The sequence below is a fragment of the Rhizobium sp. CF142 genome, assembly GCF_000281145.1.
Taxonomy (GTDB): domain Bacteria; phylum Pseudomonadota; class Alphaproteobacteria; order Rhizobiales; family Rhizobiaceae; genus Rhizobium.
Window position 1 is genome coordinate 114,642 of sequence record NZ_AJWE01000109.1, and the last position, 57,671, is coordinate 172,312.

At 59.1% G+C, this 57,671-nt stretch carries 52 protein-coding genes (2 of these 52 cut by a window edge); 31 read left to right on the plus strand and 21 right to left on the minus strand.

Annotation, left to right across the window (positions count from 1 at the left end; all coding sequences use genetic code 11):
* From PMI11_RS26320 to PMI11_RS26340, 5 genes are all read right to left on the minus strand, one after another.
* A protein-coding gene (locus tag PMI11_RS26320) for an adenylate/guanylate cyclase domain-containing protein (RefSeq protein WP_037072191.1) crosses the window boundary here: on the minus strand, positions 1-657 show its 5' portion. Its footprint begins 402 nt before the window's first position; only the first 657 of its 1,059 coding nucleotides appear in the window; its start codon is at positions 655-657; its stop codon lies beyond the left edge, outside the window.
* A gap of 88 nt (positions 658-745) precedes the next feature.
* Positions 746-1,192 carry an SRPBCC family protein gene (locus PMI11_RS26325; RefSeq protein ID WP_007823384.1) on the minus strand — a complete coding sequence of 149 codons (447 nt, stop codon included), beginning with the start codon at positions 1,190-1,192 and terminating at the stop codon, positions 746-748.
* A gap of 188 nt (positions 1,193-1,380) precedes the next feature.
* Complete coding sequence (locus PMI11_RS26330) at positions 1,381-1,749, minus strand: c-type cytochrome (protein WP_007823386.1); 369 nt, start codon at positions 1,747-1,749, stop codon at positions 1,381-1,383.
* 4 nt (positions 1,750-1,753) lie between these two features.
* The gene (locus tag PMI11_RS26335) at positions 1,754-2,296 is read right to left on the minus strand and encodes a GXWXG domain-containing protein (protein WP_051034654.1); all 543 of its coding nucleotides are present in this window, start codon (positions 2,294-2,296) and stop codon (positions 1,754-1,756) included.
* 243 nt (positions 2,297-2,539) lie between these two features.
* Complete coding sequence (locus tag PMI11_RS26340; RefSeq protein ID WP_007823390.1) at positions 2,540-2,956, minus strand: DUF2000 domain-containing protein; 417 nt, start codon at positions 2,954-2,956, stop codon at positions 2,540-2,542.
* A gap of 132 nt (positions 2,957-3,088) precedes the next feature.
* Between PMI11_RS26340 and PMI11_RS26345 the strand changes: the two genes are divergently transcribed.
* Entirely contained in the window at positions 3,089-3,556 is a 468-nt protein-coding gene (locus PMI11_RS26345; RefSeq protein ID WP_007823392.1) for an Lrp/AsnC family transcriptional regulator, read from the plus strand.
* 185 nt (positions 3,557-3,741) lie between these two features.
* Here the strand turns inward: PMI11_RS26345 and PMI11_RS26350 are convergent, their stop codons facing one another.
* The gene (locus PMI11_RS26350; protein WP_007823394.1) at positions 3,742-3,987 is read right to left on the minus strand and encodes a hypothetical protein; all 246 of its coding nucleotides are present in this window, start codon (positions 3,985-3,987) and stop codon (positions 3,742-3,744) included.
* Positions 3,988-4,502: 515 nt separating this feature from the next.
* Between PMI11_RS26350 and PMI11_RS26355 the strand changes: the two genes are divergently transcribed.
* From PMI11_RS26355 to PMI11_RS26390, 8 genes are all read left to right on the plus strand, one after another.
* The gene (locus PMI11_RS26355) at positions 4,503-5,915 is read left to right on the plus strand and encodes a PD40 domain-containing protein (RefSeq protein WP_007823401.1); all 1,413 of its coding nucleotides are present in this window, start codon (positions 4,503-4,505) and stop codon (positions 5,913-5,915) included.
* Positions 5,916-6,462: 547 nt separating this feature from the next.
* Complete coding sequence (locus PMI11_RS26360; protein WP_007823403.1) at positions 6,463-8,157, plus strand: ABC transporter substrate-binding protein; 1,695 nt, start codon at positions 6,463-6,465, stop codon at positions 8,155-8,157.
* A gap of 19 nt (positions 8,158-8,176) precedes the next feature.
* The gene (locus tag PMI11_RS26365; protein ID WP_007823406.1) at positions 8,177-9,157 is read left to right on the plus strand and encodes an ABC transporter permease; all 981 of its coding nucleotides are present in this window, start codon (positions 8,177-8,179) and stop codon (positions 9,155-9,157) included.
* Positions 9,157-10,059, plus strand: coding sequence for an ABC transporter permease (locus PMI11_RS26370; RefSeq protein WP_007823408.1), 903 nt, complete (start codon positions 9,157-9,159; stop codon positions 10,057-10,059). The genes PMI11_RS26365 and PMI11_RS26370 overlap by 1 nt, the downstream gene beginning before the upstream one ends.
* The gene (locus PMI11_RS26375; RefSeq protein ID WP_007823409.1) at positions 10,056-10,871 is read left to right on the plus strand and encodes an ABC transporter ATP-binding protein; all 816 of its coding nucleotides are present in this window, start codon (positions 10,056-10,058) and stop codon (positions 10,869-10,871) included. The genes PMI11_RS26370 and PMI11_RS26375 overlap by 4 nt, the downstream gene beginning before the upstream one ends.
* Positions 10,868-11,794 (plus strand): ABC transporter ATP-binding protein, encoded by a 927-nt coding sequence (locus PMI11_RS26380; RefSeq protein WP_007823410.1) that lies wholly within the window; start codon positions 10,868-10,870, stop codon positions 11,792-11,794. The genes PMI11_RS26375 and PMI11_RS26380 overlap by 4 nt, the downstream gene beginning before the upstream one ends.
* Positions 11,795-11,807: 13 nt before the next feature.
* Positions 11,808-12,278, plus strand: a complete 471-nt coding sequence (locus tag PMI11_RS26385) for a GNAT family N-acetyltransferase (protein ID WP_007823411.1) — start codon at positions 11,808-11,810, stop codon at positions 12,276-12,278.
* Positions 12,279-12,308: 30 nt separating this feature from the next.
* The gene (locus tag PMI11_RS26390; protein WP_007823412.1) at positions 12,309-14,330 is read left to right on the plus strand and encodes a beta-N-acetylhexosaminidase; all 2,022 of its coding nucleotides are present in this window, start codon (positions 12,309-12,311) and stop codon (positions 14,328-14,330) included.
* A 126-nt stretch (positions 14,331-14,456) separates the two neighbouring features.
* On the opposite strand, the gene PMI11_RS26395 is transcribed toward PMI11_RS26390, so the two are convergent.
* Complete coding sequence (locus tag PMI11_RS26395) at positions 14,457-14,918, minus strand: winged helix-turn-helix transcriptional regulator (protein ID WP_007823413.1); 462 nt, start codon at positions 14,916-14,918, stop codon at positions 14,457-14,459.
* A gap of 85 nt (positions 14,919-15,003) precedes the next feature.
* Here PMI11_RS26395 and PMI11_RS26400 point away from each other — a divergent pair, with 85 nt between their 5' ends.
* Complete coding sequence (locus PMI11_RS26400) at positions 15,004-15,819, plus strand: oxidoreductase (RefSeq protein WP_007823414.1); 816 nt, start codon at positions 15,004-15,006, stop codon at positions 15,817-15,819.
* A gap of 49 nt (positions 15,820-15,868) precedes the next feature.
* On the plus strand, positions 15,869-16,870 hold the full coding sequence (locus PMI11_RS26405; protein WP_007823416.1) for an NADP-dependent oxidoreductase: 1,002 nt from the start codon (positions 15,869-15,871) through the stop codon (positions 16,868-16,870).
* Positions 16,871-16,975: 105 nt separating this feature from the next.
* On the opposite strand, the gene PMI11_RS26410 is transcribed toward PMI11_RS26405, so the two are convergent.
* Entirely contained in the window at positions 16,976-17,734 is a 759-nt protein-coding gene (locus PMI11_RS26410; RefSeq protein ID WP_037072194.1) for a helix-turn-helix domain-containing protein, read from the minus strand.
* Between the two features lie 277 nt (positions 17,735-18,011).
* Here PMI11_RS26410 and PMI11_RS26415 point away from each other — a divergent pair, with 277 nt between their 5' ends.
* Complete coding sequence (locus tag PMI11_RS26415) at positions 18,012-18,923, plus strand: DMT family transporter (RefSeq protein WP_007823419.1); 912 nt, start codon at positions 18,012-18,014, stop codon at positions 18,921-18,923.
* Between the two features lie 99 nt (positions 18,924-19,022).
* Here PMI11_RS26415 and PMI11_RS26420 read toward each other — a convergent pair whose 3' ends face one another.
* Positions 19,023-20,225, minus strand: a complete 1,203-nt coding sequence (locus PMI11_RS26420; protein WP_037072197.1) for an ROK family transcriptional regulator — start codon at positions 20,223-20,225, stop codon at positions 19,023-19,025.
* Between the two features lie 298 nt (positions 20,226-20,523).
* Here PMI11_RS26420 and PMI11_RS26425 point away from each other — a divergent pair, with 298 nt between their 5' ends.
* Positions 20,524-21,438: a DMT family transporter gene (locus tag PMI11_RS26425; protein WP_037072199.1), complete on the plus strand. Its 915-nt coding sequence runs from the start codon at positions 20,524-20,526 to the stop codon at positions 21,436-21,438.
* Here the strand turns inward: PMI11_RS26425 and PMI11_RS26430 are convergent.
* Genes PMI11_RS26430 through PMI11_RS26455 form a run of 6 tightly spaced genes read right to left on the minus strand, consistent with a single transcriptional unit; the run spans position 21,435 to position 30,643 of the window.
* Entirely contained in the window at positions 21,435-22,580 is a 1,146-nt protein-coding gene (locus PMI11_RS26430) for a glycosyltransferase family 2 protein (protein WP_007823423.1), read from the minus strand. The genes PMI11_RS26425 and PMI11_RS26430 overlap by 4 nt on opposite strands.
* A 10-nt stretch (positions 22,581-22,590) precedes the next feature.
* Positions 22,591-24,333, minus strand: a complete 1,743-nt coding sequence (locus PMI11_RS26435; protein ID WP_007823425.1) for an ABC transporter ATP-binding protein — start codon at positions 24,331-24,333, stop codon at positions 22,591-22,593.
* Positions 24,330-25,421, minus strand: a complete 1,092-nt coding sequence (locus tag PMI11_RS26440; protein ID WP_007823426.1) for a glycosyltransferase family 2 protein — start codon at positions 25,419-25,421, stop codon at positions 24,330-24,332. Before PMI11_RS26440 ends, PMI11_RS26435 begins: the two co-directional genes overlap by 4 nt.
* Positions 25,422-25,427: 6 nt before the next feature.
* On the minus strand, positions 25,428-28,439 hold the full coding sequence (locus PMI11_RS26445; RefSeq protein ID WP_037072202.1) for a glycosyltransferase: 3,012 nt from the start codon (positions 28,437-28,439) through the stop codon (positions 25,428-25,430).
* Positions 28,433-29,611: a glycosyltransferase family 2 protein gene (locus PMI11_RS26450; protein WP_007823430.1), complete on the minus strand. Its 1,179-nt coding sequence runs from the start codon at positions 29,609-29,611 to the stop codon at positions 28,433-28,435. Before PMI11_RS26450 ends, PMI11_RS26445 begins: the two co-directional genes overlap by 7 nt.
* A 33-nt stretch (positions 29,612-29,644) precedes the next feature.
* Positions 29,645-30,643, minus strand: coding sequence for an NAD-dependent epimerase/dehydratase family protein (locus PMI11_RS26455; protein ID WP_007823431.1), 999 nt, complete (start codon positions 30,641-30,643; stop codon positions 29,645-29,647).
* Positions 30,644-31,306: 663 nt separating this feature from the next.
* Here PMI11_RS26455 and PMI11_RS26465 point away from each other — a divergent pair.
* The 7 genes from PMI11_RS26465 to PMI11_RS26495 all read left to right on the plus strand — a co-directional run bounded on the left by PMI11_RS26465 (position 31,307) and on the right by PMI11_RS26495 (position 39,606).
* A complete protein-coding gene (locus PMI11_RS26465; RefSeq protein WP_007823433.1) occupies positions 31,307-32,833 on the plus strand; it encodes an ABC transporter substrate-binding protein in 1,527 nt (508 codons plus the stop codon).
* 78 nt (positions 32,834-32,911) lie between these two features.
* A complete protein-coding gene (locus tag PMI11_RS26470; protein ID WP_007823435.1) occupies positions 32,912-33,853 on the plus strand; it encodes an ABC transporter permease in 942 nt (313 codons plus the stop codon).
* Positions 33,853-34,722, plus strand: a complete 870-nt coding sequence (locus tag PMI11_RS26475; protein ID WP_007823437.1) for an ABC transporter permease — start codon at positions 33,853-33,855, stop codon at positions 34,720-34,722. Before PMI11_RS26470 ends, PMI11_RS26475 begins: the two co-directional genes overlap by 1 nt.
* Positions 34,723-35,931, plus strand: a complete 1,209-nt coding sequence (locus tag PMI11_RS26480) for an amidohydrolase/deacetylase family metallohydrolase (protein ID WP_007823439.1) — start codon at positions 34,723-34,725, stop codon at positions 35,929-35,931. It abuts the gene before it with no gap.
* 21 nt (positions 35,932-35,952) lie between these two features.
* Positions 35,953-36,486, plus strand: coding sequence for a RidA family protein (locus PMI11_RS26485; RefSeq protein ID WP_037072208.1), 534 nt, complete (start codon positions 35,953-35,955; stop codon positions 36,484-36,486).
* 51 nt (positions 36,487-36,537) lie between these two features.
* Positions 36,538-37,734, plus strand: coding sequence for an aminotransferase class V-fold PLP-dependent enzyme (locus PMI11_RS26490; RefSeq protein ID WP_007823443.1), 1,197 nt, complete (start codon positions 36,538-36,540; stop codon positions 37,732-37,734).
* 36 nt (positions 37,735-37,770) lie between these two features.
* Positions 37,771-39,606: an ABC transporter ATP-binding protein gene (locus tag PMI11_RS26495; RefSeq protein ID WP_007823445.1), complete on the plus strand. Its 1,836-nt coding sequence runs from the start codon at positions 37,771-37,773 to the stop codon at positions 39,604-39,606.
* 61 nt (positions 39,607-39,667) lie between these two features.
* On the opposite strand, the gene PMI11_RS26500 is transcribed toward PMI11_RS26495, so the two are convergent.
* Entirely contained in the window at positions 39,668-39,865 is a 198-nt protein-coding gene (locus tag PMI11_RS26500; protein WP_007823447.1) for a hypothetical protein, read from the minus strand.
* 248 nt (positions 39,866-40,113) lie between these two features.
* Here PMI11_RS26500 and PMI11_RS26505 point away from each other — a divergent pair, with 248 nt between their 5' ends.
* A complete protein-coding gene (locus tag PMI11_RS26505; RefSeq protein WP_007823450.1) occupies positions 40,114-41,289 on the plus strand; it encodes an adenylate/guanylate cyclase domain-containing protein in 1,176 nt (391 codons plus the stop codon).
* Positions 41,290-41,391: 102 nt separating this feature from the next.
* Here PMI11_RS26505 and PMI11_RS26510 read toward each other — a convergent pair whose 3' ends face one another.
* The 3 genes from PMI11_RS26510 to PMI11_RS26520 form a co-directional block, all read right to left on the minus strand.
* Positions 41,392-42,303 carry a flagellin N-terminal helical domain-containing protein gene (locus PMI11_RS26510; protein WP_007823451.1) on the minus strand — a complete coding sequence of 304 codons (912 nt, stop codon included), beginning with the start codon at positions 42,301-42,303 and terminating at the stop codon, positions 41,392-41,394.
* 466 nt (positions 42,304-42,769) lie between these two features.
* Entirely contained in the window at positions 42,770-43,075 is a 306-nt protein-coding gene (locus tag PMI11_RS26515) for a hypothetical protein (protein ID WP_025668295.1), read from the minus strand.
* Between the two features lie 5 nt (positions 43,076-43,080).
* Complete coding sequence (locus PMI11_RS26520; RefSeq protein WP_007823454.1) at positions 43,081-45,273, minus strand: DUF1217 domain-containing protein; 2,193 nt, start codon at positions 45,271-45,273, stop codon at positions 43,081-43,083.
* 734 nt (positions 45,274-46,007) lie between these two features.
* On the opposite strand from PMI11_RS26520, the gene PMI11_RS26525 reads away from it, so the two are divergent.
* The 3 genes from PMI11_RS26525 to PMI11_RS26535 are packed head-to-tail and all read left to right on the plus strand — an operon-like array spanning position 46,008 to position 49,830.
* Positions 46,008-47,306 (plus strand): flagellar hook protein FlgE, encoded by a 1,299-nt coding sequence (locus PMI11_RS26525; protein WP_007823455.1) that lies wholly within the window; start codon positions 46,008-46,010, stop codon positions 47,304-47,306.
* A gap of 11 nt (positions 47,307-47,317) precedes the next feature.
* The gene (flgK, locus tag PMI11_RS26530) at positions 47,318-48,787 is read left to right on the plus strand and encodes a flagellar hook-associated protein FlgK (protein WP_007823456.1); all 1,470 of its coding nucleotides are present in this window, start codon (positions 47,318-47,320) and stop codon (positions 48,785-48,787) included.
* Positions 48,784-49,830 (plus strand): flagellar hook-associated family protein, encoded by a 1,047-nt coding sequence (locus tag PMI11_RS26535; RefSeq protein ID WP_007823457.1) that lies wholly within the window; start codon positions 48,784-48,786, stop codon positions 49,828-49,830. The genes flgK and PMI11_RS26535 overlap by 4 nt, the downstream gene beginning before the upstream one ends.
* 109 nt (positions 49,831-49,939) lie before the next feature.
* Here the strand turns inward: PMI11_RS26535 and PMI11_RS26540 are convergent, their stop codons facing one another.
* Complete coding sequence (locus tag PMI11_RS26540) at positions 49,940-50,587, minus strand: TetR/AcrR family transcriptional regulator (protein ID WP_007823458.1); 648 nt, start codon at positions 50,585-50,587, stop codon at positions 49,940-49,942.
* 554 nt (positions 50,588-51,141) lie between these two features.
* Here PMI11_RS26540 and PMI11_RS26545 point away from each other — a divergent pair.
* The 7 genes from PMI11_RS26545 (at position 51,142) to PMI11_RS26570 (ending at position 56,305) form a co-directional block, all read left to right on the plus strand.
* The gene (locus tag PMI11_RS26545; RefSeq protein WP_007823459.1) at positions 51,142-51,996 is read left to right on the plus strand and encodes a DUF6502 family protein; all 855 of its coding nucleotides are present in this window, start codon (positions 51,142-51,144) and stop codon (positions 51,994-51,996) included.
* On the plus strand, positions 51,966-53,090 hold the full coding sequence (locus tag PMI11_RS26550) for a DUF5666 domain-containing protein (RefSeq protein WP_244430697.1): 1,125 nt from the start codon (positions 51,966-51,968) through the stop codon (positions 53,088-53,090). The genes PMI11_RS26545 and PMI11_RS26550 overlap by 31 nt, the downstream gene beginning before the upstream one ends.
* Before the next feature lie 336 nt (positions 53,091-53,426).
* A complete protein-coding gene (locus PMI11_RS26555) occupies positions 53,427-53,681 on the plus strand; it encodes a hypothetical protein (protein ID WP_007823466.1) in 255 nt (84 codons plus the stop codon).
* A gap of 181 nt (positions 53,682-53,862) precedes the next feature.
* Positions 53,863-54,195 carry a hypothetical protein gene (locus PMI11_RS26560; RefSeq protein ID WP_007823468.1) on the plus strand — a complete coding sequence of 111 codons (333 nt, stop codon included), beginning with the start codon at positions 53,863-53,865 and terminating at the stop codon, positions 54,193-54,195.
* 16 nt (positions 54,196-54,211) lie between these two features.
* Positions 54,212-54,934: a hypothetical protein gene (locus tag PMI11_RS37475; protein WP_007823469.1), complete on the plus strand. Its 723-nt coding sequence runs from the start codon at positions 54,212-54,214 to the stop codon at positions 54,932-54,934.
* A complete protein-coding gene (locus PMI11_RS26565) occupies positions 54,912-55,643 on the plus strand; it encodes an IclR family transcriptional regulator (RefSeq protein ID WP_244430699.1) in 732 nt (243 codons plus the stop codon). Before PMI11_RS37475 ends, PMI11_RS26565 begins: the two co-directional genes overlap by 23 nt.
* Positions 55,644-55,744: 101 nt before the next feature.
* Positions 55,745-56,305, plus strand: coding sequence for an ethanolamine ammonia-lyase reactivating factor EutA (locus PMI11_RS26570; protein ID WP_007823475.1), 561 nt, complete (start codon positions 55,745-55,747; stop codon positions 56,303-56,305).
* A 165-nt stretch (positions 56,306-56,470) separates the two neighbouring features.
* Here PMI11_RS26570 and atzF read toward each other — a convergent pair whose 3' ends face one another.
* A protein-coding gene (gene atzF, locus PMI11_RS26575; protein ID WP_007823477.1) for an allophanate hydrolase crosses the window boundary here: on the minus strand, positions 56,471-57,671 show its 3' portion. 605 nt of this gene lie beyond the right edge of the window; 1,201 of the gene's 1,806 nt are visible here — the last part of the coding sequence; the start codon falls outside the window, past its right edge — the gene reads right to left on this strand; its stop codon occupies positions 56,471-56,473.

The following is a 57,671-nucleotide window of genomic DNA, read 5'->3' on the forward strand; positions in this document are numbered from 1 at the left end:
GAACTTCAGCACCTCACCCCCGAAAGCATGTACTGCGCCTGCAACACGATCGAACCAGGCGTCGAGAGTGGTGATCATGAGAGAGGGCTCGGTTGCTTCGGAGAGGGCCGTGAAATCGCGCAGGTCAGCACAGAGCAAAGCGGCGCGAATGGTTTCACCGCTGCTACGGCCGAGCGCTCCGGCCTGCACCTGCGCAGCGCTGCGTTTACCGAGATAGGCCTCTAGAAGGGTTGTCAGTGCCGTTCGTGCGGTCAGAGCCGCCAAGGGTGCCACTGCAAAGCGTGCGGCCTGGTGCAGCCGGTTCGCCTCGTCCGGATCGAACGAGCGGGATCCGGCCCAGCCCAATATCGGACTGTCGGAGCCTCGGCCGGTTTTTTCTTCGTATACTGGCCCAAGCGCGGTAAGCCAGTCGCCCGCAGCCTTGTTGAGCAAGCTGCCGGCAAAGTCGAGCGCCTCAATGACGGCGCCAGTCTCCGCCCGCCACAACCAGGTGCGGCGCGCAATGATCGGATGTGGAACGGCAAGCGTAAGGGCTCCGCCGGCGAGCGGCAAACCGTCGGCAAGCAACTGGCGGCCAAGCTCGGCTATGAAGTGTTCGGGGCCGGACGAGGCGCCGGCCTCATCGATCAGCCATGCGAGGTGGGCGGGCAAATCCATGCCTCGATCATGCCATAGCGGTCACCTGATGTCAGCCAAACGTCGCTTTCCTCGGGAATTCAGCTTCTCTTTCAAACGAGAAGCTTGGTCATTTCTTGCCGTAGAAGGGATCGGGTCCTGGGTCGCGTCCGGCCGCCACGGTGCTCAGCCGGCCAAGGTAGTGAGCCCAGCCCTCGGCATGGCCGGCGCATTGCTCGGCATTGGGCAAGCCGGTATGCGTCAGACGCAGGAGCGTTCCATCGGGCTGTTCGATCAGATCGATCTCGACCAGGCTCGAGCCCGGCGGCACTACCTCGCTGCCATCCCAGCCGAAGCTATAGGCCAGGCGATGGACCGGTACCACTTCGCGGAAAGAGCCGCGCGCGAAACGTGCCCCGGTCACGTTGACGAGATAGAGCCCGCCGGGCTGCGGCTCGATCTCTGCTTCCGTCCCCATCCAGCGGAGGATCTTTTCCGGATCCGTCAGCAGGGCGAACACGGCCGCAGGCGGCGCTGAAAGATGCGTTTCGCGGCGAACGACGAGGGCCTCTTGCATCGCTTTCTCCCAAGTTTGGTCCGCGCCGACCGAGGGCACGACGCGGTATACTGAACTAGAGGGAAGATCACTCGCAGCAAGGGTGTCATGCGTTGCCAGCGCTTGAATTGCGGAAGGCGTTCAATCTGCGAATTCACGTTGAGGAGGCGACAGAGCTCTAATAGGCCTGCTGCCCTCCGCCGGCGCTACTACGGATTTGCCTTCAGGAAGGCGATGAGGTCGTCGATTTCGAAGCTCCAGAGTCCCCAGAAGCGCATCTTTGTGCCGGGGATTTTTCCGCTCGGGCTTGTCAGAAATTCCGCAAGTTCATGCTCGTTCCACACAAGCCCGTCTTCGCCGGCTTTCTTCAAGGCGGGTGAGTAGGCGTAATCGTCTATGACAGCTGCCCGCCGTCCCACGATACCCTTCAGAGAGGGGCCGAATGTACTCCTGGCGTCATCGTTGATGTGACATGAAGAACAGGCCCGGAAAGTTCTCGCGCCACGATCCGCATCAGCGGCGAAACCGTTGCCCGCAACCGAAGCTGCCGTGATCGCCCATGCGATTGTTCTCAACATCGTTCTAGGCCTGAGCGTCGATCTTCGTGAGTTTGAAGAAGAACCGCCTTCCGTCGTCGCGCACGCACATCATCCCAGCCAGCGTATTTTCATCCACCCGCCTAAAGTGGTCGACGATCGGCTGCTCGTTGTAGACCATTGCAGCGCTTGCGATGTGCTCGAATGTCCGAACCTCCAGTGCGGCTGTCGTGCCTCGCGCGCGGAATGCCTTCTGAAGATACGAAAACGTGGTCCGGGCGAAGGCGGTCCGTCCGAATGGCGCCAGCTTGATCGCGAACCCGATAGGGACGAAGCGTGGATCGATGGCCACGAGCCGTGCCGGATGCCACTGAAAGAGCAGGGCGTCGGCCCGCATGTCAGGATGAAAGCGCTTGCCGAACCATCGCAGGTTTTCGAGGACGCCATCGAGCGGATGTCCCGATGGAACGCCGGCGCCTCGCCATAATCCGACCATCTCAACGGGCTTCACGGGCTCCAGCGACTGGAACCAGACCGTCATATCTTTCTGTACGTCCGCTTGCACGGGCTCACCTTCTCCCACGATCACATCAGGAACGAAGTAGCGATTGCCAGTGAAGATTCCGAGACCCAATTGGATATCTCTGTGCGGAACCTTCAAAGTCGATGCTGGATATCTGCTCTTACCTGCCGTCGGCCTGTATCGCCACTAACGCCGACACCCATGCGGTATTTAACACCAGAGCTCACGGCACCGCGTCGTAGCCGCCTCGCCGGAAGGACGGTCGCTCCCTGAGGCGATCGAAGTTGGTACCTGTGCTTGCTCGGCGATCTAGCGCAGCAATTTCAGGGAACCAGTCAGCGACCTCACCCATTTCGCCGGCCCTGCAAGGCCCAGCCCATCGATCTCTTCTTCGCTCAAGTCCCTGTCCGGGAAACTGCGCTGATAATCAGTATAATCGTGCAGTGACCGCGCAAAGGCGGGAAACGGTACGATGGCATGTTCCTCCGGCTGGTTCAGCGCCTTCAACATGATCTGGCGGATAATCTGTCCGTCGGCCTGCAGAATCGGGACAGGTCGGTTGGAGACGATATCGGTGGTCCTTCCGGCATGGTCGCTGAGCCTTTCGGCGCCGAGAAGCGGCATCTTGGCGCCCATGCCTATGCCGATGGCGCTGACGGTGTTTGCAATAAGGGCTGGCGGGAGTTTGGGATCGACGACAATGGCAATGCGGATATCTGAGAGCATGGAAAAGACCTGAGATTGCGATGGCCACAGCCTAAGCGATCACCGCTGAAGGATCTTATCTTACATTGCCGTTCAGTGCAGATATTTGGTAGGCTTTACCCAGTTGATGCAATTTTTGGGTAGATATTGCCGATGACGACATTTGAGCCCGTTGAGCTGAAAATTCTCTCAAGCCTACAGGCTGAGGGGCGGCTGACAAATCAGGAACTGTCCGAGCGCGTCGGCATGTCGACGTCTCCTTGTTGGCGAAAGGTGCGCCAACTTGAAGAGACAGGTGTGATCCGGGGTTACCGGGCCGATCTCAACCGGCGTAAACTCGGGCTTGGAGTCCTTGCCTTTATCCGGGTGAAGATCGATGGCCATAACGAGGCGGAGGCGGACGCCTTTGCCGCCGAAGTTGCACGGTTGCGGGAGGTTGTTGCCTGCTACAGCATTGCCGGAGACTCGGATTTTCTGCTGCAGGTCGTCTCTCCTGATCTCGATTCCTATGCCGATTTCGCCATGTCGGTCGTGCGCCGTCTGCCGCGCATCAAGGAAATGCAGACCACGTTCGTTCTTAAGGAAATCAAACCGTTCGAAGGGTTTCCGGTAGGTCTTTAAGAGGCTGATCTGAGCCGACAGTCTTTGAAAAAGCCGCCCAGCACATGCCGGACGGCTGATTGTCCTGAAAAGCAAGCCATCATGGCTTCAATATAGGCCGGATCAAAAAATCACATTTCAACAAATTCAGTCTGGCTGACGGCGCTTGCGCCAAACTTTTCGCGACGCACAATAAGTATGACAATTTAGCTTTCACGGCGGTGGCCTACGGCTGGTGGGTGATTTGCCGGCTCCATATCAAAGGCATGGGCAAGGTGGGTCTCGAACTGATCCATTCTTTCAGGAGCTGTGATGGCCAGCGTGAGCGCGGCACGAAGCCTAGGTTCCAGCTCATGAATGCTTACAGGAATGAGTGGCGTCCAGTACGTGCCAAGAGGCACCCTGTCGAAGTCTGCTTCTTGCCATGACGTATCGATCGGCAAATTGGTCATCGCCGTCATCCTTCTTTTTGGGTTGGGATGTTCTTATTGTGTTCATTGTCGGAGGAATCAAGGACGACGTTTCGGAAATGCTAAAATGCCATTTTGACGAACATAACTGAAAGCATGCCTTTCGGCCTATCGATGAGGTTGAGACTGCGTGACGGCATCATAGAATTGCGCGAAAATCAGCCGCGACTGGAGCGGCAGCGCCTCTCAGGGCGCGGGCGACAGTGATGCTTCCCGTCGACCGAGTTACCCGGAATTTCCCAATTCAGGCAATCGGGCGCCAAACCCGCCAAAGTTGCTCTGAATTCCGAGTGATCAGGCCTGGTTCCTGCGAACTGTCCCCTTCTCGTCGGGCTACTTCGGGTGAAGGCTTTGCCTGAAACGGCAATTCATGATAAACTTATGCGAGCAAGATTGTCTTTCTGTTGCCTGCTAGTAGCGGCGACGCCTGTTGAGCAATATCACCCCAGAATTGCGTTGCCGCCCAGTCTTTGCCACAGCAAACCGGGAGAAGCATCATGAGGCATGAGAAAATCATAGGAACCAACCGCCCAGACCACTTGGTCGGCAGCGTCTATTCCGATGACATCGTCGCGAAGAAAGGCGACGATGTCATCAATGCGCTGGGGGGCGACGACAGCATCAACGGCGGAGGGGGCTACGACACGGCGGTGTTCTCCGGGTCCGTCACAGACTACAGCTTTCAATGGTTGAGCGACGGCCGTCTTCAGGTTTCGGGACCGGACGGGGTCGATCTGCTTACGGGCATCGAGGCGCTGCAGATCGGCACCGATACCTATGGCGTCCCGGCAGGCGTGACCTTCACGCTGGTCAAGGGGTCTCCCGTTCCGCCGGGCGACGTGTTGCCAGGCGGGATTTCCGACAATGGCAAGGTACTGTCCTTCAGCGAGTTCAGCCCCGATTTTACCTCAAGCAAGGTCTTCCTTTGGTCTCATGGGCAGCCGCATGAAATTGCCAGCGCCGCCGACCATTTCGTCATAGCGGGGCCTGTCTCCGGCAACGGACGCTTTGTCGCCTATACCGAGGCCGATCTGGACATCACGACGACAGACACCTTCGTCCTCGATCGGAAAACCGGTAGCCTGACCAACATTACACAAGGAGCGGATGGCATCAGCTCCATCACCTCCTTCTCAGACGATGGACGGATTGCGGCTCTTGACAGCGCGGCGACCAACCTCGCGCCGGACACCAATGGCACTACGCAGGACGTGCTGATCTACGACCGGGGCCACGGCGGCAGCTTCGTGAACATCACGAACGGCGCAGACGGCGGCAGCTTCAGCCCGGCCCTGTCCGGCGACGGCAAGACCGTGGCGTTCCATAGCTTTGCTACCAATCTCGTCCCCGGCGAGTCTGATGATAATGGTCAAGGCGATATCTTCGTGTTCGATCGCACAACCGGGAAGATGGACAACATCACGCATGGAGGAAACGGGTTCAGCGGTGCTCCAGTGCTCTCGGAACATGGCAACATGGTCGCCTTCTCTAGCGATGCGACCAACCTGGTGGCGGGCGAGACTGATTCGAATGGAAATACCGACATCTTCATCTTCAATCAGAAGACCGGCACCATGGACAACATCACACACGGTGCCAACGGAACTTCCTTAGGGGCGTCCATTTCCGACGATGGTCGCTACGTGACCTTCGCCAGCAACGCGACCAACCTCGTGTCCGGCGAAGCCGATCTGAACGGGAGCACGGTCGACGTCTTTGTGTACGACACCCATACCGGCAAGATGGCGAATCTCACGTCCGGAGCCAATGGCGATAGCGTCGGCGCTGCCATTTCGGGCGACGGGTCGACGGTGGAACTCGCTACATATGCCACGAACCTGGCCCCAGGCAGCCAAAGCGGTTTCCTGAATACCGTCGTCGCGGACCTGGGGGACTACTGGTTCGCCTGATCGTCGTTCGCGAGAGATTGAAAGCCTTCTTGGGCTGCGTCAAGGCAACGCTGAACATCCGGTTCCAATACAGGTTCGGACCTAGGTGCCTGAACCACGGCCGACTAGCGGACGTACGGTTTGCACCCATTCGCTTGACTGCCGACTCCTCGCGGTCGTTGCGTGTCGTCGGGGCTTCCGCTCGCCGTCCGGTAGAACCTTGAAGCCAGCGTCTCTAGCGACGTTCACGAAGGCGCTCCTTGAGCGCCAGTCGGTATCTTGCGAACTCCTGCCCGAGTTTTCGAACGCAACTTTCCAAATTCCGGGGCGGAGGGAAATTGCAAGCGTCGCGGGCGATGGGACGATCGATCTGCATGAAACTCGGTTTTCAAGTCGTTTGAAGCGGTTGGCCAATTATTGGTTTCAAAATGGCCAGTTTTCCCTTCGTTTGGCCAATACCTCATTTCATTTTTCATTTCCACCCGATTGACCGGATCGGAAATCTTGCGCTAGCTTGATTAAATCAATTTGATTGACTCTAAAAAATAACAACTAAGGGAACGTGAAAATGGGACTGGATAAGAGCGTATTCCGCAGTGTTTCCGCGCGTGCCGGCTGGGCGGGGACGACCGCCTTGCTGGCGGTGATGGCGTTTGGCGCGTCGGCTACTTCGGCCGCCGAAGCCGTGCTGACGATGCATATCGAAGAGCAGACGAGCTGGGTGCAGAACTTCAATCCGTTCGATCTTGCCGGCCGCCGGCAGAGCACCATGGATTTCATCTATGAGCCGCTCGTCATCTTCAACGCACAGGACGGCGGCAAGCCTGTCTGGCGCCTTGCCACGAACTACAAGTTTTCCGACGACATGAAGTCGATCACCTATGAACTGCGCCCGGGCGTGAAGTGGTCGGACGGTCAGCCGCTGACGTCCGCCGACGTGAAATATACGATCGATCTGATGTTGAAGAATGCCGCGCTCGATACCGTTGGCGTCGGTGAAACAGTGGCATCCGTCGAGGCGCCGTCGCCGACCGAGGTGGCGATCAAGCTCAAGGCCGTCAATTCCGACTTCCCAGAAACGCTGGCCGACCTCGCCGTCGTTCCCGAGCATGTCTGGAGGGATGTCTCCGATCCGGTGGCGTTCAAGAACGAGAAGCCGGTTGGCTCGGGTCCGATGACGGAGGTGCGCCGCTTCACACCGCAAGTTTATGAGCAGTGCCGCAACCCGAACTATTGGGATGCCGCCTCTTTACATGTCGATTGCCTGCGCCTGCCGCAGATTTCCGGCAATGACCAGATGCTCGCGATCCTGCCCGAGGGCAATATGGACTGGATCGGCTCCTTCATTCCCGAGATCGACAAGACATTCGTGGCGCTCGACGCCGAACATAACGGCTATTGGCAGCCGCCGGCCGAAACCGTCGCCTTCCAGATGAACTTCAAGACCAAGGACGAGGGCAATCTAGAAGCCTATAAGGACCTCAACTTCCGCCACGCCTTCAGCCTCGCAATGGATCGCAAGTCGATGGTCGATATTGCCGGCTTCGGCTATCCCGTTGTCAACGAGCACGCCTCCGGTCTGCCGCCGCGTTTTGAAGGCTGGCGCAACAAGGCGGCTGAGGGCGACAAGGACGCCTTCATGGGCCTGGATACCGACAAGGCCAACAAGATCCTCGACGATGCCGGCTACAAGAAGGGTTCAGACGGTTTCCGCACGACCCCCAGCGGCAAGCCGATCGCTTTTCCGATCATCGTCCCAAACGGCTGGACGGACTGGATCGACGCCGTGCAGATCGCTGTTGAAGGCCTACGTGCGGCCGGCATCAATGCCTCGGTTGCTACCCCCGAATACGAACAATGGCGCAAACAGATTCTCGACGGCAGCTTCGAGGTGGTCATGAACTCGCGCGCCGATGGCGCTACACCGTTCCGCGGCTATTACCAGAACCTCTCGACGGCCTATGGCGGTCGCATCACCGGCGCTCCCTCGCGCTACTCGGATCCGAAGCTGGACGCGCTCTTCGATCAATATCTGAAGGCGACATCGGATGAGGATCACAAGAAGATCTTCGACGATATCCAGCTGCTGGTTGCCGATGACTTCCCGGTTGTGCCCGTCTTCAACGGACCGACCTGGTATCAGTTTTCCAGCAAGCGCTTCACCGGCTGGGTCACCGACAAGGATCCGGTCATGAACCCGGAAGATCATGACAACAACCGGATGCGCCTTATGCATCTCCTGCGCCTGAAGCCGGTCCAATAAGACCGGCGAGGGAAGGGATATGCGTGTTTCCGGACGGCGCCTCGGCGTTTATGCAGTCGCCCTGGCGTTCGCCATCGTGATGAATTTCATTCTTCCCCGGCTCATGCCGGGGACACCCGTCGATGCGATGGTCGCCCAGCTCGGCCCGCGGGCCACACCCGCAGCCGTTGAGGCGATCAAGGTTCGCTTCGGCGCCGTCGATCAGCCGATGCTTCTGCAATTCGTCGATTATCTGAAGGGGCTTGCGACCTTCGATCTCGGCGTCTCGGTCAAATATTATCCCCAGACCGTCGTCCAGGTTCTCGGCCGCTCGACGATCTGGACCATTTTCCTCGTCGTGACCGCCATCATCTTTTCGCTCTGCATCGGCGTCGTGCTTGGCGCTGTCTCGGCATGGCGGCGCGGTGGCCGTTTCGACACGATCGTCTCGCCGCTATCGGTCATCATGATCTCCGTGCCGCCTGTCATCATCGCGCTGACGACGCTTTTCGTCTTCGGCGTCTCGCTGCGCTGGTTTCCAGTCGGTTACGCCTATGACCCCAATCTCGATCCTGCGTTCAACTTCACCTTTGCCGGCAGCGTCTTCATGCACGCCATCCTGCCGGTGCTGACGCTGTCGCCTTTCCTGATCGGTGAATTCCAGACGACAATGCGTTCGTCGATGATCTCGATCCTCGGCGAGGACTATGTGACGATGGCTCGCGCCAAGGGTCTCAGCCATCTTAACGTGATGTTCGGCTATGGCGCGCGCAACGCCATGCTTCCTGTCCTGACAAACCTTGCCCTCATGCTTGGCGCTGTCTTCGGCGGTTCGATCGTTACCGAGATCGTCTTCAATTACCCTGGGCTCGGCCTGACGCTCTATACGGCGAGCATTGCCCGCGATTATCCGGTCATCCAGGGGCAGCTACTTCTGATGACGCTCGCAACCCTCGGGGCTAACTTCCTCGTCGACATCATTTACGGGTTTATCGACCCCCGACTGCGGGATGCTGTGTAATGGGCTTCACGCTGAGATCCATCCTTCGCCAGAAGAAGGCCGTCGCCGGCCTCATCATTGTTGTCGCTCTCTGGCTCATGGCGCTATCTGCACCGATCATCGCGCCCGGCGAACCAGGCGCCCGTGTCGGCCGCTCTCACCAGCCTCCGTCCATCGAGCATGTGCTCGGCACGACGAAGATGGGCCGCGACGTCTATCGCCAGTTCGTCTGGGGTGCGCGCAGTTCGCTCACCGTCGGTTTTGCAACGGGCATTGCGATCACCGTGATCGGCACCGCCATCGGCCTCGTCGCCGGCTATGTCGGCGGCAAGACGGATGCCGCCCTTGATCTCGCAACAAACGCGGTACTCGTTGTTCCGAACATGCCGCTCTTGATCCTGCTTGCCTCTTTTGCCGGCACGGTCGGGCCGATGACGATCATGACGATCATCGCCCTGACCTCGTGGCCGTGGGGTGCCCGCATGACACGGTCGCAGACGATGGCGCTGCGCAATCGCGATTTCGTCACCGCATCGAAAATGATTGGCGAGCCTGCCTGGCGGATCATCTTCGTGGAGATCCTGCCGAACCTCACACCGCTGATCGGTATCAACCTTGTCGGCAGCATCATCTATGCGATCGTCGCGCAGACGACGCTCGAATATCTCGGCTTCGGCGATCCGTTAAAAGTATCCTGGGGCACGATGCTCTATAATGCCCAGAACGCTTCGGCGATCATGGTCGGCGCCTGGTGGGATGTCGGTGTCCCGGCGATCGGCATTGCGGTAACAGGCCTCGGGCTTGCGCTTCTCAACTTCACCTTCGACGAGATCGCCAATCCGCAGCTTCGCTCCGGGCCGGCGCTGTCGCGCTGGTTCCGCCTGACCCGAGCCCGCAACCGTCAATTGGAGGCCGGCCGATGAGCGACAATCTCTTAGAAATCGAAAGGCTCAACGTCGACTACCTGCTTGACAAGGGCGAGTTCCGCGCCGTCAAGGACGTGTCGTTCAGTATCGGTCGAGGCGAGATCTTTGGGCTGGCGGGTGAATCCGGTTGTGGCAAGAGCACCATCGCCTACGCCATCACCCGCCTTTCCAAGGCGCCGGCCTGGATAAGCGGCGGCAGCATCCGCATGGACGGGCAGGATCTGCTCAAAATGCCGGAGCGGGAGCTGCAGAGGATCCGCTGGAAGCGCATCGGCATGGTGTTTCAGAGCGCCATGAACTCGCTAAATCCTTTGATGCGCGTTGAGGCACAGTTCCACGATGTGCTTTACCGGCACACCGGCTGCTCGCGCCAGGAGTCACGGGCGCGCGGCGAGGAGATGTTCCGGCTCGTCGGCATACCGCCGCGGCGCATCAGTGACTATCCGCATCAGTTTTCCGGCGGCATGCGCCAGCGCATCGTCATTGCCATCTGCCTGGCGCTGAGGCCGGAGCTCATCATCATGGACGAGCCGACGACGGCACTCGATGTCGTCGTGCAGCGCGAGATCCTCGAACAGGTCGTCGATCTGCAGCGGACTTACGGTTTCTCGGTACTGTTCATCACCCACGACCTGCATCTGATGGCGCAGCTCTGCCAGCGTATCGGCATCATGCTGAAAGGCGAACTCGTCGAAGTCGGCGATGTCAGGCAGGTCAGCCAGGCACCGCTGCACGACTATACGCGCAAGCTCTGGAACGCCATTCCCCAGCTTCCGAGCAAGCCCCATCTTTCAGGAGCATTGGCATGAAGTCCGAGGTACATCCGTCCCCGGCCGGAGCCGTCATACGGCTTGAAGAGATCAGGCGCCAGTTCGGCCCAGTGCATGCGCTGAAGGGGGTCTCCTTCTCGCTCTTTCCCGGCCGTGCGCTGGCACTTGTTGGCGAATCCGGCTGCGGCAAGACGACCTGCGCCCGCATCATCGCGCGCCTCGACAGGCCGACCGGCGGCAAGCTGTTCTTTCACGGGCAGGATCTGACCGCCCAGGGGACGACAAAAGACGAGCGTCTTTATCGCAAGGACGTGCAAATGGTCTTTCAGGATCCGTTCTCGTCGCTCAACCCCGCCTTCACCGTCAGCCATCATCTTTCCCGGCCGCTGCAGCTTCACAGCCAGAACACGTCGCGGACCGACCTTGAGAATGGCATTGCGGGATTGCTGGAAAGCGTCGGCCTGGACCCGGCCGTGTCGAAACAGAAGTTTCCGCATGAGCTGTCGGGCGGCCAGCGGCAGCGCGTCAACATTGCCCGGGCACTTGCGGTATCGCCAAGCGTGCTTGTCGCCGACGAGCCGACCTCGATGCTCGATGTTTCCATCCGCAAGGACATCCTCGATCTGCTCGCCCGGGTGAAGCAGGAGAATGAACTGGCGATGCTTTACATCACCCATGACATTGCGACAGCGGCGCATGTGGCTGAAGAGATCGTCGTGATGTTTGCCGGTCAAATGGTCGAATGGGGCGACACCGAAACGGTGCTCTCCAGTCCGCGTCATCCCTATACCCAACTGCTGCTTTCCGCAGTGCCTGACGGAGGACGGCCCTTCGTTACCGGCGGCAGCGCGCGCTTCCTCGAACAGGCAGAGCGCGTCCGGTCACTCAGCCGCCCGGAATCCACCGTGATCGAGCAAATCGGTCCCAATCATTTCATGCGCGCGCTCGGCGCGCAGAGCTAACAGGACGTCTTTCATGGATTATCTCGTCAACCTGTCGACCCTTCCGCAGGACACAAAGTCACCCGACGCCATGGCGAAGGCAGGTGTCACCATCCGCCGGGCACTGCCGCCCGAACTGAAGCTGATTGTTCGCTGGATTGACGAGCATTTCGGCGAAGCCTGGGCAAGCGAGGCAACGGTTGCGATGACGCGGCAGCCGCCGACCTGCTTCATTGCAACGCGCGAAGGCAAGCTTGTCGGCTTTTCCTGCCACGAGGCGACCGCACCCGACTTCTTCGGCCCGACCGGTGTCGACGAGAGCCTGCGCGGGCTTGGCATCGGCAGGGCACTGCTCTTTGCCAGCCTCAATGACTTGAAAACCATGGGCTATGGCTACGCGATCATCGGGGATGTCGGCCCATCCGCCTTCTACGAGAAAGCCGTCGGCGCAACTGCGATCCCCGATTCCGCTCCCGGCATCTATGCCGGGATGCTCAAATCCTGATTTCGACAATACGAATAGAAAGAAACGATCATGTCCACACCGCGACCTCAGGCCCTGCGGCTCGAAACAGTCTGGAATCCGCCGGCCGAGGGCAAGGATTTTTCCTATGTCCTGCAGCTCAAGAACCTCAATGCCGAGCCGCTGTCCGGCTTCTCACTCTGCGTCAGCGGGCCCGGGCGGGTCGATCCCGCCGGTCGCGTCGAGGGTGCGACAGTTTCCAAAAGGCTGTCAAATTTCACCGAATTTCATCCTCCGGAAGGCTTTATTCTCGACAAGGGCGAGACCTGGACGATTTCCGTCCATGCATTGAGCTGGCAGTTCCGTCATTGGACGGATGGTGCAACGAGCGCTTATCTGGCCTTTGCCGACGGTAGCACAGTTTCGCTCGGGCTCGAGCCGACGCGGTCTTCCGCCAGCAATGCACCATTGAAGCGTGGTGCGGAGATCTTTCCGGTACCTGCCACTGTGCCCGTTCAGGTTTCAATCATTCCCTGGCCGAACCACGTCGCCGTCGGGTCGCGTCAGCCCTTGCCGGCAGGGTTTTCGCTGCAGGCCGACGATCCGGACGCAAAAGCGGCTGCCGACAGCTTCAAGGCGCTGGTCGACCATCTCTTCGCTGTCGAAGGCATCATCCGCACTGCCGCGGAAGGCGCTTCAAGCGTCAGCTTGAGGAAGACTGCCGGTTTCGGCCCCGAAGCCTATCGGCTGAGCTTCGAAGGCGAGGCGATCACCGTCGAGGCGAGCAGTCGCGCCGGCTTCCTCTACGGCCTTGTGACGCTCGGGCAGATCTGGCGCGGTGCGCGCCTGCATCCAAGGACTTTCCAGTTCCCCGCCTCGGGCGAGATCGTGGATGAGCCGTCGATGGGTTGGCGCGGGTTGCATCTTGATGTTGCCCGTCAGTTCTATGGCGAGGCCGAAATCAAGAAGCTGATGGCGGTGCTGACCTGGAACAAGCTCAACCGTTTCCATTGGCACCTCTCCGATGACGAAGCCTGGCGTGTCGAAATCGATGCATATCCGGCGCTGACCGAAATCGGTGCATGGCGCGGTCACGGTCTTGCCCTGCCGCCGCTGCTCGGCTCCAGCCCGGCCCCCACCGGCGGCTACTATACTAAGGTTGCCATTCGCGAGATTGTCGCCTGCGCGCAAGGGTTCGGCATCGAAATCGTGCCGGAGATCGACATACCCGGCCATTGCTACGCCATGCTGCAGTCGATACCGGAACTGCGCGATCCGCAAGAGGCCGGCAGCTACTATTCGGTTCAGGGCTTCCCGGACAATTGCATCAATCCCGCCCGCGAAAAGACCTATGAGGTCATCGAAACGATCTTTTCGGAACTCATCGAGCTTTTCCCCTTCAAGACCATCCACATCGGCGCCGACGAAGTGCCACTCGGCGCATGGTCGGGCTCGCCGGAGGCGCTCTTAGCGCTGCGTTCGCTCGCCGGTGATGAGGTTGCCGATGCGCATGCCAAGCGCCTGAACGTGATCACCAACACGCATGGAGCCGATGACATCCATGGCTCGGGTGCGGCCTTCCTGCAGGCAGAGTTCCTGAAGCGCATTCAGAGCTTCCTCGCCTCTAAGGGCTGCATTACCGGCGGCTGGGAAGAAGCGGCGCATGGCGACGTCATCGACAAATCGAAGAGCTATCTTTGCAGCTGGCGCAATGTGGAAGTCGCCGCCGAACTTGCCAATCGCGGCTATGAGATCGTCGTCTGCCCGGGACAGGTCTACTATCTCGACATGGCGTTGCGGCCGGACTGGGACGAGCCGGGCGCCAGCTGGGCCGGCACGTCGGATGCCGAGAAGCTCTACACCTTCGATCCGGTCAGCGGCTGGACGGAAACCCAGAAGCAGAAGCTTCGCGGCATTCAGGCCTGCATCTGGTCCGAACCGATGACCGATCGCGCCGTCTTCGATCGGCTGGTCTTTCCGCGCCTGTCCGCGCTTGCCGAAACAGGCTGGACGAAACCGTCGTCCAAGTCGTGGGAGCGTTTCAAGGCGCTCGCAGGGCTGATGCCGCTGCTCTACGGGCTGCAGCAGTCGTAAGCTCGGGTTTGGATTGAGGATCATCTTTGCCATCACCGGAGACTGTGATGGCAATGGACACTGACATTGCTCTTAAGCTGCGAGCTCGAGCGTCGCAGACACGTCGGAGCAAGCCTGCGCTGGCGGTCAGTCCTGCTGATCCTGCGGCGGGGCGGTGCATCCTGGTTCGGCGATGCGAATGGGGCGGGTTCCAACAGGGGCGCCGGTCGCGCGATCGATGGTGACGGGATCGATCTCGGTTCCGGTTTCGGCATCGAAGAAGCGGGTGACTTCGCCGCCGCCGCGGTGCTTGCGGCCCCAGGCGCCGATCGCAAACAGAACTGGCAAAAAGTCGCGGCCGGCCTCTGTCAGCACATATTCGTCGCGCGGTGGGCGCTCGGAATAGCGACGTTTTTCCAGCAGCCCTTCCTCGGTCAGCGATGACAGCCGCCCCGTCAGCATCGTTGGGGCAATGCCTAGGCTTTTTCGAAAATCATCAAAGCGGGTCAGCCCCGCATGGGCGTCGCGCATGATCAGCATGCTCCACGCATCGCCCACGAGCGCCAGGCTGCGGGCGATAAGGCAGGGCTGATCCGAAAGTTTTTTCATGTCGATATCTTTTTAGTAGTGACTTGCTATCAATTTGATAGTAACAGAATGTACATGGATGTTCCACGACAAAACGAAGGCAGAGATGAGTAAGAGAGAACGCGGCATTGCCCTGGTAACCGGGGCGTCCTCCGGCATCGGGCTGGTGACGGCGAAAGCGCTGCGGCGCGATGGTTACCGTGTGTTCGGCACCAGCCGAAGGTCGATGCCCGATACCGCCGACGGGATCACGATGCTGATCTGCGATGTGATCGACGATCAGTCCGTGCAGGGCGTCGTTGACGAGGTTCTGAGCCGGGCAGGGCGGATCGATCTTCTCGTCAACAATGCCGGGATCGGCCTGCTTGGTGGCGCCGAGGAATCGACGACGGCGCAGGCGAAATCCGTATTCGACGTCAACGTCTTCGGCACCATACGGATGACGAATGCGGTACTGCCGGTGATGCGGCGGCAACGCAGCGGCCGGATCGTCAACCTGAGCTCAATCCTCGGGCTGATCCCGGCGCCTTTCAACGCGCTCTACGCCGCGACCAAGCACGCGATCGAAGGCTATTCGGAATCCCTCGACCACGAAGTGCGCACGCAAGGCATCCGTGTGGTGCTCGTCGAACCGGGCGTCACCCGCACCTCCTTCGAGGAGAACATCACGCGGCCGGACCGGCCGCTTGCCATCTACGATGCGGTGCGTGCCGACGCCGAAAAGCTGATGCGCGAAATCGTCTCGAAGGGCGATGCACCCGAGGTGGTGGCCGCAACTATCGCCCAAGCCGCCAATGCGCCATCGCCAAAGAGACGCTACACGGCTGGAAAAGCCGCGGGACAGGTGCGCTTCATCCGCCGCTTTCTGCCCGAGTCCTTCGTCGACAAGAGCCTCCGGAAATTCAACAAGCTTCCCGAGTGAGCCTGCCTTGTCGCTGTGCCGGCTCACCATACAAACGAAAGTTCGTCCAATGAAAGCATTCCTGATCGATCGCTACAAGAAAGGCGGCGCCCTCAGGCTCGGCCATAGCCCCGAACCGCAACTGCGTGAAAACGACGTGGTGGTCGAGATCCATGCCGCCAGCGTGAATCTGCTGGATGCCAAGATCCGGGACGGGGAATTCAAGCTCATCCTGCCCTACCGGCTTCCGCTGGTGCTCGGCAATGATGTCGCGGGCGTCGTGGTCCGGGTCGGGGCGAATGTCCGGCAGTTCAAGCCGGGCGACGAGGTCTATGCGCGGCCTAGCCAGGATCGCATCGGGACGTTCGCCGAGTATATCGCCATCGATGCGGCCGATGTCGCGCTGAAGCCCGCCAATCTCAACATGGAAGAGGCCGCGTCGATTCCGCTGGTGGCGCTGACCGCATGGCAGGTTCTGGTCGAGCGTGCCAAATTGCAGAAGGGACAGAGGATACTGATCCATGCGGGCTCCGGCGGCGTTGGTACTGTTGCCATCCAGCTTGCCAAACATCTCGGCGCCCATGTGGCGACGACCACGAGCACGGCAAACATCGATCTGGTGAAAAGCCTCGGCGCCGACGTGGTGGTCGACTACAAGAAGGAAGACTTCGAAAAGGTGCTGAAGGGCTATGATGTCGTGTTGAACAGCCTGGGCAAGGACACGCTGGAGAAATCGCTCGCCGTCCTGAAGCCGGGCGGCAAGCTGATCTCGATATCAGGTCCGCCCGATCCCGATTTCGCCAAGGAGAACGGCTCGGGCTGGCTGCTGCAGCAAGTCATGCGCCTTTTGAGCTTCGGCATCAGGCGGAAAGCGAAACGCCGGGGGATCGGCTATTCTTTCCTCTTCATGATCGCAAACGGCGCTCAGCTCGGCAAGATCACCTCGCTGATCGAGGCAGGCGCCATCCGCCCCGTCATCGACCGGGCCTTCCAATTCGAGAAGACCAATGAGGCGCTGGACTATGTGGAAACGGGCCGCGCGAAAGGCAAGGTCGTCATTGCGGTGAAGTGAGGTCTGGACCCTCGGTTTAGCCGAGCGGCTTTTGCAGGTGTCGAGGCGCGGATTGGTTTCGGAGATCAAGGCTGCCGTCTCGTCCCGCCTACAACGAACAAACGCTTATCGAGCGAAGGCGCTTGATTGTCGTTGCCGGTAGGCTGAGGGTGTGACGCCTGTGCCCAGCTTGAATGCCCGTGTCATGTGGCTCTGGCTGCTGAAGCCGCAGGCGGAAGCGATCTCTGCGATTGGGTCCATCCCGCACAACATCGATTTGGCGCGCTCGACACGCCGGTGGGCCACCCAGCCATGCGGGGACACACCATAGCTTGCCCGGAACATCCGCTGAAAATGAAAGGCGCTGAGCTGCCCGATCGCCGCCAGATCCTGCAAGCGGATTGCCTCATCGAGATGGGCCTCGATGTATTCCAGACTCCGGCGCCGCACATGAGGAGCGAGCCCGCCGCTGATCGCGCAGGGACGCATCCCTCCATAACGCGGATCAACGAAGAAATCGTTGATCGTCTGTGTCATCGCTTCTTCAGCCTGCAGATGACTGCCCGCCACCATCGCTTTCGTCATCTGAAGAAGCGTACGCGCCAAGGCGGGCGCATCTGCGAAGGTTACTTCGGGAAGGGCCATAAGCCGAGCATCGCGGTCAAACATCTCCGCAAACATCCGGCGCATCTGATCGTCGGGAACATACAGATGGACGAATTGGGAGAAGTCGGTGATTTCCCATTCGGAGGAGTGCTCCTGTGGCATGATGCACAGGACTCCCGGACGGCCGCGCGCGGCGGGGCTGCCATCCAGACGACGCGTTCCGGCGCCACCCCTCAGATAAAGACTGAACGTATGACCGTTCGGCCGCTGATAGCTCATCCTATCGTGTGCATTGCTCCAGATGGCAGCTGATCGCCCGAACCCCAAATCGATAGACTGCGACATCCGCGCAGTGGGAGATGCGGACAAAAACCTGAAAACCGAGGGGTGATTATATTTCACCAATTCTTCCCCACACCTGACCATGCCGTGTGAATAGTACCGGCGGACGACCCGCATGGCGAGCCGGAAGTCCGGGCAGATCGATTTCATAGCAAGAATCTGCAAGAGGCCTGCTCACGGTTCGCCTATTGGTCGGGAAAACGAGGATCACTCCATGGCAAATGCCGCTCTCTTCATCGCGACCGTCCTTATATGGGGGACGACATGGATCGCCATTGCGATGCAGGTCGGCCCCGTACCGGTCTTGGTCTCGGTCTTTTACAGATTCGCGGTCGCGGCAGTGATCCTCGTCACCATCCTGGCCGTCATGCGGCGGTTCAAGCTCCCTGCCTTGCGCGATCAGCCTTTCATCCTCACGCAAGCACTCTGCCTGTTCAGCCTCAATTTCATCTGTTTCTACAACGCAGCCGCCTCTATCCCGTCTGGGCTGATCTCCGTGATCTTCTCGCTCGCAACGATCTACAATGCCGTCAATGCGCGCCTCTTCTTCGGCGACCGCATTACAGGCCGCACGCTTCTCGCAGCCGCGCTCGGAGCAACCGGCCTTCTCCTCCTTTTCGGACAGGACGTTGTCGTCGATTTTGATATGGGTACGTTGAAAGGGATCGGGCTCGCGGCGCTTGGCACGCTGTTCTTCTCGCTGGGCAATATGGCATCGCGTCGAAACAGCGCTGCCGGAATCTCACCACTTACCGCCAATGCCTGGGGCATGACCTATGGCGCGATTGTCCTCCTCTCCCTCATTGCCGTGACGCGAACGCCGATCGTGGCGCCGCCCAACATCACCTATCTTGCCGCACTGCTCTATCTCGCGGCGATCGGATCGGTGATCGGCTTCACCACCTATCTCATGCTGGTGTCGCGCATCGGCTCCTCACGCGCTGCCTATGCCACCGTCCTGTTCCCAATCGTCGCCCTGTCGCTATCGACTGTCTTCGAGGGTTACCACTGGAGCGGTTTAGGCCTGATCGGCCTGGCGCTGACGCTTCTCGGGAACGTGGTCATCTTTGCGCGACCTCTGGCCCGTCGCCCGCACCAAGCCGATGCGAGGCCGTCTGCCTCCTGAGGGCGCCGATAGGCGGTCATCGATACTTTCTATGACCGCTGCGTAAAGATCTTCCTTTCGAACGGAGCTGTGGCGGTGACCTGACCAATGAGCCTCGGCTCAGCCAAGCGGCTTTTGCAGAACGTCGAAGCGCGGATTGGTTTCGGAAAATATCGGCAGGGCGGCGGCGCCGAGAATTGCCGTATCCTTGCCGGTCATGCCGATCATGACGCGAGGAATGGTCCGCTTCTGGCTGGGGTCGATCGGAATGTGCAACGGCTCCAGCCGCTCGGCGAGCCGCTGCATCAGCGATGTCGATATGCTGCCTCCAAGCACGATGGTCTGCGGATCGAAGGCCAGTTCCAGAAAATCGACGGTCTGCCGCAGCGGCTGGACCGCCTGATCCAGCCAGGCATCCAGACCTTCGCCGCCTTTGGCGATCAGCGCATCGAGTTCATCCGGCAAAAGCTCTGCAGCATTCGTAATCCCCATGAATTCATAGGCAACAGTCGGCGACACGTAACGATCGAGGCACCCGCGCTTGCCGCAGCTGCAGAGCCGGCCATGCGGCTCGATGATGATGTGGCCGATCTCGCCGGCATTCTGCCGACTGCCCTTGTAGAGGTGCCCATCGAGAAACATGCCGGCGCCGATGCCGCCGCCACCGGCAAGAAAAAGATAGACGAAGCTGCTGAAGCCGCGGGCAACACCGTGCAGGCGTTCGCCGATGGCAGCCGCCGTTGCGTCATTCTCGACAAGCACCGGCACCTTGACGCGCCGTTCCAGCTCATAGCCGACAGGGAAGTCCTGCCAACCCGGCAGGTTCTGCGGGCTGAGCGACGTGACCCCTCCCTCCGCATAGCGACCGGGTAGGGCCATGCCGACACCGAGCAGCCTGTTGCGATCGAAGGAGAAAGCTTGCTGTAGATCCTCGACTATAGAACCGAGGACAGGCATCGCCTGTTCGGGATCGGGATGTTCGACATGGCGCTCGATGCTTGCACAGACGGCGCCCGAGAGATCGGTCAGCACACCACTGGCACGCTGGCGGCCAAGTTCGAGGCCGATGGAATAGGCCCCGTGCGGGTTGATCGAGTAGGGAATGATCGGCTGGCCACGCGCAAGCTTCTGCGCTTTCGCTGGCACGAGCAGGTGAGAACGCTGTAGTTCCTCGACGATGTTCGAGACCGTTTGCGCCGTCAGCGCGGTCATACGGGCGATCGCGGCGCGCGACAGCGGACCGTTGGTACGGATAGCCTCAATCACGACACGCCTGTTGTGTGACTTGGCCTGCTCGAGATTGGTGCCTGAAATCGCTTTCATGGTGTCTTTATGGAGTTTGAGTCTCACCATTGCCACAAGACGATCACCTGGGGAAGAGGAGAAGTGTGCAGTCTTTTCAATGTGATCGCGACGACAATTGATACCGATTGTTTCGCCGGTTCTTAAAGTATCACTTTAACAGCTGTGTCGCGGAGATCGATGCTGTTGACGGCGCAGGACAGGCATCGAATTCATCTGAATGATAAGAGATCCCTTATGAAAATCGTCTTGTCGGGAATCGACGTCGACAGGATGAAGTTCTATGGCAGGTGGAAAGCCTAACCAATTGAGACGAATCATGAATTTGCGCATCAGCCGCACTGCAGGAAACACGGTACTCCTCGGCGTGCTGCTGATGCTTCTCGGCGATTTCCTGTTTTCGCTGAACGACGCCATGGGCAAATGGCTGGTGGCGAGCTTTGCGGTCGGTCAGGTCTTGGTGATCCGGTCGCTCGGCTCCTTTCTGATCCTTGCACCGATGATTGCCAGGCAAGGACCTCGCTCGCTATTTCAGGTCGAACGTGTGCCCCTGCAGATCCTGCGGGTGATCCTGACGACAGGGGATGTCGCATTTTTCTATGCCGCGGTCGCCTACCTTCCGCTCGCCGACGTCATGACCTTCTACATGGCCGGCCCCATCTATGTAGCCGCCCTTTCGCATTTCTTCCTCGGCGAAACGATCGGCTGGCGCCGCTGGCTCGCCGTCATCATAGGCTTTATCGGCGTCGTGGTAGCGCTAAGACCATCGACAGCAATGTTATCCTGGCCGTCGATCTTCGGCCTGATCGGCAGCCTTTCCTTCGCGCTGACGCTGATCCTCGGTCGTCGGCTGCGGCAAACGGGTGACGCCACGCTTGTGACATGGCAGACAGTCGGCGCCCTCGTCACCGGTCTAATCCTAAGCGTGGGCGACTGGCGTTCCATGTCCGTCCTCGACTTCGCCGCGATGCTGGCGCTAGGTATTGTCGCGGGCAGCGCCCATATGATGATCACGCGCGCGCTGAAGCTTGCCCCAGCCTCCCTGCTTGCACCGCTTCAATACAGCCTGCTGCTCTGGGCAATCGTGCTTGGCTATGTTTTCTTCGGCGAGCTGCCGGACAGCCAGATTCTGGTCGGCTCCGTCATCATTGTTCTCGCAGGCCTCTTCATTTTCCATCGCAAGAACATCGTGGACGTCACGCCCAACGCTGACGTTCCGCCCGATGGTCATTAGGGGTCACACGGTCTCGTGGCGATTTCACAGCTGGGGAAGTCTACCGGCTCATCGCTCTCACGGATCGAACTCATCCTGGCGTCCACCGCAGTCAGTCGCCTCAGATGACGCCGTGACGACAGGGTCTCTTCCGGGCCTTCAACAGGCGCAAGGATGATTTGCTCGTCGAATTTCGATTTGTTCAACATACCATTCGCCATTCCTGGCTCGGGAGCACGGCGTTGCTTCGCTACAAGCCGGATGGCTTGCCTTACGAAACTGAGCATAAAAAGCGGGTTTTGAAAAATCGCCCAGGCGGTCACGATTGACAGATGCAGATTCCCCGCCTTTCTGTACTGCCGGAATGCATATTTTTGAGTAAGCGCGATAGCGCTTCTGGCTGCGTATCTCGGAAGCTGCGGATTTGCGGCGACCGAGCGCTTGATTACTTCCAAAAGACCTTGAGCCATTCGCGTGTAATTGGACGACATGTTGCCGGGATATTTTCTGTATCCCACCAGGCGTTCGGGAACGACTTCCATGCAATAACGTGCGGCAAGCCTAAGTTCGAAATCGACGTCTTCGCAGCCTCCAATACCTGCTGCTGCGTATGAGCTATCAAACCCACCGATCTCACGCGCAACGTCCCGTCGGACGAGAAGCGCGCTTCCGTTACCTATATATTTGAAATTCAGATGCCGGGCATAGATATAGCCCCTTGCGATTTTGGATCCGCCGAGCCCAATGATTTCGTCGTCCTGATCGATGATATAATGCAGCACATAGACCGCGGCCCATCGCGGCGACAAGCGATTGAGAGCGTTGACCTGCTTCTCGATTTTCGTCGGGTGCCAGAGGTCGTCGGCGTCAAGGAATGCTACAAATCGACCTGATGATGCGTCGATTCCAGTATTCCTTGCGGCTGCGACACCGCGGTTTGGTGTGGACACGAGGCGGATGCGTGAATCCGTCATCGCTATCTGCTCGACCAGTTGTGCCGTGTCGTCCGTGGAGCCGTCATTGACGACAATGATCTCCAGGGCGGTATAGGTCTGGCGCGCAGCGGATCGAAGCGTGCGCTCAATATACGCGGAAGCGTTGAAGGCCGGAATGACGACCGAAACCAAGGGCTGGGCGGAATAAAAAGCGTCTCCCTGATCCATTGATTATTCCTTATACCGCTGGCGGGACGAGACGAATCTGATGCTTCATCAGGCTCGCAACGGACGATCTATGGCTGACGATAATCAGTGTTCGGCTCTGATATTCCCTAAGCAGAAGGGAAAGCACCCGCGCCTCGGTCGCCTCGTCAAGCGCGTTGGTGGCTTCGTCGAGGAGCAGGATCTCCGGCCGGCCGGCGAGTGCACGCGCCAGGCCGATGCGCTGCCGCTGGCCGCCCGAAAGCCTTATCGCCTCATCACCCAGCCATTCATCGAAGCCGGAAGGCAGTTTCTCGATGAACTCAGTCGCGCAAGCCACATCTGCCGCCCAGCGCACATCCTCCTCGGAAATTTCGCGGCGGAACCGGATGTTGTCGAGGACCGTACCTTCCATCAATTCGACGTCCTGGCCCGAAACTGAGAATAGCTGCAGCCAGCTCGATCGTTCGATGGTCGAAAGATCCCTGCCGTCGAAGGTTATACGACCCTCACTTGGCTGGATGAGATCGAGCAGCATGTTGAGGATGGTCGTCTTGCCGGAGCCGCTTTGTCCGGTCAACGCGGTGGTCTCTCCTGTCCTGATGGAGAAGCTGGCTCGGCTGACGGCGGGAACGCTGCTGCCTTCATATGAGAAGGAGACATCATGGAAAGCGATTTCCTTCTGCAGATGTCTGAGCTTTTCTCCGCAGGTGACCTGTCTGGCATCGTCGGCCTCGGAAATTATCGCCAGAACGTTCTGCAGAGGCGCCTCCAGGGCATGCAGGCCAAGGATCTGGGAATCAAACTCCTTGATATACGGTTGAAGCCTGTAAAGAAGGATGGTCGCCGACAATGCTGCACGGAAGTCTACCGGCAGAAATTGCGAGGACAGAATGATCGTCAGGATCACGCCGAATGTCAGCACTTCGCTCAAAAGTGAGGTTGCCGCACTCATCCGGTCGGAATGGGACCAGGTTTTCCCGACATCCGTGGAAAGCGCGTCGAAAATGCTTTCGTGGCGCTTTTCCAGGCCGAAGCTTTTCACGGCCTTTAAGGTCTGCAGCGTGGTCCAGGTTAGTTGTGTCAGGTCCTCCACTGCCGAAATGGCGGCCGCGCCTGTACGCCGATATGCCTCGGCAAACAGGCCGAGGGTCAGATTATGGACAACGCCGAAAATAAGCCCGAGCACGGCGATCGGCCATGCCATCACGAGCATTCCGGCACCGAAGATGACGATGGTCCCGAGATTGATCCCAAGGCGAACCAGGCTCGCGTGAGCCGAAGCGACCGCATAGGATTCCGTTGCGATGACATTCATGAGGTCGCTGCGTTCGTAATGCTGAAAGCGCTGAAGCGGGATCGTCAGGATTTTTGAATAAAGACGATGCCGAATGCTGCCGCTGATTTGATGGCTGACGGTGCTCGCGATGATCGAATTGGCGCAGCCCAGAACGATCCTGAGGATGATCGCGCAGATCAGGATGGTGACCAGCATAGATTTCGATATCGCGGTTTCAAACCCTCCGAAAAATGCAGGAAGTCCGGCGATTGCAGCACTGGAAGAGGAGCCCTGCTGGCCGAGAACAAAAACGAGGCTCACCAGAAAGGTGATCCCGACCATTTCCATCAGACCGCTCAAGATCCCGACCACGACCATCACCGACGTCTTGAGCCGAAGCGACGGCACGAGTTTCAGAAGCTCGCGGAAGCGGGCTGCGACGATCAGATTGAAGGCGCCGGTCGGCTTGGCGGAAGCGGATTTTCGCAGTGTCATCATGCACCACCTCCGCGCGGTTGGATGAACACGCGAGTCTGTCCAACAGCCGCCGCTTCAAAACGGTCACGGAATGACGTGCCATTCTCGGGGAAAGCGATGACTGTCATTGCTTCCCGTATCGGCGGGGCAGGCCGTTTTCCGGTGACGGGTGCCGACAATCGATTTGCCAATCGTCGTGCGTGGCCTTTGACTGAGTGCCAGACAAGACCGGCACCGTGGATGGCGAGCCTCAGAGGGAAGCGCGCAGCCATTATCGGCGCCAGCTTTCTGACCTGATCATGGTCTTTGCTGGAAAACGCCTTGTGGAAATACCACCGTGCCGTATCGAATTCCGCGGTAGTGGCGGCGGCGGTAAGATGCGGGTGGCGTTTTTTGACCTCTGCCATCACCAGGGCGTGAGATCTCAGCATGCGACAGGCATTGCTCGACATGTTTCCCTGAGTAAAACGGTATCCCGTCAGAAAATCAGGGACCGGGGCGAAAGGTAGCCTTTCGGCCAGCGCCAGATATAGCTTCTGATCTTCGCATCCCTCAGCCTTTTGATCGCGCAGCGACGGATCGTAGCCACCACATGCCAGGACATCCGCACGCGGCATGAGCGGCGTGCTGCCGTTACCGATAAAATTCTCCCGAACCATGATTTCGAAGACGTCGCCCTTGTACAGCACAGGTTTCGAATGGGCGAAAATCACGTCATTCACGTCGATGGCCGCGTACCAGTTGTAGGCGACCCCGTGCCCGTCGGGGAGGCTGGCGAGCGCTCGGAGCTGCAATTCGATTTTTCGGGGATGCCAGAGATCGTCGGCATCGATGGGGGCAATGTATCTGCCGGCTGCTTCGCGGATTGCCAGGTTGCGGGCGCGAGCCACACCGCCGTTTTCCTGTCTCAGGACCCTGATGCGTGAATCTTGGAGGCGATATTCGTTTGCCAGTTCGTACGTTCCGTCCTTAGAGCCATCGTCGACCACAAGGATTTCGAGGCGTTCATGGGTCTGGTTCGATACGCTGCGAATTGTATTCGCGAGTGTTTTCGCGGCGTTGTAGGCAGGAATAACAACCGTGACCAAGGGGAGCGGATCGACGTTCATGGTTCGCTATCCAATGAAGGCGTCGGGTTGTCCCATCAGTTCGGCAAAGGCCCTGAGAGGAAGGTCGCCGCGAACTTCGAGGCGTGGCAGGGATAAGGGGTTGTCCGAAGAGCTCGTCCTTTGAGGCTTTGTTGAAAAGCCGGTCTCGTAACCCGCTTGAGCAAGAATGCCAGGAACACGGAAATCGGTGGAGCCGAAGGGAAGGGCGATGGAGCTCACCGCCTCGCCTAGCCGGCTTTCCAGCGCATCGCGCGAAAGGACCGCTTCGCCCAGCAACGTGGCATTGTCCAGCGAACTTGCCGGCCTGTGAGACGCTAGATGAGACCCGAAACGGATTCCTTGTCGGTGCAGGCTCTGGATATCGGCCCAGGACATCAGCGGTGCCGTATTCCCGTAACCGGCATCCCAATCCGACCTGCCGCCCACCTTATCCGTCACCACGAAGACATCTGCACTGAACCCGTTTTCAGCCAGGATCGGAAAGGCATCGGTAAGAAAGTCGAGATAGGCATCGTCAAAAGTTAGAACGACGGGTCGACCCTGAATGGGCTTGTTCTCGCGCAACAGGCTGGTCAGGCTTTCGGCCGTCAGCGCATAATAGCCCTGTCGCCGGAGGAACTGCATCTGCTTACGGAAGGTATCCGGTGTCACTCGAAAGCGACGGAGCGAGTCCGGTCCGTCGAGCGCGATTCTATGATACATGAGCACCGGAACCGAGGTCACGACCTCATTCGTCCATGCGGCCTCGCGATCGACGCCGGCCGGCCCCCAGATAATGTATTTGGCGACGTTCGCATCGAGAGGTACGCCATGGGGCTCGATATGCACGACTGGTGTTGCCGTATTGCGCTTTGCGAACCGATGAATGGCATAAAGCTCAGCCTCGATCGTCTCCTCCAGCATAAGATCAGGCAGGTTTGACAGGACCTTCTTGATCGTGCCCATGCCAAACGGATTGTTCCAGTCGAAACCGGTTCTGCCGGGCTCGTCGCGCCGGAGATGGGCGTGGGCCGTGATAAGGTAACCGCCCGGTTTCAAGGCGGCCGCGATTTTCCGGCATACCAGCTCCAGGCTGGCCTCGTCGTCGATGAAGTAGAGGACCTCCGAACAGACGATCAGATCCTGTTCGGGCGGAAGTTCGCTTTCAACGAAATCCAGGACGCGAAGCTCCACGTTAGGAAGATCTCGGCATCTCTCGGCTGCCCTTTCAACAGCGCGGCTGGAAATGTCCGCAGCCATCACGAAGCCGACCTTTTGCGCAAGCTTTGCCGTGAACAGCCCTTCCGCGCAGGCAAGCTCCAGGGCTTTTTCGACCCCATCCGGAATGAGGCTCAGCGTCTGCTCGTATTTGACCTGTTCGTATATGGAGACATAGTTCCAGGGATCCGGGCGCTCGAAAAAACGTTCCCAATATTCCTTTTTCGTCGTTGCCTCAGGCAGAGCCGATTGTTCGCCTCCCACTTCAGGGGGCTCGTCGGTCCTCGCGACGACAGGGGTGGCGAGCCGTTGCTGGTAGTCGGATTCCGTCTCCAGCAAGCATGCGTCATTATTCTCCCGTCCTCTAGCAGCAGTTTCGACGAGCGCGGTCAGATGTACCCTTTTGAAGAGATGCTTGATCTGCCGCCGTCGCCCGCTGCGCTGTCGGACAATTTTGCCGAAAGCCCTCATATTGCGAACGGCTCCGGCCGTCCAAGAGCGGGCATAGGAGAACGTTAAAGGTGTAGGCAACCGATCTTCGGCCGGCAATTCATCGATAATGAGGCGAACCTGAGCGCGAACCGAGAGGTCTCCCCACAAGGGGCCGACATGCGATCCGATATATAGCCCTCTAGCAAAGACGTGCAGCAGCAGCGTATCGGCCCCATCAACCTTGGTGATCCAGGCCAGCTTGTCGATGTCGATGGCAGCCACCTGCAGATGGCCGAGCGCGAAGGAGCGAGACATGTCGGGCGCCGAGATTGACCAGACAACGAGCTCTTCCACCCGGCGCCCCGTTCCGGGCAGGGAGTGCCGCTCAAGCAATTGTACGAGATCAAGGAACGCCGGCTTCCAACGCTCCAGCAAATCGACGAGATCGGCGGGACGCGCTACTTTCAGGCCGATCTGCAATCCGTGCAATATCACTTCGGCCAGGAAGTTTTCATAACCGGAAGCGTTGGGGAATTTGGGCAGAAGCTCTGCAAGCGCGGCAAGTTCGTCTCCCGAACAGAGGTTGACTGAGGCGGCCCAGGCGAGCATTCGCAATTGACCGAGAGCAGGCGCCGTCCATCGGGCGTCCTCATCATCCGGCGACAGCCCCTCTTTCAGGCGCAGCGCTTGCGCCCTGCGAGTGACACGGACTGCATCCCTCAGCATTTTCAGCGGATCACCCGAGAGAGAGCCGGTCTTCATGCGATAGAAGGCAAGGCACCCTTCGACCTGCCGGAACGAAACTCCCGCAAAAGCCATACGGAGCCAGAGATCCCATTCCTCACAAGTCTGCAGTTCGACATCCAAACCGCCCAGCCGGATGAAAGGGTCTCTGGGAAAGACCACCGTATGAATGGCCAGGGCACAGAAGGACGAGAATTCCCGCTTTGCCCTGTCGCCTGCGAGATCAGGGGGTATTTCGACACCTAACATCCGGCCGTCCGGCGTGACGCGGCGATGACTGCAATAGGCGATGATCGGTTGCTGGCCATCGGCGGCAACCGGCAGCATGCTTTGGATAAAAACAGGGTCCAGCCAGTCATCCGCATCAAGCATGCAAAGCAGGGGAGCGGTCGCAAACCCGGCGGCTGCGTTACGCGCTGCGGATGCGCCGGCATTCGGCTGACGGTGGATCAGGATCCGGCTGTCCGCTTTCGCAAAGCCCTCGAGCACTTCCCAGGTATCGTCTTTCGAACCGTCATCGACGACCACTGCTTGCCAATTCGACACCGACTGTTTCTGCAAGCTGCCCAAGCAGTCGACCAGAGTTTCTGCCGCGTTGTAGGCGGGGATAAGGAACGATATGTCCGGCTTCGATGCGGTCACCATGCCGGCATCTTCCAGCGGCGAAGGACATACAAGGCGCCGTTCAGGCATCCCAATATTTCCTCCTTCAGAAAGAAGTTGTCCGAGGTCGCTCCCCTGGGCAGCCGTTTCCTCAACTTTCGAAGATAGTACCGGGGCAGGGCGACAAGGATGCGTCGCAGATTGCCCCGGTTTCCGGTGTTCTGGTACTGGACCAGCAGGGCTGCCACATGGCCGCTCATATATTGGCGGATCTGCTTGGCGAGCCCCTTCATCTCTTTGCGATGGAAATGCCAGGAAACCGCCGTCGGCTCGTAGCGACAAGTGCCGCCGTGATGGAGAAGTCGATTCCAGAATTCGGAATCGCCCGAACACCCTGCCGCACCCATATCCAGCCGCACGTCGAACAATCCGATATCGTCGAATACCTGGCGGCGGAATGCCTGGCTTGCGCCCGCGCCGATCAGCCAGGCAGGCGCCCCGAATGGTGCGCTCTGGTGATAGAAGTCCTGACCGAAGTCCTGACGTTTATAGCCTCTGCCAAATCCCCAATGGGTTTCGAATATCAGTTGCGCGGGCGTGGAAAGCTCCCCGGGAAGGACAAGGCCGGTAACGCATCCAATCTCGGGCCGGTCAAAGGCCTTCATCAGGTTCTCCAGCCACTGTTCATGCAGCACCACGTCGTCATCCGTGAACGCCAGGAACTCGGTCTTTGCCGCGCGCACGGCGGCATTGCGGGCGTAGTCCAGTCCGACCCTATTCTCGCGCACATAGATCGCGCCAGCCGCCTCCACGACGCGCCGCGTACCATCACCGGCTGAGGCGTTGTCGACGACGATTACTTCAACTGGAGGTAGTGACTGCCTGGGGATTGATGCGAGACATCTGGCCAGTTCGTCCGGCCGATCCTTGGTGCAGATCAGGAGGCTGACGTCGCGGTTCCTGATCGGCGCCTGCATCACATTTCGAGCGTGTTCGATTGTCTCCGGCAACACGGCGCGCGCAGCCAGAGCGCTCGGGTTTTTGGACCCCTCGATATAGACCTGACCGACGGGAAGGCCTGCGGAGACGAAGACGACGAGCCCGGCGCCGATCGCCGGGGCATTCGCACCAACGTCATCCGACGAAAGATCCAGATATCTGATGGGCACAGGAAAGACGTTGTCTTTCATGTCACGCGGTATGGCGTCACTCATTATTACACTCTGCGACAGATGCCGGGGAACTGTTCAGCGTCCTGCATTGGCCAGCCGGCGGGAACCCGCCTGAGCAGCCTCTGTCGCGGTAATTTTCATCTCCTGCCTGAACCAGTCCAGAGTCTTTGCAACGCCTTCCTCATAGCTGATCGCGCACGACCATTCGGGCATCACGTAATTCGCATTCGTCAGATCTGGCCGTCTGTTTGTCGGATCATGAGGCGGTGAAGGTTCGAAGACGATTGGAATCCCGTCCATCAGGCGCGAGACATACTGCGCCACTTCCAGGACTGAGATCTCCCGATCGTTCCCGACGTTAAGCGGACCCCTGTAATCCGTTTCATTCATCCAGAAGTAACGTGCAAAGCCATCAATAATGTCATCGACGTAACCCCAGCTTCGGGACTGCAGGCCATCCCCGAACACCGTAATGGGGCGGCCGGTCAGGGCCTGGGCGACGAAGTTAGAGACGGCTCGGCCGTCGTCCGGCCGTGTCCTCGGTCCATATACGTTGAAGGGCCGAACGATTTTAAGGTCCAGACCCTGGGTACGCTGCATTTCGAACAGCAAGGACTCCGTGCAGCGTTTGCTTTCGTCATAGGACGAGCGTGGCCCAGTGCAATCGACCTGGCCCTTATAAGACTCCGGCTGCGGCGAGACGAGCGGATCGCCATACACTTCTGAGGAAGAGGTGAAACAGAAGCGGCCTCCTTTTTTCAGAAGGTCCAGAAGACGGAAAGCTCCAATGAGATTTGCCGAAATGGTTCTCTTGGGTTCCTTCATATACCACGGCGGTGAGGCCGGGGAAGCAAGATGGTATACTTCGTCAAACTTGTCCGAAGTCTGAAGCTCTTCCACGTCGGACTGCACGAAATGGAAGCGGGGATCCTGGATATGGGAAATATTCGCCTCACGGCCAGTCCAAAGATTGTCGACGACAACCAGCTTTTCGATGTCGGTGCGATTTAAAAGCCTATCGCACAAATGTGATCCGAGAAAACCAGCTCCGCCTGCTACAAGCACTTTCTTCATGACTTCTCCAGCAGATAACATATTTCGTTTTTCTGGAATTTAAAGTTCAGAACTTTGATTGTTCAGTTCGGCGAGTGGCGGTTACTTTGGATTCTTGCAACGCCTCTATATGCAAATCGATGCGCCAAGAATGATCTCCATCCAATGCACCGTTCTAGAGAAAGGGGTACTGATGTCCGCCTTCGGCGCACCTCAATGTCCTCGATAAAAAGCAACGCAATCGCGTTCTAGCTTTTTTGCGCGCTGGCCAACACGGACTTAAGTCCGATATGGCCGACCTTCCCCTGAGTGAATGCCGAAACGCTTAAAGAACGAGACGGATGCGCGACCCGCCGCGCACTTAATTCCAGGTTGAGCCTCCAGGAGATCGAGGCGCGACGCCAAGATCGGGCTCGTTGTTGGCAACGAGCGGCCGCACAAATCCCCGTGAACTCAATCGTCTTGGGTTGCTGCTCGAGCAGATCAAACGCGTCGCACGCAATGGCGGACTCGCCTGCACCGCCGCGAAACAGCATGAAATTACAGGCGATTGCGGTTCTGCCCGCGCACCTATTCATTTCTGCCGATGGAGCCACTTTCCCGATTGACAGGACCACTTCCGACGATATTCTATTATAAAAATTGACATAACATAATTGTGGAACATTAAACCGGGAGCATGAAATGAAGACACTTGTCGCACTCCTTCTTGGCACTGCGCTGGTCGCCTTGCCGACAACTTTGCTGGCTCAGGAAAAGGGTGGCGTTATCAACGTCGCGACGATCGGCGAGCCGCCGACGCTTGACCCTATGTCCTCGACTGCCGACCTCGTCGGCATCGTCACGCAGCATATTTTCGAGACACTTTACACCTTCGACAAGAAGTGGAATGTCACGCCGCTTCTGGCTGAAAGCCTGCCGGAAATCAGCGCCGACGGTAAGACCTATACGATTAAGCTGCGCACCGGCATCAAGTTCCACGATAACTCCGACATGACGTCTGAAGACGTTGTCGCCTCGCTGAGCCGCTGGATGAAGATCGCCTCACGCGGCAAACAGGTCGCAGGCTTCATCGATTCCATCACTGCTGTCGATCCGGCGACCGTCAAGATCGCGCTGAAGCAGCCCTATGCGCCATTGACCTCGCTGCTCGCATTCAACAACTCCGCCGCCATCATCATCCCCGCTGAAAAGCAGGATGAACCGATGAAGGAATTCATCGGTACCGGCCCCTATATGCTGAAGGAGCGCAAGGCGGATCAGTATATCCAGCTCGTCCGCTTCGACGGCTACAAGTCGCGCGATGGCGAGAGCGACGGTTACGGCGGCGCGCGCCACCAGTATCTCGACGAAATCCGCTTCGTGCCGGTTCCGGATGCAAACACCCGCGTCGAGGCGGCCGTTTCCGGCCAGTATGATTATGTCGACGCGATCCCGGTCGAATCCTTCGACAAACTGAAGGCATCGAGCGCGTCGCAGCCGGTCATCCTGAAGCCATTCGGCTATCCGGTCTTCGTTTTCAACACGAAGGAAGGCCTTGCCAAGAATGTCGAGGTCCGCAAGGCAATCCGTCAGGCACTCAGCATGGAAGACATGCTCGCCGCAGCTTTCGGCAGCACGGATTTCTATACGCTCGACGGCGACATCTATCCCAAGTCATATGTCTGGAATACCAATGCAGGCGTCGAAGGCAATTACAATGTCGCGGACCCCGAAGGCGCCGCCGAAGCGGCCAAAAAGGCCGGCTACAATGGCGAGCCGATCCGCATTCTGACCAGCCGCCAGTACGAATTCCATTACAAGATGGCGCAGGTTGCGGCCGAATATCTGAAGACAGCCGGCTTTGCCGTCGACCTGCAGGTCGTCGACTGGGCAACGCTGACGCAGCGTCGCACCGATCCGAAGCTCTGGGATATCTACATCACCCACAGCCCCTTCCTGCCGGAGCCGGCGCTGATCGGGTCGCTGTCTCCCAGCTCGCCCGGTTGGTGGGATACGCCGGCGCGCAAGACTGTCGTCGATGCCTTCACGTCCGAGGTCGATCCGCAGAAGCGCGTGGCACTGTGGGCCGATGTCCAGAAGGCCATGTATGACGAGTTGCCCTACATGAAGATCGGCGATTTCAACGCCGTTTCGGCGAAATCGACCAAGCTTGAAGGTGTCGATCCGGCTCCGTGGCCGTATTTCTGGAACGCCTCCGTCAAGAAGTAATGCTCAATCGCAGGATACCGGTGCGCCTGCGCCGGTATCCTTCTTCTATTGTGCCCGCCCGGCACCGGGACAGACTTCATGATACGTTACATTTTTCAGCGCCTGCTTGGCATGATTGTCGTGATGTTCCTCGTCGTCACCATCGTCTTTGTCATCGTGCGCGTTACCCCCGGCGATCCGGCTGCCGTCATGCTCGGCCCCGATGCGACGCCGCAGGACATCGCCGATCTCAGAGCCAGCCTTGGTCTCGATAGGTCGATCGGCGTGCAATATCTCTATTATATCGGCCAGTTGCTGAAGGGCGATCTCGGACAGTCGATCTTCCTCAACATGCCCGTGACGTCTGCGCTGTTCGATCGCGCCGAACCCACCTTCTTCCTGACGATATTTTCGCTTGTTATCGCCAGCCTCATCGCGCTTCCGATCGGCATCTACGCAGCCTACCGCCGCGGCTCCTTCGTCGACCAGGCGGCAACGACGCTAGCGATGTTTGCCGCAAGCATTCCGAGCTTCTGGCTAGGCCTCATCCTGATGCAGGTCTTTGCCGTTCGCTTCGGCATGTTCCCCGTTTCCGGATATGGTGGACCGGGCTCGACATTCCTCGACCGTATGTATCACCTGACCTTACCTGCATTCGCACTCGGTATCGTCTCCTCGGCGCTCATCCTGCGTTTCACCCGGGCCTCGATGCTCGACGTGCTCGGTGACGACTATATCCGCACGGCGCGGGCCAAAGGGCTGATCGAGCGCAGGGTTATCCTCAAGCACGCGCTGAAGAATGCGCTGATCCCGATACTGACCGTTCTCGGCCTCACGGCCGCCGTCCTGATATCAGGGGCGGTCGTGACCGAGACCGTCTTCGGCCTTCCGGGTGTCGGCAATCTCGTCGTATCGGCGGTGCTGCGCCGCGACTATCCTGTTATCCAGGGAGCGCTTCTGGTGATCGCTGCGCTCTATGTCCTGATCAATTTTGCGATCGACATGCTCTACCTGCTCGTCGATCCGAGGGTGCGCTACTGATGACGGATATCGCGATCAAGCCGGCCGAAAGCGAAGGCCGCAAATTCATCCGCCAGTTTTTAAAGCGCAAGACAGTCGCCGTTGGCTTGCTCATTCTCACAGTTTTCGTGCTACTGGCGATCCTGGCGCCATGGGTTGCACCCTATTCGCCGTCGAAGCTTTCGATCATCAACCGTCTGAAGCCACCGAGCGGGACATATTTCTTCGGCACGGACGAGTTCGGCCGGGATGTGCTGTCGCGCACCATCTTCGCCGGCCGCCTGTCGCTGCTCGTCGGCGTCGCGGTCGTCGCACTTTCGGCGGCGATCGGGGTCACGCTCGGACTGCTTGCGGGCTTCTTCAAGAAACTCGACACGCCAATCGCTCGCCTGATCGATGCGATGATGGCCTTCCCGGATATCCTGCTGGCGATTGCGCTTGTCGCGGCTCTCGGCCCGTCGCTGACGACTGTCATCATTGCGCTGTCGATCGTCTATGCGCCGCGCCTTGCCCGCATCGTTCGCGCCTCGACCCTCGTGATCCGCGAACTGCCCTATGTCGAGGCGGCACAGGCGCTCGGTATCTCGACTTTCCATATCATGACCCGGCATGTGCTGAGGAACCTGCTTTCACCAATCATGGTGCAGTCGACTTTCCTCTTTGCGAGCGCCATGCTCGCCGAGGCCGGCCTGTCTTTCCTCGGCCTCGGTGTCAGCCCGGAAATCCCGACCTGGGGCACAATGATTGCCGCCGGCCGGCAATATATCGGTCAGGCCGACTGGATGACGCTGTTTCCGGGCGTCGCCATCATTCTCTCCGTGCTTTCGCTCCAGATGGTCGGTGACGGTCTGCGCGACATGCTCGATCCCAAACTTCGAAAGGACCTTTAAATGACCGGTGAAAAAGTGGGCAAGCCGCTCCTCCTCACCAACGTAAAGCCTGTTTGCTTCGGCGCCGGCACGCCTGATGGGGCAATCGACATTCTGGTCGATGCCGATGGCAAGATCGCCAAGCTTGGCCCGTCTCTGGCTGTGGCCGATGACGTGACGCGCGTCGACGGCAAGGGCGCCTTCGTCTCGCCCGGCTGGGTCGACCTGCATGTGCATATCTGGCATGGCGGCACCGACATCTCGATCCGCCCGTCCGAATGCGGCGTTGAGCGTGGCGTGACGACGCTGGTCGATGCCGGTTCTGCCGGTGAGGCCAATTTCCATGGCTTCCGCGAATATATCATCGAGCCGTCGAAGGAACGCATCAAGGCTTTCCTCAATCTCGGTTCCATCGGCCTGGTTGCCTGCAATCGTGTTGCGGAACTGCGCGACATCAGGGATATCGACCTTGACCGTATCCTCGAATGCTACGCCGAAAATAGCGAGCACATCGTCGGCATCAAGGTGCGCGCCAGCCACGTCATCACCGGCTCCTGGGGTGTCACCCCCGTCAAGCTCGGCAAGAAGATCGCCAAGATCCTCAAGGTGCCGATGATGGTGCATGTCGGCGAGCCGCCCGCGCTCTATGACGAAGTCCTGGAAATCCTCGGCCCCGGCGATGTCGTCACCCACTGCTTCAATGGCAAGGCCGGTTCGAGCATCATGGAGGACGAAGACCTCTTCAATCTCGCCGAACGCTGCGCGTCTGAAGGCATCCGCCTCGACATCGGCCATGGCGGCGCCTCCTTTTCCTTCAAGGTGGCGGAGGCGGCAATTGCCCGCGGCCTGCTGCCATATTCGATCTCGACCGACCTGCACGGTCATTCGATGAACTTCCCAGTCTGGGATCTGGCAACGACCATGTCGAAGCTCCTGTCGGTCGGCATGCCCTTCGACAAGGTGATCCATGCTGTGACCCATGCGCCGGCATCCGTCATCAAGCTGTCGATGGAAAACCGTCTGAGTGTTGGAGCCCCGGCCGAGTTCACAGTCTTCGATCTCGTCGATTCCGACCTTGAAGCGACCGATTCCAACGGCGACATCTCGGTGCTGAAGAAGCTCTTCGAGCCGCGATATGCGGTGCTGGGCAACGAGGCCTTCACCTCCAGCCGTTACGTGCCGCGTGCCCGCAAGCTGGTGCGCCACAGCCACGGTTATTCCTACCGGTAAGACCAGAACACAAGACATAGCATGACAGGAGTTTGCGTGAATCAGTCTTCCGCCACCGCCGGCCCGCCCGTTACCGCAGGTCAGCCCAGCACGTCACCCTATGAGCGGCTAGCAGCGCTTGGCATCAAGCTTCCGGCCCCGCCGCCGCCGATCGCTAATTTCGTCACCCATGTGCAGGAAGGCAACATGCTTTACCTGTCGGGGCAGGGGCCTCGCGAGCCTGATGGATTCATGCATGTCGGCAAGGTCGGCGCCGAGGTCGGCGTCGAAGCCGCCTACGCGCATGCAAAACTCACCGGCGTCAATCTGCTTTCCGTCATGCATGAGGCGCTCGGCGACCTTTCGCGTGTCAAGCGTGTCGTCAAGCTGCTCGGCATGGTCAATGCCGTGCCGCATTTCGTCGACCATCCTGCCGTCATCAACGGCTGCTCGGATCTCTTCATCGATGTCTTCGGTGAAGAGGTCGGACAGCATGCCCGCTCTGCCGTCGGCTTCGGATCGCTGCCAGGCAACATCACCGTCGAAATCGAGGCCATCGTCGCGCTCAGGGATTAATGAGGATGCGCATGATTGCTCCGGCCCAACAGATTGAAATTGGAGACACCCATGTCTGAGGACATCCGCACATCGATCGGCCTTCGCCCGGTCATCAACGTTTCCGGCACCATGACCAGCCTCGGCGCCTCGATCGTCGTTCCCGAGGCCATCGCCGCCATGTCGTCGATCCTGCCGCAGTTCGTTGAGGTCAACGATTTGCAGCGCAAGGCGAGCGCCGTCATTGCGCGGCTGACCGGCGGCGAGGCGGGCTTTGTGACCGCCTCCTGCTCGGCTGGCATTTCGCTCGCCGTCGCAGGCGCCATCACCGGCAACAATCTGCTTGCCATCGAAAAGCTGCCGGATCTCGTCCCGGAAAAGAACGAAGTTCTCGTCCAGATGGGCCACGTCGTCAGCTATGGCGCGCCGGTCGATCAGGCGATCCGGCTTGCCGGCGGCAAGGTCGTGTTGGTCGGTCAGGCCACCTCTACGCACCGCTTCCACATGGAGCATGCGATTACCGAGAAGACGGCCGCCGCCGTCTATGTCGTTTCGCATCATGTCGTCGACTATGGCCTGCTAAACCTCAAGGAATTCGTCGAGATCGCCCATGCCAAGGGTGTCCCCGTCATCGTCGATGCGGCCTCGGAATATGATCTGCGGATATTCCTGGAGCAGGGGGCTGATGTGGTGCTCTATTCCGGCCACAAGTTCCTGGGCGGCCCGACCTCGGGCATCGTCGCCGGCAAGAAGGAACTGGTACGCAACGCCTTCCTGCAGAATATGGGCATCGGCCGCGGCATGAAGGTCGGCAAGGAAAGCATCTTCGGCGTCATGGCAGCGCTCGAGGCCTGGGAAAAGCGTGACCACGCCGGTATCCGCGAGCGCGAGACGAGCTACCTCAACCTCTGGAAACGGACGCTCGACGGTCGCCCCGGCGTGACCGCACTGATCGAGCCGGACCCGACCAACAACCCGCTCGATCGCATGCGGGTGATCATCGATACCGATGAGGCCCATATCACCGCCTGGGACCTCGCCGATGCGCTCGGCCGCGGCTCGCCGCCGATCATCGTACGCGATCACGAAGTCGAGCATCGCTACTTCTATCTCGATCCGTGCAACCTGCACCCAGGGCAGGAGAAGATCGTCGCCAGCCGTCTGGCCGAGGAGCTCGACAAGGCGCGCGCCTCCAACGAGATCATCGCGACACCAATCGAAAACCGCAGCAAGCGACGTTTCGAAGGTGTGCTGAAGTGGCCGGATTGATCCGAGAACCAAGGCGCGAATTCTGAGGAGGCGATCATGACAGGCATCCAGGCACAATCCATCGCAACGGCGGAGCCAGTTCTCTCCGTCCAGAACCTGACGACATCGTTTCTGGTCGATGGCGCCTGGAAGCCTGTCGTTCGTAATGTCTCCTTCGATGTCGCACCGGGAGAGACGGTCGCGATCGTCGGTGAAAGCGGCTCCGGCAAGAGCGTGACCTCGTTATCGATCATGCGCCTTCTGCAGGCGGATTCGAGCCGCATCGAAGGCAAGATCATGCTAGGCGGGCGCGACCTTCTGGCCCTGCCGGAAGGCGAGATGCGCAAGGTTCGTGGCAATGATGTCGCGATGATCTTCCAGGAACCGATGACGAGCCTCAATCCGCTCTTCACGATCGGCGACCAGATCTCCGAGGCATTGCTGTGCCACCGGCCGATGTCGAAGGCTGAAGCCCGCGCCGAGACGATCCGCTTGCTCGAAAAGGTGCGCATTCCTTCGGCTGTCTCGCGCTTCGACGAATATCCCCACCGCTTCTCCGGCGGCATGCGCCAGCGCGTGATGATCGCCATGGCGCTTGCCTCACGGCCGAAGCTCCTGATCGCCGACGAACCAACGACGGCACTCGACGTGACGATCCAGGGCCAGATCCTCGATCTGATCAAGATGCTGCAGGAAGAGGAGGGGACGTCGGTTCTGTTTATCACTCATGATATGGGCGTGGTTGCCGAAATCGCCGACCGTACCGTCGTCATGTATCGCGGCGAGCAGGTGGAAACCGGAGCGACACCCGATATCTTCCATCGCGGCAGACATCCCTACACCCGTGCCTTGCTGTCGGCCGTGCCGGTGCTCGGTTCCATGAAAAATTACCAGCGGCCGTTACGCTTCCCCGTCGTCAATACCGCGACGGGAGAATCAGACATTCCGGTCGAAACGGCCGATACGGTCGCCGCGACATCTCGCCCGGTGCTAGAGGTGAAGAATCTCACCAAGCGCTTCGACATTCATTCCGGCCTCTTCGGTAAGCTGACCGGTCGCGTCCACGCGGTCGAGAACGTTTCCTTCGATCTCCATGCCGGCGAGACGCTGTCGCTCGTCGGCGAATCCGGCTGCGGCAAGTCGACGACCGGGCGCGCAATCATGCGGCTGATCGAGGCGCAGAGCGGTTCTGTCATTGCCGATGGCAAGGATGTGCTGGCGCTCGGCAAGGCGGGCATGCGCGAGATGCGCAAGACCGTGCAGATGATCTTCCAGGACCCCTTTGCCAGCCTCAATCCGCGCATCCGTGTCGGCGACGCCATTGCCGAACCCTATATCGAGCACAGGATGGGATCGACCAAGCAAGCCAAGGAGCGGGTCGCTGACCTTCTGACCAAGGTCGGCCTGACGCCCGACATGGCCGCGCGCTTTCCCCACGAATTCTCAGGCGGCCAGCGTCAGCGCATTTGCATTGCCAGAGCGCTTGCGTTGGAACCGAAGGTCATCGTGGCCGATGAAAGCGTGTCGGCCCTCGATGTTTCGATCAAAGCACAGGTCATCAATCTGATGCTCGATCTGCAGCAGAGCCTGAATCTTGCCTTCCTTTTCATTTCGCATGATATGGCCGTGGTCGAGCGCGTCAGCCATCGCGTCGCCGTCATGTATCTCGGCGAGATCGTCGAGATCGGTCCGCGCGCTGCCGTCTTCGGCAATCCGCAGCATGATTACACCAAGAAGCTGATGGCCGCCGTTCCCGTCCCCGATCCCGATCGACGCCGCGAAAAGCGGGCAGTGGCAAACGACGAGATCAAAAGCCCGATCCGGCCTGTCGACTACAAGATCAAGCCGCTTCAATACCGTGAGGTATCGCCAGGGCATCTTGTGGCAAACTGAAAATAGTCCGGGCGGCTGTTTCAGCCGCCACGCCATCCGGATGGGTGTGCTTCAGAGAAGCTCAGTGTTGAGTGTCGTCGGCACGAAGCTGGTCAATCGCGTCAAGCGCTTCGTCCGCCGTCCAGCCGGCACGCAACGCGGCGGCCACGAGCCGGACTTCCGCCTCCATTTCCAGCCTCAGGAAAAGTCCCTCCAGGGCCTCCTTTGCGGTGACCACGTGATCGTCATGCGGCACAACGTTAGCAATCCGTGAGGTCATTGACACGTTCCTTCCTCGATGTGGGTTGTGCTTCTTGTTAGGGCGATAACAGGTTCTTCGCGTCCCAGAGACTATTTACGCGCCTGCGTTGATTTTGTTCCATGCATTTTTCTGCTACCGACGCGAGCATTAAGTGTTTTCGTTGTGTTCCGGTCCTGCGCCCGTGGATGACACGACCAATGGACCGTTGACGAAATTACGGTAGAACGACAGACCTCCACAGATCCCGGAGGCCAAGGGACCGTATCATGCCACATTTGCAGGAACTGATCGACTGGATTATTGCCGAAGGACTATCGACCGATACGATCGAGACCGTTCTGCAAGGCGTGGCGGAGCGGCTGACGGACCTCGGATATCCGATCATTCGTGCGTCGATCGCTATGCCGTCGATCGATCCCCTGCAACGCGGGTCTTCAGTCGCATGGTACCGATCGTCCGGCTTCATGACGGAAGTTCAAGGACATGACGAAGCGGGTCAAGAGTTGTTTCAGCGCTCACCCGTCGCTTATCTACTGACGAACAATCTCGATTACGCCCGCTGGAAATTGCCACCCGGACCCGACGCGCCGCCGATCCGGCTCCTGACCGAGCTGACCGAGCTCGGGGCCACCGATTATCTGATGAAACTCGCTCGATTCCCCGGGGATACTGCGCTTGCGGGTGCCAGCTTCTCCTTGGCCGTCGATAATCCCGAGGGATTCTCCGATCACCAGATTGCGGAATTGCGGCGGTTGATGCCGGCGCTGACCTTGACCTGCTGCCGGATCGCAACGACACGTGTCGCGACGGAGGTGCTGGCGATCTACACCGGTGCGGGAACCAGCGACCGTATTCTCAGCGGTCATATACGCCGCGGCGATGGCACGGCGATCTATGCGGCAATCCTTCTGGCCGATCTCAAGAGCTTCACATCGCTCAATGAAAAGCATCAGCCAGAGCGCATTGTCGCCTGGCTGAACGAGCATTTCGAAGCGATCGGCGCTCCGGTCGAGCAGGAGGGCGGAGAGATCCTGAAATTCATGGGCGACAGTCTGCTCGCCATTTTCCCTGCCGATATCGGCGATCCGGCGGAAGCATGCCAGCGCGCCCTATCGGCGGCGCGGGCGGCGATGGAAGCCAATGCTGAGGTCAACCGAAGGCGGGCAGAAACGGGAGAACCGCAGCTGCTCGTCGATATCGTCCTTCACGTCGGCGAAGTCTTCTACGGAAATGTCGGCGCGGCGCGGCGTCTCGATTTCACGGCGATCGGCCGGGCGGTCAACGAAGCGGCTCGCATGGAAAAGTTCGCCGATGTGATCGGGCGCAACCTGCTCGCATCCGCCGATTTCGTTTCGCGGGTGCCAGGGCGTTTCGAGGAAGCGGGTACGTTTTCCCTGAAAGGTGTCGCTCGTCCGGCTGCGATATATGCCTGGCCGGATTGATATCCGAGCTGGCGATCCGGCTGGAGTAGAGCCCTGATTAAAACCAAGGCCCAGCCATCGCGGCTGGGCCTCCGGATTCCGACTGTATGGATCGCTCGGCTATTAGCCGCGGAAGAGCGACAGAATGTTCTGCGAGGAGGAATTGGCGATCGAAAGCGATTGGATTGCGAGTTGTTGCTGTGTCTGCAATGCCGTCAGCCTGCTCGATTCCTCTTCCATGTTCGCATCCACGAGGCGGCCTACGCCGGAGTCGATCGAGTCAGAGAGTGCGCTGACGAATGTCTCCTGATTGTCGATGCGGGTGGAAATCGAACCCAGCTGAGCACCGGCAGTGGTCATGGCAGAGAGTGCGGATTCGACAGTCGAAAGCGCGGATTGGATCTGGCCGGTGGTGAAGTTGGTGATGTCGAGCGAGAAAACCGAATCGCCGCTTGCATCTGCCGTTCCGAGAATGCCCGAGGAGGTATCGATCGTGCCGCTGGTGGTCATGCCGAAGAGCACGTTGCCGTTGGAGGCCGTACTCAGAACATAGTCGGTCATCTTGACCGAGACGGCGCCCGAACCGTCGCGGACGAAAGAGGATACGACACTCTTGGTGCCGTCGGCGCCGGCAACCCAGTTTTCACCGGAGAAGGAGGCGGATTGGGCGACGCTGAGCAGCTGCTGCTGAAGCTGCGAAACTTCTTCCTGGACCTTCGTCTTGTCGACGCCTTCTTCCGTTGCTGCCACGAGCTTGGCCTTGATCTGGTCGACCACGTCGATGGCACTGTCCATGGCAGTGTAGGCGGTATCGACCTTTGCTGCGCCAAGGCCGAGAGCGTCGGACACGGCCGAAAGCGCCTTGTTGTCGGATCGCATCGTCGTTGCAATCGACCAATAGGCCGCATTGTCAGATGCCTTATCGACGCGATAGCCTGTCGATACCGCGTTTTGTGTCTGCTGCATATTGCTGCTGATGGTGCGCAACGTCTGCAGCGCTGCCATCGCGGAGTTGTTCGTATTGATGCTCGTCATCGTGAAATCGCCCGTCTAAACAAAGTTTGGGGTTCGACATTCCGGAAATGACCGGATCGTGCTGAGCGGCTTCATGCCTATCGTCCCGATTGGTTGGGCCGATTCATCACGGGCAAGGGGAAGTCAGGAAGCTGCCGCGGCATGGCCTCTCAACGACGTGATGGTTTATAGTACCTAAAAGTACCTTAATTATTAACAAGACGGACGGGCATTCGAAAGCGCGTGAAAAATTCCGATGGAATTGAGCTGCTGGGGACAGGAGGGATTGCCACTAGGATCGCGATTCGTGCGCGATGGCGGCATCGATGTTAGGACCGCCTTTGGAGGGGGCACTTCCGGAAGAGGTTCTTAAAAACCGCGCAGCAAAAAAGGGGCGATGTGCTCGCCCCTCCTCAAATTAGATCGCAGATATGGTGTCAGCACCCGAACTGATCCGATGGATCAGCGGGCAGAGGTGTCGCGCCGGTTATGAATGCAAGCGGAGGTACGGCTTGATCGCGCCGATTGCTTCGATCCAGATATCGAAAGCCGAGTGAGCGAGCAGATTTGCGGCAATTCTGTCGCAAAACTTTTCGATCTCCGGAGGAATATCCTCGATTGCAGTGCCGCTGGTGTCAAAGACGCCGCGGCGCGGCCATGCGCGTGTCTGTGCTGGATAGCGGGGTTCGCCGATGAAAGGCAGCATGTCGATCAGCGAACATGCGAGCTTATAGGCCATCTCTTCCTGGCATTCGATGACAGGAAGGTAGTCGTGAGAAAACATCGCGTCCATGGTGTTCAGGCCGTCTTGAGCTGGGCAACGGCCAGAAGCGTATCGGCGCTGATGCCGCCGGACGAGGAATTGCTGAGGATCGACAGCGCCGGGGAAGTACCCTGTGTGCCGTTCTTGACGTCGTACATGGCGGTGAAGCGCTTGATCAGCGACTCAACCTTGTCCGGATCCTGGAGATCCTTGAGGTCGATGTATTTGTTGACCATGTCTGCCTGCTTATCGACGTCCATGCTGGAAACGTAGCTCGACAGGTTGAAGGTCGTGGTGAAGAACTGCATGAGCGCGGTGTCGCCGAGGATGTCGTAAGCGTTGGAGATCGTCGGGGCCTTGCGCTGGAAATAAAGCGCCAGCCGAACGCCGGTATTCTCGTCGCCCTGGTCGCTCTCAAGGGTCTGCTCCAGATAGTCGTTGACCGTCTGGAGGACATCGCCGCGCTGCTGGACCGAACCGGTCGGATCCTTGGAAATGTTGCCATCCTTATCGAAATTGAAAGATGCAACGATTTCGGCGAAACGGTTGTCGGATTGCTGGTTGACGAAGCTCTTCTTGTCGTTGAGATCGGAAGAGAACATCTTCTTCAGGTCGGCTGAACTGACGCTCTTGGGGTCTATCCCCTTGGCTTCGAGGACGAAGTTCACGAGCCGGCTGTTCGACAGAAGATCGGAAACCGTCTTGATGCTTCCCATCTGATCGCGGAAATAGGTGGCTTCGGTATCGGCGGCTTTGCCGGCATCCGTTTGCGCGGTTCCGGTGAGGTAGCGCATCTTGTTCTGCTTGTATGCAGCAGCAAAATCATCGACCACCGATTCCGACATGGCCTGCAGCGGCACGCTGACCTTGCCGTCCTTGTCGAAGTTGAAGGCCTCGCGGAATGCAACGAAACGGTCGTCTTTCAGACCATTCACGTAGCTCTTCGGATCATTCGGGTCGCTCGAGAGAACGCTGCGCAACTCGCTTTTGGAAACACTCGCCGGATCGATGCCGAAGGAGCGCAGCGCCACTTCCCAAAGCTCCGGCTCGTCGTCATTGGTGCTGTCATCGTCGGTCGCGTTGGATTTCAGGAAATCGTTGATCGAAGTCACGGACGCCATGCGCGTCTTGTAATTGTCGATCGCATCGTCGGTGCTAAAATTGGCGATAGCGGTCTGGTAGTTTGTGGCAAAGCTCGCCGATGTGGTGGCCGCCTGATCCGATGTCTGAGCGCTCACGCCGGCGGAAAGGCTGCCGTCCTCATTGAAATTGAACGCGTCGTGCAGGTCGCCGAGGCCGATAGCATTAGCAACGTCGGCGTTCTTCAACGCTGCGGAAATGTAATTGTCCGGATCATCCTCGGAAATGCCGTAGGCGGTGCGAATGTAGGAAACCAGCTTGGAATCCTGCATCAGATCGTCGACCGAGGAGACATTGGCGATCGCTGCGGAGTAATAGGTCGAGTAGGCCGATCCGGTCTGGCTTGAGGCAAACGTCGCGGATGAGACGGCATAGCCATTCGTCACTATGGACATCTGATCGGCAGACTGGGCGCCACCGGCTGCGACATTGCCGTCCGTATCGAAATTAAATGCCTTGGCGAGGTTGAGATAAGTCGGATCACCAAGCTGATTGACGAAGCTGTTGGGATCGTTGAGATCGCTCGTTAATACGTCGCGCAAAAAGCTCGTCGACGTGTAGTCGGTGCTGAGGCCGAAGGAGGTCAGCACATAATTCTTCAGCCGCGTATTGCCGAGGAGATCGTCGACGGAGGTGACGTTGGCGATCGCGCCTTGATAATAGCTGGTCTCGCTGCTGATATTGTCCTGCTCGTCATCGAAGGAGGCCTGATAGGCGTCCAGAAGGTTGGTCTCCTGGGCCGTCGACTGTGCTTCCTTCGTTTCGCCCGAAAATTTGAATGCCGCCGCAAAGTCGGCGTAGCGGCCGTCGCTGAGCTTGTTGGCGAAACTCGACGAGTCGGAAAGGTCGCTTTCCAGCACCTTCTTCATGAAGGCCTTGGCGTAGGTCATGTCCTCGAGGCCATAGGCCTTCATCGCGTAGGAGTAGAGCCGATAGTCCCCCATGAACTCATCGACGGACGTGACCTTGTTGATATTGTCTTTGTAATATTGGGTGTCACTGGCAACCGTGGCCTTGGATGCGACGGCGCTGAGGCTGGCGTTCATATCGCGCGCGACAGTCAGATAGCTGACATAGGTCGAAACCATTCTTGCTTCCCTTCTGGACGTAGATATCCGCTTCGAAAACGACCGCAAGGTCGGTTCGATCGCATCTATCGAGCAAAATTCAACACGTTTCGGGGACGCCAATCATGGCGGATTCAGTGCGTCTAGCAGCGACACACGTTCACCATATTTTGAGAACTAGTAAGTTCTATAAATTAATTTCGGGTTAACGCAAGCCCGAAAAGAATGCAGGTTGTTGCTTGGAGAAGGCGGTAAAGGGAGCTTTGTGATAGGATCGTTAATGCGAAAAAAATTTCGCAACTTCAATTTTTCGTATTGAGCGAAACGTGATTCCGATTTAGAGAACTAATAAGTTCTGTAAATGGCCTGGTCGAGCCGCCTTCAGTAGTCGGGCGGGTTTTGATGAAGCCATCGTCTCGGGAGCTAGACCGGATGGCTCGCATTACGCGAGTGGTCGGCTCAACATGATCATGATCGATCAACTTACCTAAATCCGTTTCGGGCCAAAAGACAAGGTCCACGATTTCTGACGCTCGCTCTTTGGAGACGGCGCCTGAACCCGTGACTTTGCCACCGTACCCGATGTCGCGTTCCGGCCAATCGGCCGGACGAACCCTTTACCGGGATGATCCCGCACGTCTGTGAGCGACGACGCCAAACAGAGGCCGGCTTGTGACGTATCGCACGCATAAATGCAATTTATAGTAGCGTTAAATTCAAAACACCGATCTTAAGAAGCAAACAGGGACACGAAAATGAGCATCTTCGGCAGCATGAAAACGGCAGTTTCGGGCATGAATGCACAGGCCAATCGCCTGAGCACTGTCTCCGACAACATCGCCAATGTGAACACAACGGGATACAAGGCGGTTTCAACGAGCTTTTCCTCGCTCGTCCTGCCCTCTTCATCCGGCAACTACAATTCCGGCGGCGTTCAGACGACTGTCCGGCAGGCGGTCTCGCAACAGGGCGATATTTCCTACACGACGTCGGATTACGATCTGGCGATTTCCGGTGATGGCTTCTTCATCGTCCAGGGTGCAGACGGCATTCCGGTCCTGACCCGGGCCGGTGATTTCACGGTCAATGACGAGGGCAATCTCGTCAACTCCGCCGGCTTTACCCTGATGGGCTATTCCTACAATTCCGGCTCGCCCGCTGTGGTCGTCAACGGCTTTGATGGCCTTGTGCCGGTCAATGTCAATCAGTCCGGGTTGACCGCAATCGCTTCGACGAGCGGCTCTTTCAGCGGCAACCTCGATTCCAACGCCGAAGTCGTCACCGATCCGGCTACCCTGCCGAGTGCCAACGGTGCTTCGGCGAGTGTCACTGACGACACTAAGAAGATGTCGCTTGTCGGTTACGACAGCTTGGGCGCCACAGTCCAGTATGACTTCTATTACACTAAGACCGGCGAGACGACCGATGCCAGCGGCGCGGTCACGGGATCTACCTGGGAAGTCGCGGTCTATCGCAATGCCGATGCGGCGAGCACGGGCACGACATCCTTTCCCTATTCTTCCGATGCCGTCAGCGTCGCTTCGCTCTCCTTCGATGCCAATGGAAATCTGACGTCACAGGCCGATACCGATATCGTCGATCCCAAGACCGGCAAGACGATCTCGATGGACTATTCCGGCTTCAACCAGCTTGCCTCTGATTTCGCCGCATCCGGCTCGGCGAACGGCCAGGCCGCAAGCACGGTCAGCGGTGTGAAGATCGCTGCTGACGGTGTAGTCTCTGCGAGCTATTCCAATGGCACGACGAAGCCGCTCTACCAGATCCCGCTCGCAACCGTCGCAAGTCCCGACAAGCTGACGCTGGAATCCGGCAATGTCTACAGTGCCAACGGCCAGTCCGGTGTCACCATCACCGGCTTTCCGCAGGCCAACGGCCTCGGCTCCATCCAATCCGGTGCGCTCGAAAGCTCGAATGTCGATCTCGCGGGCGAGTTGACCGAGATGATCGAGGCGCAGCGCAGCTACACGGCCAATTCCAAGGTGTTCCAGACCGGCTCTGACATCATGGATATCCTCGTCAACCTTAAGCGATAGGGGAGGGGTTGGTGTCGATTTCCTCAGCGCTCAACACGGTTCAGAGCATCTTCAACACGACGGGTTACCAAAGCAGCGTCGTCTCGACGAACATCGCCAATTCAGGCAACTCCGACTATGTTCGGCGCGAGGCATCCGTCACCTCGACGCTCGCCGGCGCCCAGATCGTCAAGATTAGTCGCGCCCAGGAAGATGCCCTGCTCAAGCAATATCTTCAGTCGAGCTCGCAAGACAGCGCGCAGCAGACCTTGCTGTCAGGGCTCGGCGACCTGCAATCCATCCTCGGCGGCAACGATTATGAAACGTCGCCGAGCACCTATCTGTCAGCCTTCCAGACGGCGCTTCAGACTTTTGCCGCCTCGCCGAGCGACACGACCGCCGGACAGTCGGCCGTGACGGCGGCGCAGGATCTGGCCAACAGCCTGAACACGGCAAGCGATGCCGTCCAGTCGGTGCGGGAGGATGCCGATGCGGCGATCGCCACGCAGGTCGGGACGCTCAATACGCTCCTGTCGCAGTTTCAGACCGCCAATAACGCGGTCAAGCTGGCAACGGCGACAGGCGCGGACACCTCAGCGGCGCTGGACGACCGGGAAAAGATCCTGAAGCAGATTTCTTCCATCGTCGGTATCTCCACCAGCACCCGCAGCAATAACGACATGGTCATCTCGACGGCGGATGGCACGACGCTGTTCGAGACCGTGCCTAGAACCGTCAGTTTCAAGGCGACCGGTACCTATGTCGCAGGCACTGAAGGCAATTCTGTCTATATTGATGGCGTCGCGCTCTCGCCTGGCGAGGGTTCGACGACCACCGCCAAGGGCAGCCTTCAGGCATTGCTCCAGGTGCGTGACGAGGTGGCGCCGACCTTCCAGTCGCAGCTCGATGAGATCGCCAAGGGGCTGGTCCAAAGCTTTTCCGAGACGGGCAGCGGTTCTACGCAGCCCGGGCTCTTCACCTGGACGACGGCGTCAGGCGCCGACGGCGGCACGCCGTCGGATACGTCAGGTGTGATTGACGGCATCGCCGCGACGATTACGGTCAATCCGGCTGTTATCGCCGGCTCCGGCGGTGATCCCATGAAACTGCGCGACGGCAGCATCAGCGGTGTCACCAATCTCAACCCCGACGGCAATAGCGGCTTCGCGGATAATCTCAATACGCTCTACAGCAGCTTGAGCGTCACGCGCAGTTTCTCGGCCGATGCGGGCATCGGCCAGACCGGCAGCCTGGTCGACTATGCCGGCAGTTCCATCGGCTGGCTGGAGCAATATCGAAGCGATGCTTCGACAATGTCGGAAAACACCTCCGCCGCGCTATCCCGCTCCGAACAGGCCTATTCCAACGAGACCGGCGTGAACCTGGATGAGGAGCTGACGAAGCTTCTCGATATCGAACAATCCTACAAGGCAGGGACGAAGATCCTCAACACCATTGAAGAGATGCTTCAATCCCTGCTCGACATTGCGGGGACACCATGAAGACCTCTTTTACCTCCACGAGTGCCATACAGAATATCCTTCGCCAGACCATCAGCCAGTCGCAGAAGCTCTTGAGCAGCTCCTCGACGGAAGCGGCGACGGGAACCTACGCCGATCTCGGCGTGTCACTAGGCTCCGGCGTCGCCAAGACGATCAGCATGTCCTCAGTCATCGACCAGGCCGCCTCGTTCAAGAATAGCAATGCGCTCGTGTCCCTGAGGCTGGAATCGTCGCAATCCTCACTCTCAACTATGCAGACCGCGGCGGATTCGCTTGTCTCCAACCTGACGGCCCTGCTCGGCAACCAGGATGAATCGGCGCTCGCCGTGGCGCAGCAGTCGGCTACCGATGCGCTCTCGCAGATGGTGTCGGCCAGCAATACAGTGGTCAATGGCGAGTATCTCTTCGGAGGCATCAACCTGTCTTCCAAGCCGCTGACCGATCAGTCGGCCGCTGTCTCGAGCCAGATCGACAGTGCTCTGCAGACCTACGCGGATGGCCTCGGCAAGTCGATCGGCGATCTCTCGGGGACGGAGATTTCGAGCTTCATCTCCGACACGGTCGAACCGATGTTCTCCGAAGCGTCCTGGACCGATCCGACGAGCGGTTGGTCCACTGCAGCGAGCACAAATATGAGCAGCCGGATCAGTGGGTCGGAAGTCATCCAGTCGTCAGCGAATGCAAACTCCCAAGGTATGCGCTACCTGGCGCTTGCTTCTGTGCTCGTCAGCACACTCTCGGCAAAGGGCCTCAGTTCGGATGCGCAGCGCGCGGTGACTTCGGCGGCGATCAACTATGCCTCAGGGGCATCTTCCAATCTGGTCAGCCAGCAGAGCCAGCTCGGCCTCTCACAGGAGCGCGTCGAAAAAGCCAATGATGCTCTCGATGCCCAGACGACCATCCTGCAGAACAAGCTGGTCGATCTCGAAGGGGTCGATACCTATGAGGCTTCCACCCAGGTCAAGTCTCTGGAGACCCAGCTGGAAACGGCCTACACGCTGGTCAACAAGCTGCAGAGCCTCAGCCTTGTAAACTATCTCTGACGAGACGTGCGCGACCGCCATGCGGTACGTGTCGTGAGAAAGGCTCGCTACGCCCTACCTGGCGAGCCTTTTTTCAAACATTTCAACAGGCCGGTTGCTCTATAAGGGCCTAGTCAGCCTCGACGCCCTTGCAGAAGACCGCGATACAGCGGCGCAGGTGGTCAAGCCGCGCCGTGCGGTCAGGCCATGCGCTCGCGCGGCCCTCCGGCGGCCCCATGCCTCCGAAGATCATGTCCATCAGCATCCGCGAGCCGCTTGCGGTATCGTCCAGTTTGAGCCGGCCCTCAGCCCGCCGTTCTGCCAGCCAGTCGGTGAGAAGCTGGCGGGCGGCGAGTAGTCCCTCCTTGTTGAGGATTTCGATCAGCTCCGGAAACTGCGGCGCTTCGCGAAAGACCAGCTGCAGCAGGCCCGCGCGCTCCATGTCCTTGTCTTCGTCCATGTCGATCATGAAGATCCGCTCAAGGGAAAGGGAGACCGGAACCTGCTCTGGCTGACGCGGCAAATCGAGCATCATGCGTCTGTGGTCCCCAACGACGGCAGCAAAAAGCTCTTCCTTGCTCTCGAAGATGCGATAGAGCGTCTGCTTGGAAACCCCGGCTTCGGCAGCAACGATTGCTGTCGTGCTGGCGGCATAGCCATGTTTGACAAAAATCTTGCCGGCGTTTTCAACGATATGGGAGCGCTTTTGATCGTCGCTCGAGGCTTTAGGCCGGCCGCGCTTGCGTTGCATTTCTTCGCCGCTGTCACTCGCCGCCATGCACACTCAATCCCTTATCCAAGCCATGGAAGACACTGGTCAATGACTGCCGTTGCGATATACCGCCATGTCCTCCGACCGGGAATAATCCCTCTGCCGACCAAAAAGCAACCATGATCGCCGACAGACTCACCTGTCATGGGCAAAGCTATCCGAGATGACGATCATTCGAACGGCAATTCGGCTCTGAAGAGCCCGCGCGTCATCGCACTTCGAGGTTTTCCACAAGTTCGCCGACCGAAGTTGATGCTTTGAGTGAAGGAAAGGCGGGCGGAAAACGACGTTGCATTCCGAGGTTATCGGATTGCGGCGTCGCATCAATGCGAGAGGCTAAGATATTGTTCGGATGAATCAAAAGCAGTCCTGGCTCCATCTTGCTGAAAACCGCGCGACAGCTGCGCGTTGCACGCCGGCGGGCGGCGCAAGCGAAAGACACACGTGCTGGGCGCTCGCACCACGTTGCAGGCCCTGAGGCTTTCGCCTAGGCAATATGAAAGGGTGATGCGGCTGAAAAATCGCGTGCAACCCTTGCAAACGCGAATATCCCAGAGCCGATGCAACGCGCGAAACGTCCATTTTCCGGGGAAACACTGCAACTGGCGCTGATTCGCGTGCTGCGGCCGCTCGTCAAGCTCGCGCTGGCATCCGGACTGAGTTTCCCGTCCTTCGCAGCACTGCTGAAACGGCTCTATATCGATGTCGCCGAGCGTGATTTCGCGCTCGCCGACAAGGCGCAAACGGACAGTCGCATCTCCTTGCTGACCGGAATCCACCGCAAGGATGTCAGCCGCCTGCGCGGCGAGCCGCTGAGTGTAACATCGCTGCCCGCGGCTGTGTCGCAGACGGGCCGGATCATCGCGCGCTGGATTGCCGACCCCCTCTACTGCAACGAAGACGGAAGCCCGCGGGCACTGCCGAGAACCTTGCAGGACGAAGGCCCGTCCTTCGAACGGCTGGTGACAGAGATCACCAGGGATGTGCATCCCCGCGCTGTGCTCGACGAATGGGTCGATCGTGGGGTCGTTTCCGTGGACGCGCAGGACATGGTCCGGCTGGATCTTGCCTCGATCGTCCCCAATGCCGACGACGACGCGCGCCGGCATTATTTTACCCGCAACCTTCATGACCATGCGCTTGCGGCCGTATCCAACGTCATCAATGACGTCGCGCCCCATCTCGAGCGCGCGGTCCATTATGATCGAATATCGCCCGATCTCGCCCGTCGTCTCGATCTGATCGCACGCGAGGAGACGATGGCGATGCTTCTGAGACTGAACAAGATCGCGCATCAATTGGTGCAAGAGGATCCGGGCGGCGACAGCCGATGGATTGCCGGAGGATACGTTTTGACCGAAACGGTGGAAACGAGCACGCAGCCGTGTTCAAAGACGCCGGAGGCAAAATCATGACGTCCCTGGCAATCACAAGACGGCAGCTGCTTTTGGGTGTCGCTCTGCATCTGTTCGGCGGCGGCGCGGCCACAGCGGGGCAACGGAGCGCGCCAAACGGCGACCAGGGCATCGGTGGTTCGGGTCTTTCCGTCAGTGGCGGAGAGCAGGATGATCACGGCATAGGCGGAACCGGCATCGTCGGTACCATTCAGGGCTTCGGCTCCATCATCGTCAACGACGTCCACATTCCTTTCAACGATGACACTCCGGTTCGCATCGATGGCAAGCGGGTGTCCGCGAAGGAAATGAAGGTAGGGCATGTCGCCCGTGTTCTGACCGAAAACGGTGTGGCGCAGCGGATCGATATTACCAGCGAAGTGCTTGGCCGGATCGAGGTGATCGGCAAATCGCAACTGTCGATCTTGCAGCAGACAGTCGATACCGCCGAACTGGATACGAGCCGGCTCAAGGTCGGCGATCAGGTGGCCGTCTTCGGCATCAGGGCAGTGGATGGAACGATCATCGCGCGGCTTATCGAACGCCGTACGGGTACGAATCCTGGGCATATCAGAGGTGTGCCGACCCGGCGCGGAACGAACATCTTCATTGGTGGCTTGGCGCTCGGGGCACAATATCGCTATTTCGCCGGACGACAGACGCTGGTCACATTCAAGACGGGGCGCGATCGGAAGGTTATTTCTAAGGTCTCTTCCGAATCCCTGGTCCCCGGACTGGAACAGGGCACCGCCGAGGTCGAGACCTATGGAAGCAACAGCAACGGGTCGCTGAAGCTCGGCATAGGAATGTTCGGCCCAGGAGCGCAAATCCGGTTCGGACCGGATGGACGAACGTTCGCGACGGTTTCGGTCCGATCCGACCGGATGACCTCGATCCACAACGGTGGGCGGCCTCCGCACGATGCTCGCCCCGGAGGCGGTCATATGCCTCCAGACGGCCCGCCGCCCGGAGGGCCGCCACCAGGCTTCCGCAGACCTGAAGGCTTTTCGCCAAACGGGATGCAGCCCGGTGGCCCCTTTGGAATGCGTGGGCCTCGTGGAATGGAAAAAGGTCCAGGTAAAATGCCGGGGCGGCCACCGGAACGGTTCCGGTAACGGGCCGTCGTGACGGCACTTAATTGACACATGGGAAAATTTCCCATTTTATAGTGAGGCGATTCTAAGGCCGCTGGCAGAACGGCTGAAGATCGTCGATCGCGGAGCTGGCCCCCCCCCCCCGGGACGGTGAGCGATCGCTCCAATTCAACCCCTTGTTCCTGCGTTCCCTGACATGGATTGCGTTGCGATGTCACATCGAAACAATGAAGACGGCTGTCCGGTGAGTACCTGCGCCCGACAATCATTTGAGATGTTTCAAGCGCTTTACCGGCTCGACAAGATCGCGGCGCAATCCTGTCGTTTCAAACTCGATTGAGGTCTGACGATAGAAAGATGTTTATGCGCAAAACAAGCGAAAAACGCGTAGCGCAGGGCAACAGGCCACCATATGCGTTGACGGCGACCTGGGAAAACCGGTCGGAACTTCTCGCGATCATGCATAATGCGATGAACCTTGCCGAACAGGTTCAGAAATTATGGGAACGGAGCGGCCAGATCGGCCGTATCTCGCAGTCGGATACGGATGAAATGGTGCTGCTGCTGTCCGAACTGAGCGCATTGAGCGAAGCGGCGCGGCAGTTGGATTGAAACGTCTTGAACTGCAAGGTCAGAAAATGATGCGCGGCTATGTCAGGACGCAGGTCAGCCGCGCATCAGATCAACGCTTCGCAGCGTTCAGCCTTTGAGCCCGAACAGGGCCTCGGCATTGCGGAAGCAGATCTTCTCCATGTCTTCCTTGGGAAGATTGAGCGAATTCAGGATCTTCAGCGTGTCGCGGAAAGCCCAGCACAAGGGCACCACCTATTCGGGTGTCGAAGGCATCGCCATGCAGGATGCCTCACTGCAGGAAAGCATGGGCCCAATCGTCGATCGCAGCAAGGAAAACCTGGTTTCGACAGACAACGGCATCATCATGGCGCGCCACCGTCTGCTGAGGGCGGGACGTGCGCTGAAGGACGAGGGCGCCACGCCGCCCGGCGTCGATCCGGCTCATCATCGCGTGCGCTCGGCTGCGGTCGTGCTTCCGGCGGACAAGGCCTATATCGATATCGCTGATGAAGCGCTGACCGTGATTTCGGGCAAGGCACAGACCAGCGTCTGATAAAGGAGCGCACATCATGCAACTCGGATTGAGTGAAAGCGCCCGTGCGACGACGGCGGAAGAGGCGCGGTTCCGGATCAACTATCCGAACTCGCGGCCGCGAAAGTCGCGCGTTATCGCCCTCGACAAGACCGCCGAGGCTACACTGGAACGGCTGGCTGCCGGTTACGCCGGAGGCTATGCGCATTTCCTGCGTTACATTGAGGCCAAGCCCGCGAGCAATTCCCTGAAGATGCTGCCCGTCGATGCGGTTCTGGAGGATCTCTCCGGCAAGCGCGCGGCGCTGGTGGATGAAATCACCGATGCCGATGTCATCGTCATGCTGACGACTGCCGGCAGCTCGGCAGAAGCGGCAGAAGTCATCGGCAACGCGTGCTTCGTGCGCAGCAAGATGACGACGGGCCTGGTCGTCAGTTCGGCCGATGTGGCCGCTCGATCTCGCCCGCACGCTGACGGCGATGCGCCCCTTTGCGGCGATGCTCGTCATCTCCAATGGGGACGATTATGTCGCCGAGATGCTGAGCGCGCTGAGGGTCTGAGAATGCTCAGGGCGTGGCGTGAGTATTTGCAGGAGCTGTGTTATGGACGATCCTTTACTCCTTGCAAACAGACGGAAAACGCACGCCATGAATGCATCTGTGAAGGAAACGGCACGCACGAAAAAAGCCCCTGCCAAGCGCAACCGCTTGTCTTCGGTCACTACGGCCATCCACCTTTTGAAAGCATTTTCGGAGGATGAGGTCGAAATCGGTGTCAGCGCGCTGGCCCAGAAGCTGAAGGTGGCAAAGAGCACGGTTCACCGCCTTGCTGTGACACTGGTCGCTGAAGGGCTGCTCGAGCAGAACCCTGAGACCGAGCGTTACCGTCTCGGAGTTGGCCTGTTCGGGCTTGGAACGTTGGTGCGTCGCCGCATGAACCTTTCGAATGAGGCGCGTCCGTATCTGTTCGACCTTCGCAAGAATACCGGCGAGACCATCATTCTCGGCATTCCGACCGATACCGAAGTGATGCATGTCTACGACCTGGAAAGCCCGCAGGCGGTCGGCATCAAGTCGGATCTCGGTGCCCGCCGGCCGGCGCATTGCACCGCAGTCGGCCGCGCGATCTTCGCCTTCGCGCCGGAGGAGATGATCGAGCGCCTGCTTGCCGGGCCGCTCGTGGGACGCACGTCGCATACGATTACCGATCCCGCGCGGGTGCGCGAGATTTTCGCGGAGGTCCGCCAACGCGGCTTTGCAATCGAGGATGAAGAGAGCGAGCTGGGCATTCGGGCGATTGCCGCCCCGGTCCGCGATTCCACTGGTGCCGTCGTCGGTGCCGTCGGCGTTGCCGGGCCGTCGCTGCGGCTCTCGCTCGAAGCCATAGAAAAGTTTGTGCCACCGCTGCTGGACACGGTGGCCACCATTTCATCCCGCCTCGGCCATGGAGCGGGCTACAGACAAAGATGACAGGGAGGAGCGCGTGACCGTGATGACATTGAGCGGGACCGATACGAAATGGTCCTGCGCCGACGGAGACACGATCATGCGATCCGGTCTCGGCTTTCCCTATGAATGCAATGTCGGTTCCTCCGGTAATTGCCGTTTTCGATCTCCTCGAGGGAGAGATCGAGGAGCTTCGCCCCGATGCGCCAGGCCTCAGCGTCCATCCGCTGAGCCTCCTGCCGGTGCGCAATATACCGGTCATCAAGCCGGCGATCGATTTCATTGACAAGATCGACCCAGCAGATGTCGCGGCCCGGATCAACGAATCCTTGTCGCGTCTTGATCTTGGCGGTGGCGAAAGCCCAGTGGCCGTCTGTTACGACTGGGATGGATCGGCCAGCTATCGCCGGCTCGATGGCTTTTGTCGTGGCGTGATCGAGGGCTTGAAGCCGGTCCTTTCACAGGGCCATCCGCTGATCCTCGTCGGCAATGGCGATGTCGGCGGTCTCGTCGGCATGCATTGCAAGCTGGAAGCGGGCATCTCGTCGCTCGTCTCGATTGACGGCATAAAACTCGATGAGTTCGACTTCATCGACATCGGCGCCATGCTGGAAACGTCGGGGGCCGTCCCCGTCGTCATCAAGTCATTGGTATTCCCAGACAAAAAACTCGGGAGCGGCGGATAGGACGACCGTCGCGGGCTTTATGTGTCCACGACGATCCTCTCTCATCGTTCGGGCGCATCCTACCGCTCGGCGATCTCCATTGATCGACCGCGCAGCGCGCCCGCTCGCACTACAAGCCCATTCATCAGCAGACGGAGTATGAATTTCACAGCCGTGCTCTCCGAGTCACGCAGCCGATTTGCTGCGCATATAGTTTCGCCAGCCACCAAGCGCGGTCACCTCCTCCGCTCCGACAACGGCATGGGCTTCGCATAGGAAACACGATACGCTTGAGCCATCCTCCAGCGTTACCTTTCCGATGCCCAGCGGGGCGGGGATCTTGGCGACGAAACGCCCGAAGCCTTCTGGGGGCAACGCCCAGACCTCGATCTCCAGCCCGTGCCCGTCATATCCAGGTTCGCGGATCAGGCCGGGTTTTTGAGGCGTGGTATTCGGCAACACGAAGAGGCGATAGTCGCCTGCCGTGCGGCAGGCTTTGACGAACTTGCCGCCCAATGTGGTCAGTTCGTGGTTTAAAGGCATTCCCGTCAGATGCGCACCGACCACAGCAATGGCGATGGACTCGTCTGCGGCCGGTGTGATCCGGCTTTGCTCGGGAAGGGCAGCATTCCGGTCGATACCCATGCCGGCGGCGGCAGCGCGGTGCAGCGCATCGGCAAGGGGAGCCAGCGCATCGTCGGTGAAGGCCGGCGCAATCAGCGTCACACCGCCCGGCAGGCCATTGGCACCGAAGCCGGCGGGAATGGCGATGGCCGCGCAATCGAGCAGATTGACGAAGTTCGTGTAGCGGCCAAGCCGGCCATTGAGCACGATCGGATCGGCGAGCATGTCCGCGACCTTATAGGTCGTCGGTGCAGTCGGCAGCAGCAGCAGATCGGCCTTTGCCCATTCGGCTTCCGTCTTGCGCCTGAGATCTTCGAGCTTATAGCGGCCGTTGAAGGCTTCGACAGCCGTCTTGCCTTTCGCACCTTCGATGATCTTGCGAACCGTGGGATCGAAATCGGCGGCGTTACTTGCCAGGAAATCTTCAACGGCAGCCAGGCGCTCGGCAACCCAGGGGCCGTCGTAGAGGAGAGAAGCCGCCTCACGGAAGGGCGCATAATCGAAGGGAACGATCGTCGCCCCGAGCGCTTTCGCCCGTTCGATCGCCTGATTGTAGAGCGCTTCGACATTAGCATCGCCGAAGAACTCCCGCTCCGCGCCGTCGAGAACGCCGACCCGCAGACCGGCAACCGGAAGAGTTGCCGGCTTGGCATGCCGCGAAAACGCATCGGCGGCATCGAAGCCCTCGGCAATCTTGCGAATCGCGACCCCGTCGCCGACCGTCGGCGCAAAGATCGTGATGCAGTCGACGCTCTTGCAGGCT

Bases quoted from the DNA above. Each gene is read 5' to 3' on its own strand.
- PMI11_RS26540 (WP_007823458.1), bottom strand. From the start codon at position 50,587: ATGGCGGCGAGTGACAGCGGCGAAGAAATGCAACGCAAGCGCGGCCGG.
- PMI11_RS26505 (WP_007823450.1), top strand. From the start codon at position 40,114: ATGCCACATTTGCAGGAACTGATCGACTGGATTATTGCCGAAGGACTA.
- PMI11_RS26480 (WP_007823439.1), top strand. From the start codon at position 34,723: ATGACCGGTGAAAAAGTGGGCAAGCCGCTCCTCCTCACCAACGTAAAG.
- PMI11_RS26410 (WP_037072194.1), bottom strand. From the start codon at position 17,734: ATGAGCTATCAGCGGCCGAACGGTCATACGTTCAGTCTTTATCTGAGG.
- PMI11_RS26415 (WP_007823419.1), top strand. From the start codon at position 18,012: ATGGCAAATGCCGCTCTCTTCATCGCGACCGTCCTTATATGGGGGACG.
- PMI11_RS26485 (WP_037072208.1), top strand. From the start codon at position 35,953: ATGACAGGAGTTTGCGTGAATCAGTCTTCCGCCACCGCCGGCCCGCCC.
- PMI11_RS37475 (WP_007823469.1), top strand. From the start codon at position 54,212: ATGCAACTCGGATTGAGTGAAAGCGCCCGTGCGACGACGGCGGAAGAG.
- PMI11_RS26350 (WP_007823394.1), bottom strand. From the start codon at position 3,987: ATGACCAATTTGCCGATCGATACGTCATGGCAAGAAGCAGACTTCGAC.
- PMI11_RS26475 (WP_007823437.1), top strand. From the start codon at position 33,853: ATGACGGATATCGCGATCAAGCCGGCCGAAAGCGAAGGCCGCAAATTC.
- PMI11_RS26545 (WP_007823459.1), top strand. From the start codon at position 51,142: ATGCAACGCGCGAAACGTCCATTTTCCGGGGAAACACTGCAACTGGCG.
- PMI11_RS26325 (WP_007823384.1), bottom strand. From the start codon at position 1,192: ATGCAAGAGGCCCTCGTCGTTCGCCGCGAAACGCATCTTTCAGCGCCG.
- PMI11_RS26465 (WP_007823433.1), top strand. From the start codon at position 31,307: ATGAAGACACTTGTCGCACTCCTTCTTGGCACTGCGCTGGTCGCCTTG.
- PMI11_RS26360 (WP_007823403.1), top strand. From the start codon at position 6,463: ATGGGACTGGATAAGAGCGTATTCCGCAGTGTTTCCGCGCGTGCCGGC.
- PMI11_RS26380 (WP_007823410.1), top strand. From the start codon at position 10,868: ATGAAGTCCGAGGTACATCCGTCCCCGGCCGGAGCCGTCATACGGCTT.
- PMI11_RS26495 (WP_007823445.1), top strand. From the start codon at position 37,771: ATGACAGGCATCCAGGCACAATCCATCGCAACGGCGGAGCCAGTTCTC.
- PMI11_RS26430 (WP_007823423.1), bottom strand. From the start codon at position 22,580: ATGGATCAGGGAGACGCTTTTTATTCCGCCCAGCCCTTGGTTTCGGTC.
- PMI11_RS26385 (WP_007823411.1), top strand. From the start codon at position 11,808: ATGGATTATCTCGTCAACCTGTCGACCCTTCCGCAGGACACAAAGTCA.
- PMI11_RS26570 (WP_007823475.1), top strand. From the start codon at position 55,745: ATGAATGCAATGTCGGTTCCTCCGGTAATTGCCGTTTTCGATCTCCTC.
- PMI11_RS26445 (WP_037072202.1), bottom strand. From the start codon at position 28,439: ATGGTGACCGCATCGAAGCCGGACATATCGTTCCTTATCCCCGCCTAC.
- PMI11_RS26500 (WP_007823447.1), bottom strand. From the start codon at position 39,865: ATGACCTCACGGATTGCTAACGTTGTGCCGCATGACGATCACGTGGTC.
- PMI11_RS26400 (WP_007823414.1), top strand. From the start codon at position 15,004: ATGAGTAAGAGAGAACGCGGCATTGCCCTGGTAACCGGGGCGTCCTCC.
- PMI11_RS26520 (WP_007823454.1), bottom strand. From the start codon at position 45,273: ATGGTTTCGACCTATGTCAGCTATCTGACTGTCGCGCGCGATATGAAC.
- PMI11_RS26555 (WP_007823466.1), top strand. From the start codon at position 53,427: ATGTTTATGCGCAAAACAAGCGAAAAACGCGTAGCGCAGGGCAACAGG.
- PMI11_RS26470 (WP_007823435.1), top strand. From the start codon at position 32,912: ATGATACGTTACATTTTTCAGCGCCTGCTTGGCATGATTGTCGTGATG.
- PMI11_RS26375 (WP_007823409.1), top strand. From the start codon at position 10,056: ATGAGCGACAATCTCTTAGAAATCGAAAGGCTCAACGTCGACTACCTG.
- PMI11_RS26365 (WP_007823406.1), top strand. From the start codon at position 8,177: ATGCGTGTTTCCGGACGGCGCCTCGGCGTTTATGCAGTCGCCCTGGCG.
- PMI11_RS26420 (WP_037072197.1), bottom strand. From the start codon at position 20,225: ATGAAAGCGATTTCAGGCACCAATCTCGAGCAGGCCAAGTCACACAAC.
- PMI11_RS26425 (WP_037072199.1), top strand. From the start codon at position 20,524: ATGAATTTGCGCATCAGCCGCACTGCAGGAAACACGGTACTCCTCGGC.
- PMI11_RS26450 (WP_007823430.1), bottom strand. From the start codon at position 29,611: ATGAGTGACGCCATACCGCGTGACATGAAAGACAACGTCTTTCCTGTG.
- PMI11_RS26370 (WP_007823408.1), top strand. From the start codon at position 9,157: ATGGGCTTCACGCTGAGATCCATCCTTCGCCAGAAGAAGGCCGTCGCC.
- PMI11_RS26525 (WP_007823455.1), top strand. From the start codon at position 46,008: ATGAGCATCTTCGGCAGCATGAAAACGGCAGTTTCGGGCATGAATGCA.
- PMI11_RS26330 (WP_007823386.1), bottom strand. From the start codon at position 1,749: ATGTTGAGAACAATCGCATGGGCGATCACGGCAGCTTCGGTTGCGGGC.
- PMI11_RS26515 (WP_025668295.1), bottom strand. From the start codon at position 43,075: ATGGACGCGATGTTTTCTCACGACTACCTTCCTGTCATCGAATGCCAG.
- PMI11_RS26345 (WP_007823392.1), top strand. From the start codon at position 3,089: ATGACGACATTTGAGCCCGTTGAGCTGAAAATTCTCTCAAGCCTACAG.
- PMI11_RS26455 (WP_007823431.1), bottom strand. From the start codon at position 30,643: ATGAAGAAAGTGCTTGTAGCAGGCGGAGCTGGTTTTCTCGGATCACAT.
- PMI11_RS26535 (WP_007823457.1), top strand. From the start codon at position 48,784: ATGAAGACCTCTTTTACCTCCACGAGTGCCATACAGAATATCCTTCGC.
- PMI11_RS26435 (WP_007823425.1), bottom strand. From the start codon at position 24,333: ATGATGACACTGCGAAAATCCGCTTCCGCCAAGCCGACCGGCGCCTTC.
- PMI11_RS26490 (WP_007823443.1), top strand. From the start codon at position 36,538: ATGTCTGAGGACATCCGCACATCGATCGGCCTTCGCCCGGTCATCAAC.
- PMI11_RS26510 (WP_007823451.1), bottom strand. From the start codon at position 42,303: ATGACGAGCATCAATACGAACAACTCCGCGATGGCAGCGCTGCAGACG.
- PMI11_RS26395 (WP_007823413.1), bottom strand. From the start codon at position 14,918: ATGAAAAAACTTTCGGATCAGCCCTGCCTTATCGCCCGCAGCCTGGCG.
- PMI11_RS26340 (WP_007823390.1), bottom strand. From the start codon at position 2,956: ATGCTCTCAGATATCCGCATTGCCATTGTCGTCGATCCCAAACTCCCG.
- PMI11_RS26440 (WP_007823426.1), bottom strand. From the start codon at position 25,421: ATGAACGTCGATCCGCTCCCCTTGGTCACGGTTGTTATTCCTGCCTAC.
- PMI11_RS26390 (WP_007823412.1), top strand. From the start codon at position 12,309: ATGTCCACACCGCGACCTCAGGCCCTGCGGCTCGAAACAGTCTGGAAT.
- PMI11_RS26405 (WP_007823416.1), top strand. From the start codon at position 15,869: ATGAAAGCATTCCTGATCGATCGCTACAAGAAAGGCGGCGCCCTCAGG.
- PMI11_RS26355 (WP_007823401.1), top strand. From the start codon at position 4,503: ATGAGGCATGAGAAAATCATAGGAACCAACCGCCCAGACCACTTGGTC.